General features: G+C 70.2%; 56 protein-coding genes and 1 pseudogene (2 of these 57 only partly in view). 31 read left to right on the top strand and 26 right to left on the bottom strand.

What is annotated here, in order from left to right; genetic code table 11:
* On the bottom strand, positions 1 to 105 hold the start of the coding sequence (locus tag ACWEIJ_RS37020; RefSeq protein ID WP_449841915.1) for a CBS domain-containing protein. 582 nt of this gene lie to the left of the window's left edge; only the first 105 of its 687 coding nucleotides appear in the window; its start codon is at positions 103 to 105; its stop codon lies off the left edge, out of view.
* Positions 106 to 295: 190 nt separating this feature from the next.
* Between ACWEIJ_RS37020 and ACWEIJ_RS37015 the strand changes: the two genes are divergently transcribed.
* The 3 genes and pseudogenes from ACWEIJ_RS37015 (at position 296) to gap (ending at position 4,565) form a co-directional block, all read left to right on the top strand.
* Positions 296 to 1,291 (top strand): Acg family FMN-binding oxidoreductase, encoded by a 996-nt coding sequence (locus ACWEIJ_RS37015; RefSeq protein ID WP_449841914.1) that lies wholly within the window; start codon positions 296 to 298, stop codon positions 1,289 to 1,291.
* Positions 1,288 to 3,534, top strand: coding sequence for a phosphoenolpyruvate synthase (ppsA, locus tag ACWEIJ_RS37010; RefSeq protein ID WP_449841913.1), 2,247 nt, complete (start codon positions 1,288 to 1,290; stop codon positions 3,532 to 3,534). The genes ACWEIJ_RS37015 and ppsA overlap by 4 nt, the downstream gene beginning before the upstream one ends.
* A 21-nt stretch (positions 3,535 to 3,555) precedes the next feature.
* Positions 3,556 to 4,565 (top strand): annotated as a pseudogene (gene gap, locus ACWEIJ_RS37005) (type I glyceraldehyde-3-phosphate dehydrogenase).
* Positions 4,566 to 4,569: 4 nt separating this feature from the next.
* On the opposite strand, the gene ACWEIJ_RS37000 reads toward gap, so the two are convergent.
* Entirely contained in the window at positions 4,570 to 5,085 is a 516-nt protein-coding gene (locus tag ACWEIJ_RS37000) for a flavodoxin domain-containing protein (RefSeq protein WP_449841912.1), read from the bottom strand.
* 124 nt (positions 5,086 to 5,209) lie between these two features.
* Between ACWEIJ_RS37000 and ACWEIJ_RS36995 the strand changes: the two genes are divergently transcribed.
* Positions 5,210 to 5,704, top strand: a complete 495-nt coding sequence (locus ACWEIJ_RS36995) for a flavodoxin domain-containing protein (RefSeq protein WP_449841911.1) — start codon at positions 5,210 to 5,212, stop codon at positions 5,702 to 5,704.
* A gap of 61 nt (positions 5,705 to 5,765) precedes the next feature.
* On the opposite strand, the gene ACWEIJ_RS36990 is transcribed toward ACWEIJ_RS36995, so the two are convergent.
* Positions 5,766 to 6,515 (bottom strand): slipin family protein, encoded by a 750-nt coding sequence (locus ACWEIJ_RS36990; protein WP_449841910.1) that lies wholly within the window; start codon positions 6,513 to 6,515, stop codon positions 5,766 to 5,768.
* A 138-nt stretch (positions 6,516 to 6,653) separates the two neighbouring features.
* Here ACWEIJ_RS36990 and ACWEIJ_RS36985 point away from each other — a divergent pair, with 138 nt between their 5' ends.
* Together ACWEIJ_RS36985 and ACWEIJ_RS36980 are read left to right on the top strand one after the other, a co-directional pair.
* Entirely contained in the window at positions 6,654 to 9,284 is a 2,631-nt protein-coding gene (locus tag ACWEIJ_RS36985) for a cation-translocating P-type ATPase (RefSeq protein ID WP_449841909.1), read from the top strand.
* Positions 9,285 to 9,286: 2 nt separating this feature from the next.
* Entirely contained in the window at positions 9,287 to 9,838 is a 552-nt protein-coding gene (locus ACWEIJ_RS36980) for a hypothetical protein (protein ID WP_449841908.1), read from the top strand.
* A 51-nt stretch (positions 9,839 to 9,889) separates the two neighbouring features.
* Here ACWEIJ_RS36980 and ACWEIJ_RS36975 read toward each other — a convergent pair whose 3' ends face one another.
* Positions 9,890 to 10,753, bottom strand: a complete 864-nt coding sequence (locus ACWEIJ_RS36975) for a universal stress protein (protein WP_449841927.1) — start codon at positions 10,751 to 10,753, stop codon at positions 9,890 to 9,892.
* A 39-nt stretch (positions 10,754 to 10,792) separates the two neighbouring features.
* On the bottom strand, positions 10,793 to 11,386 hold the full coding sequence (locus ACWEIJ_RS36970; RefSeq protein WP_449841907.1) for an Rv1733c family protein: 594 nt from the start codon (positions 11,384 to 11,386) through the stop codon (positions 10,793 to 10,795).
* Positions 11,387 to 11,552: 166 nt separating this feature from the next.
* Here ACWEIJ_RS36970 and ACWEIJ_RS36965 point away from each other — a divergent pair, with 166 nt between their 5' ends.
* A complete protein-coding gene (locus ACWEIJ_RS36965) occupies positions 11,553 to 11,990 on the top strand; it encodes a hypothetical protein (protein WP_449841906.1) in 438 nt (145 codons plus the stop codon).
* Positions 11,991 to 12,152: 162 nt separating this feature from the next.
* Positions 12,153 to 12,338 (top strand): hypothetical protein, encoded by a 186-nt coding sequence (locus ACWEIJ_RS36960; RefSeq protein WP_449841905.1) that lies wholly within the window; start codon positions 12,153 to 12,155, stop codon positions 12,336 to 12,338.
* A gap of 15 nt (positions 12,339 to 12,353) precedes the next feature.
* On the opposite strand, the gene ppk2 is transcribed toward ACWEIJ_RS36960, so the two are convergent.
* The 10 genes from ppk2 to ACWEIJ_RS36910 all read right to left on the bottom strand — a co-directional run bounded on the left by ppk2 (position 12,354) and on the right by ACWEIJ_RS36910 (position 23,413).
* The gene (gene ppk2, locus ACWEIJ_RS36955; protein ID WP_449841904.1) at positions 12,354 to 13,157 is read right to left on the bottom strand and encodes a polyphosphate kinase 2; all 804 of its coding nucleotides are present in this window, start codon (positions 13,155 to 13,157) and stop codon (positions 12,354 to 12,356) included.
* Positions 13,145 to 15,667 carry an HAD-IC family P-type ATPase gene (locus ACWEIJ_RS36950; RefSeq protein ID WP_449841903.1) on the bottom strand — a complete coding sequence of 841 codons (2,523 nt, stop codon included), beginning with the start codon at positions 15,665 to 15,667 and terminating at the stop codon, positions 13,145 to 13,147. Before ACWEIJ_RS36950 ends, ppk2 begins: the two co-directional genes overlap by 13 nt.
* On the bottom strand, positions 15,648 to 16,034 hold the full coding sequence (locus tag ACWEIJ_RS36945) for a CBS domain-containing protein (RefSeq protein WP_449841902.1): 387 nt from the start codon (positions 16,032 to 16,034) through the stop codon (positions 15,648 to 15,650). Before ACWEIJ_RS36945 ends, ACWEIJ_RS36950 begins: the two co-directional genes overlap by 20 nt.
* Positions 16,031 to 16,486, bottom strand: a complete 456-nt coding sequence (locus tag ACWEIJ_RS36940; RefSeq protein WP_449841901.1) for a universal stress protein — start codon at positions 16,484 to 16,486, stop codon at positions 16,031 to 16,033. Before ACWEIJ_RS36940 ends, ACWEIJ_RS36945 begins: the two co-directional genes overlap by 4 nt.
* Positions 16,483 to 19,077 (bottom strand): bifunctional acetate--CoA ligase family protein/GNAT family N-acetyltransferase, encoded by a 2,595-nt coding sequence (locus ACWEIJ_RS36935; protein WP_449841900.1) that lies wholly within the window; start codon positions 19,075 to 19,077, stop codon positions 16,483 to 16,485. Before ACWEIJ_RS36935 ends, ACWEIJ_RS36940 begins: the two co-directional genes overlap by 4 nt.
* Positions 19,078 to 19,089: 12 nt before the next feature.
* Entirely contained in the window at positions 19,090 to 21,351 is a 2,262-nt protein-coding gene (locus ACWEIJ_RS36930; RefSeq protein ID WP_449841899.1) for a heavy metal translocating P-type ATPase, read from the bottom strand.
* On the bottom strand, positions 21,348 to 21,854 hold the full coding sequence (locus ACWEIJ_RS36925) for a universal stress protein (protein WP_449841898.1): 507 nt from the start codon (positions 21,852 to 21,854) through the stop codon (positions 21,348 to 21,350). The genes ACWEIJ_RS36930 and ACWEIJ_RS36925 overlap by 4 nt, the downstream gene beginning before the upstream one ends.
* Positions 21,855 to 21,925: 71 nt before the next feature.
* Positions 21,926 to 22,498 carry a DUF4010 domain-containing protein gene (locus ACWEIJ_RS36920; protein WP_449841897.1) on the bottom strand — a complete coding sequence of 191 codons (573 nt, stop codon included), beginning with the start codon at positions 22,496 to 22,498 and terminating at the stop codon, positions 21,926 to 21,928.
* Positions 22,441 to 23,136 carry an MgtC/SapB family protein gene (locus ACWEIJ_RS36915; protein ID WP_449841896.1) on the bottom strand — a complete coding sequence of 232 codons (696 nt, stop codon included), beginning with the start codon at positions 23,134 to 23,136 and terminating at the stop codon, positions 22,441 to 22,443. Before ACWEIJ_RS36915 ends, ACWEIJ_RS36920 begins: the two co-directional genes overlap by 58 nt.
* A 4-nt stretch (positions 23,137 to 23,140) precedes the next feature.
* Entirely contained in the window at positions 23,141 to 23,413 is a 273-nt protein-coding gene (locus ACWEIJ_RS36910; protein ID WP_449841895.1) for a DUF1918 domain-containing protein, read from the bottom strand.
* A gap of 65 nt (positions 23,414 to 23,478) precedes the next feature.
* Between ACWEIJ_RS36910 and ACWEIJ_RS36905 the strand changes: the two genes are divergently transcribed.
* Positions 23,479 to 23,925 carry a universal stress protein gene (locus ACWEIJ_RS36905; protein WP_449841894.1) on the top strand — a complete coding sequence of 149 codons (447 nt, stop codon included), beginning with the start codon at positions 23,479 to 23,481 and terminating at the stop codon, positions 23,923 to 23,925.
* 54 nt (positions 23,926 to 23,979) lie between these two features.
* On the opposite strand, the gene ACWEIJ_RS36900 is transcribed toward ACWEIJ_RS36905, so the two are convergent.
* The 3 genes from ACWEIJ_RS36900 to ACWEIJ_RS36890 are packed head-to-tail and all read right to left on the bottom strand — an operon-like array spanning position 23,980 to position 26,086.
* Positions 23,980 to 24,858, bottom strand: a complete 879-nt coding sequence (locus ACWEIJ_RS36900; RefSeq protein ID WP_449841893.1) for a universal stress protein — start codon at positions 24,856 to 24,858, stop codon at positions 23,980 to 23,982.
* Entirely contained in the window at positions 24,855 to 25,427 is a 573-nt protein-coding gene (locus ACWEIJ_RS36895; RefSeq protein ID WP_449841892.1) for a CBS domain-containing protein, read from the bottom strand. Before ACWEIJ_RS36895 ends, ACWEIJ_RS36900 begins: the two co-directional genes overlap by 4 nt.
* Positions 25,406 to 26,086: a hypothetical protein gene (locus tag ACWEIJ_RS36890; RefSeq protein ID WP_449841891.1), complete on the bottom strand. Its 681-nt coding sequence runs from the start codon at positions 26,084 to 26,086 to the stop codon at positions 25,406 to 25,408. The genes ACWEIJ_RS36895 and ACWEIJ_RS36890 overlap by 22 nt, the downstream gene beginning before the upstream one ends.
* Before the next feature lie 128 nt (positions 26,087 to 26,214).
* On the opposite strand from ACWEIJ_RS36890, the gene ACWEIJ_RS36885 reads away from it, so the two are divergent.
* From ACWEIJ_RS36885 to ACWEIJ_RS36875, 3 genes are all read left to right on the top strand, one after another.
* Positions 26,215 to 26,484 (top strand): DUF1876 domain-containing protein, encoded by a 270-nt coding sequence (locus ACWEIJ_RS36885; protein WP_449841890.1) that lies wholly within the window; start codon positions 26,215 to 26,217, stop codon positions 26,482 to 26,484.
* Positions 26,485 to 26,494: 10 nt separating this feature from the next.
* Positions 26,495 to 26,713, top strand: a complete 219-nt coding sequence (locus ACWEIJ_RS36880; RefSeq protein ID WP_449841889.1) for an SHOCT domain-containing protein — start codon at positions 26,495 to 26,497, stop codon at positions 26,711 to 26,713.
* A 78-nt stretch (positions 26,714 to 26,791) separates the two neighbouring features.
* The gene (locus tag ACWEIJ_RS36875; RefSeq protein ID WP_449841888.1) at positions 26,792 to 27,445 is read left to right on the top strand and encodes a response regulator; all 654 of its coding nucleotides are present in this window, start codon (positions 26,792 to 26,794) and stop codon (positions 27,443 to 27,445) included.
* Here the strand turns inward: ACWEIJ_RS36875 and ACWEIJ_RS36870 are convergent.
* A complete protein-coding gene (locus tag ACWEIJ_RS36870; RefSeq protein WP_449841887.1) occupies positions 27,442 to 29,121 on the bottom strand; it encodes a GAF domain-containing sensor histidine kinase in 1,680 nt (559 codons plus the stop codon). The two genes, ACWEIJ_RS36875 and ACWEIJ_RS36870, sit on opposite strands and share 4 nt — an antisense overlap.
* Before the next feature lie 140 nt (positions 29,122 to 29,261).
* On the opposite strand from ACWEIJ_RS36870, the gene ACWEIJ_RS36865 reads away from it, so the two are divergent.
* Positions 29,262 to 30,266, top strand: a complete 1,005-nt coding sequence (locus ACWEIJ_RS36865) for an Acg family FMN-binding oxidoreductase (protein ID WP_449841886.1) — start codon at positions 29,262 to 29,264, stop codon at positions 30,264 to 30,266.
* A gap of 5 nt (positions 30,267 to 30,271) precedes the next feature.
* On the opposite strand, the gene ACWEIJ_RS36860 is transcribed toward ACWEIJ_RS36865, so the two are convergent.
* The gene (locus ACWEIJ_RS36860) at positions 30,272 to 31,645 is read right to left on the bottom strand and encodes an MBL fold metallo-hydrolase RNA specificity domain-containing protein (RefSeq protein WP_449841885.1); all 1,374 of its coding nucleotides are present in this window, start codon (positions 31,643 to 31,645) and stop codon (positions 30,272 to 30,274) included.
* 153 nt (positions 31,646 to 31,798) lie between these two features.
* On the opposite strand from ACWEIJ_RS36860, the gene ACWEIJ_RS36855 reads away from it, so the two are divergent.
* From ACWEIJ_RS36855 to ACWEIJ_RS36840, 4 genes are read left to right on the top strand one after another with little or no spacing between them, the layout of a single operon-like run.
* Positions 31,799 to 32,491: a universal stress protein gene (locus ACWEIJ_RS36855; RefSeq protein WP_449841884.1), complete on the top strand. Its 693-nt coding sequence runs from the start codon at positions 31,799 to 31,801 to the stop codon at positions 32,489 to 32,491.
* Positions 32,439 to 33,032, top strand: coding sequence for a hypothetical protein (locus tag ACWEIJ_RS36850; protein WP_449841883.1), 594 nt, complete (start codon positions 32,439 to 32,441; stop codon positions 33,030 to 33,032). Before ACWEIJ_RS36855 ends, ACWEIJ_RS36850 begins: the two co-directional genes overlap by 53 nt.
* Complete coding sequence (locus ACWEIJ_RS36845; RefSeq protein ID WP_449841882.1) at positions 33,029 to 33,919, top strand: ABC transporter ATP-binding protein; 891 nt, start codon at positions 33,029 to 33,031, stop codon at positions 33,917 to 33,919. Before ACWEIJ_RS36850 ends, ACWEIJ_RS36845 begins: the two co-directional genes overlap by 4 nt.
* On the top strand, positions 33,909 to 34,709 hold the full coding sequence (locus ACWEIJ_RS36840) for an ABC transporter permease subunit (RefSeq protein ID WP_449841881.1): 801 nt from the start codon (positions 33,909 to 33,911) through the stop codon (positions 34,707 to 34,709). Before ACWEIJ_RS36845 ends, ACWEIJ_RS36840 begins: the two co-directional genes overlap by 11 nt.
* A gap of 22 nt (positions 34,710 to 34,731) precedes the next feature.
* Here the strand turns inward: ACWEIJ_RS36840 and ACWEIJ_RS36835 are convergent, their stop codons facing one another.
* Together ACWEIJ_RS36835 and ACWEIJ_RS36830 are read right to left on the bottom strand one after the other, a co-directional pair.
* A complete protein-coding gene (locus ACWEIJ_RS36835) occupies positions 34,732 to 34,869 on the bottom strand; it encodes a hypothetical protein (RefSeq protein ID WP_449841880.1) in 138 nt (45 codons plus the stop codon).
* Between the two features lie 66 nt (positions 34,870 to 34,935).
* Complete coding sequence (locus tag ACWEIJ_RS36830) at positions 34,936 to 35,856, bottom strand: MBL fold metallo-hydrolase (RefSeq protein ID WP_449841879.1); 921 nt, start codon at positions 35,854 to 35,856, stop codon at positions 34,936 to 34,938.
* 96 nt (positions 35,857 to 35,952) lie between these two features.
* On the opposite strand from ACWEIJ_RS36830, the gene ACWEIJ_RS36825 reads away from it, so the two are divergent.
* The 6 genes from ACWEIJ_RS36825 (at position 35,953) to hypE (ending at position 42,766) form a co-directional block, all read left to right on the top strand.
* Positions 35,953 to 36,378, top strand: a complete 426-nt coding sequence (locus tag ACWEIJ_RS36825; protein ID WP_449841878.1) for a hypothetical protein — start codon at positions 35,953 to 35,955, stop codon at positions 36,376 to 36,378.
* A 10-nt stretch (positions 36,379 to 36,388) separates the two neighbouring features.
* Positions 36,389 to 38,146, top strand: coding sequence for a hypothetical protein (locus ACWEIJ_RS36820; RefSeq protein WP_449841877.1), 1,758 nt, complete (start codon positions 36,389 to 36,391; stop codon positions 38,144 to 38,146).
* Positions 38,147 to 38,212: 66 nt separating this feature from the next.
* Positions 38,213 to 40,405: a carbamoyltransferase HypF gene (gene hypF / locus ACWEIJ_RS36815; protein ID WP_449841876.1), complete on the top strand. Its 2,193-nt coding sequence runs from the start codon at positions 38,213 to 38,215 to the stop codon at positions 40,403 to 40,405.
* Positions 40,405 to 40,650: a HypC/HybG/HupF family hydrogenase formation chaperone gene (locus ACWEIJ_RS36810; RefSeq protein ID WP_449841875.1), complete on the top strand. Its 246-nt coding sequence runs from the start codon at positions 40,405 to 40,407 to the stop codon at positions 40,648 to 40,650. The genes hypF and ACWEIJ_RS36810 overlap by 1 nt, the downstream gene beginning before the upstream one ends.
* Complete coding sequence (gene hypD, locus ACWEIJ_RS36805; RefSeq protein WP_449841874.1) at positions 40,647 to 41,744, top strand: hydrogenase formation protein HypD; 1,098 nt, start codon at positions 40,647 to 40,649, stop codon at positions 41,742 to 41,744. Before ACWEIJ_RS36810 ends, hypD begins: the two co-directional genes overlap by 4 nt.
* Positions 41,741 to 42,766, top strand: coding sequence for a hydrogenase expression/formation protein HypE (gene hypE, locus ACWEIJ_RS36800; protein WP_449841873.1), 1,026 nt, complete (start codon positions 41,741 to 41,743; stop codon positions 42,764 to 42,766). Before hypD ends, hypE begins: the two co-directional genes overlap by 4 nt.
* 22 nt (positions 42,767 to 42,788) lie before the next feature.
* Here hypE and ACWEIJ_RS36795 read toward each other — a convergent pair whose 3' ends face one another.
* Complete coding sequence (locus ACWEIJ_RS36795) at positions 42,789 to 43,199, bottom strand: Hsp20/alpha crystallin family protein (RefSeq protein WP_449841872.1); 411 nt, start codon at positions 43,197 to 43,199, stop codon at positions 42,789 to 42,791.
* A gap of 134 nt (positions 43,200 to 43,333) precedes the next feature.
* On the opposite strand from ACWEIJ_RS36795, the gene ACWEIJ_RS36790 reads away from it, so the two are divergent.
* From ACWEIJ_RS36790 to ACWEIJ_RS36765, 6 genes are read left to right on the top strand one after another with little or no spacing between them, the layout of a single operon-like run.
* The gene (locus ACWEIJ_RS36790) at positions 43,334 to 44,413 is read left to right on the top strand and encodes a 4Fe-4S dicluster domain-containing protein (protein ID WP_449841871.1); all 1,080 of its coding nucleotides are present in this window, start codon (positions 43,334 to 43,336) and stop codon (positions 44,411 to 44,413) included.
* Positions 44,410 to 44,871, top strand: coding sequence for a Crp/Fnr family transcriptional regulator (locus ACWEIJ_RS36785; protein ID WP_449841870.1), 462 nt, complete (start codon positions 44,410 to 44,412; stop codon positions 44,869 to 44,871). The genes ACWEIJ_RS36790 and ACWEIJ_RS36785 overlap by 4 nt, the downstream gene beginning before the upstream one ends.
* The gene (locus tag ACWEIJ_RS36780; protein WP_449841869.1) at positions 44,868 to 45,653 is read left to right on the top strand and encodes an FAD/NAD(P)-binding protein; all 786 of its coding nucleotides are present in this window, start codon (positions 44,868 to 44,870) and stop codon (positions 45,651 to 45,653) included. The genes ACWEIJ_RS36785 and ACWEIJ_RS36780 overlap by 4 nt, the downstream gene beginning before the upstream one ends.
* The gene (locus ACWEIJ_RS36775) at positions 45,653 to 46,390 is read left to right on the top strand and encodes an NADH-quinone oxidoreductase subunit B family protein (protein WP_449841868.1); all 738 of its coding nucleotides are present in this window, start codon (positions 45,653 to 45,655) and stop codon (positions 46,388 to 46,390) included. Before ACWEIJ_RS36780 ends, ACWEIJ_RS36775 begins: the two co-directional genes overlap by 1 nt.
* Positions 46,387 to 47,682 carry a Ni/Fe hydrogenase subunit alpha gene (locus ACWEIJ_RS36770; protein ID WP_449841867.1) on the top strand — a complete coding sequence of 432 codons (1,296 nt, stop codon included), beginning with the start codon at positions 46,387 to 46,389 and terminating at the stop codon, positions 47,680 to 47,682. The genes ACWEIJ_RS36775 and ACWEIJ_RS36770 overlap by 4 nt, the downstream gene beginning before the upstream one ends.
* On the top strand, positions 47,679 to 48,119 hold the full coding sequence (locus tag ACWEIJ_RS36765; RefSeq protein ID WP_449841866.1) for a hydrogenase maturation protease: 441 nt from the start codon (positions 47,679 to 47,681) through the stop codon (positions 48,117 to 48,119). Before ACWEIJ_RS36770 ends, ACWEIJ_RS36765 begins: the two co-directional genes overlap by 4 nt.
* Here the strand turns inward: ACWEIJ_RS36765 and ACWEIJ_RS36760 are convergent.
* The gene (locus ACWEIJ_RS36760) at positions 48,103 to 48,405 is read right to left on the bottom strand and encodes an HPF/RaiA family ribosome-associated protein (protein WP_449841865.1); all 303 of its coding nucleotides are present in this window, start codon (positions 48,403 to 48,405) and stop codon (positions 48,103 to 48,105) included. The two genes, ACWEIJ_RS36765 and ACWEIJ_RS36760, sit on opposite strands and share 17 nt — an antisense overlap.
* A 154-nt stretch (positions 48,406 to 48,559) precedes the next feature.
* Between ACWEIJ_RS36760 and ACWEIJ_RS36755 the strand changes: the two genes are divergently transcribed.
* Together ACWEIJ_RS36755 and ACWEIJ_RS36750 are read left to right on the top strand one after the other, a co-directional pair.
* The gene (locus ACWEIJ_RS36755; protein WP_449841864.1) at positions 48,560 to 50,878 is read left to right on the top strand and encodes a phosphoketolase family protein; all 2,319 of its coding nucleotides are present in this window, start codon (positions 48,560 to 48,562) and stop codon (positions 50,876 to 50,878) included.
* Entirely contained in the window at positions 50,875 to 51,888 is a 1,014-nt protein-coding gene (locus tag ACWEIJ_RS36750; RefSeq protein WP_449841863.1) for an acetate/propionate family kinase, read from the top strand. Before ACWEIJ_RS36755 ends, ACWEIJ_RS36750 begins: the two co-directional genes overlap by 4 nt.
* Here the strand turns inward: ACWEIJ_RS36750 and ACWEIJ_RS36745 are convergent.
* Together ACWEIJ_RS36745 and ACWEIJ_RS36740 are read right to left on the bottom strand one after the other, a co-directional pair.
* Positions 51,885 to 53,465 carry an ABC transporter permease gene (locus tag ACWEIJ_RS36745; protein WP_449841862.1) on the bottom strand — a complete coding sequence of 527 codons (1,581 nt, stop codon included), beginning with the start codon at positions 53,463 to 53,465 and terminating at the stop codon, positions 51,885 to 51,887. The two genes, ACWEIJ_RS36750 and ACWEIJ_RS36745, sit on opposite strands and share 4 nt — an antisense overlap.
* On the bottom strand, positions 53,462 to 54,002 hold the 3' portion of the coding sequence (locus ACWEIJ_RS36740; RefSeq protein WP_449841861.1) for an ATP-binding cassette domain-containing protein. Its footprint extends 347 nt past the window's final position; only the last 541 of its 888 coding nucleotides appear in the window; its start codon lies beyond the right edge, outside the window; it ends in the stop codon at positions 53,462 to 53,464. Before ACWEIJ_RS36740 ends, ACWEIJ_RS36745 begins: the two co-directional genes overlap by 4 nt.

Raw genomic sequence — 54,002 nt, 5'->3', positions numbered from 1 at the left:
GATCGCGTGCTCTTCCAGCAGCTGCACGAGGTCCTTGAACGGCGTCTCGACGTCTGCGCTGATCACCTCACGAGTCATCAGCGAGGAAACAGTCGGTTCACGCATGACACACCCTCCGGTGATCCGTTCGTTCACGTGTGCTCCAGCGTTGTCGCGGGCAAGGCGGCCGGACACGTGCCAAAGGCGTCGGCGGCCGGGACGGCGGTCCCGGTTCGCAGAGGACCTAGGCCCCTCACCCACACCCGGTGGCGCTGCGAGGTTTGAGCGTGGAACTGGAGACCTGGAGGTGAGCCGGATGGACCGCGGTCAGCCGGACGAGAACACGCTGCGGGCGGCGGTGGCCCTCGCCTGCCGTGCGCCGTCGGTGCACAACTCCCAGCCATGGCGCTGGGAAATCGGGCATCACAGCCTGCACCTGTACGCCGATCGCTCCCGCAACCTGCCCGCGATCGACCCGCTGGGCGCCGACCTGATCGTCAGCTGCGGCGCCGCGTTGCACCACCTGCGCGTCGGACTGGCGGCGCTGGGGTGGCGGGCGATCGTGCACCGCCTGCCGAATCCAGGCCGGCCCGACCACCTGGCCGCGATCGAGTTCCAGCCGCGTGAGCCGAACGAGGCCCACGTCGCACTCGCGGCCGCGATTCCACGCCGGCGCACGGACCGCCGCGCGTTCTCGTCCTGGACGGTGCCCACGGGCATCATCAGTCAGCTGGTGGCAGCGGCGCGGGCGGAAGGCGTGGAGGCGCAGGAGGTGCTGGGCCGCGGCCGCGACGAGCTGTTGATGGCCATCGCCACGGCCGCCGCCACGCAGGAGGCCGATCCGGCGTACCGGGCCGAGATCCGCGAGTGGAGCGGCGTCTACCCCGGCGCCTCGGCGGGCGTGCCAGCGGCGAACATCCCCGCGGGTTCCCGCCAGTACGGGAACCTCCAGATGCGCGAGTTCGCGCCAGGTGAGCTGCTGCAGACCGACCGGCTGCTGATCAGCCAGGACGCCGGATCCCTGCTCGTGCTCAGCACCTCCTCCGACGACGACCTGTCCCGCCTGCGGGCAGGTGAGGCGACGAGCGCCGTGCTGCTCGAGGCCACCTCGGCCGGCCTCGCGTCCTGCCCGCTCAGCCAGCCGCTCGAGGTGGTCGAGACCAAGGAACTCGTCCGCGACCACGTGCTGGGCGGCTCGACCTGCCCCCAGCTGGTGATCAGGGTCGGCTGGGCCGGGTTCAACGCCGACCCGCTGCCCGCCACGCCCCGCCGTCCCCTCGTCGACGTTCTCACCCGTCAGGAGCGCTCATGAGCAACTACATCCGCGACTTCAGCACGCTCGGCAAGGACGACACCGCCGTCGCCGGCGGGAAAGGCGCCAACCTGGGCGAGCTGACCAGGGCGGGACTGCCGGTGCCGCCGGGGTTCGTCGTGACGGCCGAAGCGTTCCTGACGTCGATGAGCCAGGTCCGCGACGACCTCACGACCGAGCTGGTCATCGCGCTCGACCGCTCCACCTCACCCGAGCGCCTCGCCGAAGCCGCCGACCGGATGCGCGAGCTGGTGCGCAAGGCCGGCATCTCCGACGACGTCCGCCACGACGTGCTGCAGGCCTACCGCGACCTCGGCCAGGACGAGTCCGTGGCGGTGCGGTCCTCGGCCACCTCCGAGGACACCGCCGGTGCCTCGTTCGCCGGGATGAACAGCACGTTCACCAACACCAGGGGCGCGCACGCCCTGCTGGACAGGCTCCTGGACTGCTGGGTGTCGCTGTTCGGCACGCGTTCCGTCGCGTACCGGGCCGAGCAGGGCATCACCGACGAGCCCGCGATCGCCGTCGTGGTGCAGAAGATGGTGAACTCCGAACGGTCCGGCGTCATGTTCACCGCCGACCCGTCCACCGGAGACCGCGACCGGATGCTCGTCGAGGCGTCGTTCGGGCTCGGCGAGGTGGTCGTGAGCGGCTCGGTCGAGCCGGACACCTACGTGTTGCGGCGCAACGGAGATGTGGTGTCCCTTGTGGACACACGGATCGGCCGCAAGACCCACAAGATCGTGCGCGGCCCGGACGGGACGGACCAGCGCGTCGACCTCGACGCCGAGTCCTCTCACGCGCAGGTGCTCACCGAGGCCGAGGCGATCGCGATCGGCCAGCTGGGCGTCCGGGTGCAGCGGCACTACGGCGAGCCGCAGGACACCGAGTGGGCCATCGCCGACGGCAAGACCTGGCTGGTGCAGTCCCGGCCCATCACCACGCTGCCAGAGACCGCCGTGACGCTGGACGGTCCACTCGTCGCCGGGCTGGCCGCCTCCCCCGGCATCGCGTCCGGACGAGTGCGGGTGCTGCGCTCCCCCGACGAGGGCGGCCGACTGCGCGACGGCGAGGTGCTGGTGGCCGAGATGACCAACCCCGACTGGGTGCCGACCATGCGCCGGGCGTCCGCGGTGGTCACCGACGGCGGCGGCATCACCTGCCACGCCGCCATCGTGGCCCGCGAACTGCGCGTGCCCTGCGTCGTGGGCACCGGTTCGGCCACGTCGGTGCTGAAGGAGGGTCAGCAGATCACCGTCGACGGCAGCGCGGGCGAGGTGCGTGCGGGCTCGGCCCCGATCACCACCGCGCCGCGCATCGTCGCCCCCGCGGTCCCCGCCACCGAGGCCCTCGGTACGCGCGTGTACGTCAACCTCGCCTTGCCCGAGCACGCCGCCGAGGTCGCCGCCATGCCCGTCGACGGCGTCGGCCTGCTGCGCGCGGAGTTCATGCTCACCGAGGCCCTCGGCGCCGAACACCCGCGGCGGTTCCTCGCCCAGCACGGCAGCGAGGACTTCCTCGACGCCATGACCGCGTCACTGCTGCAGATCACCCACGCGTTCGCGCCGCGCCCGGTCGTCTACCGCACGACGGACTTTCGCACCAACGAGTTCCGCGAGCTCAAGGGCGGTGACGAGTTCGAGAAGCACGAGCACAACCCGATGATCGGCTACCGCGGCTGCTACCGGTACGTCGACGACCCGATGCTCTTCGCGCTGGAGCTCGAAGCGCTCGCGAGGGTTCGGGAGCAGACACCGAACCTGCACCTGATGATCCCGTTCGTGCGCACCAAGTGGGAACTCGAAGCGTGCCTGGAGCAGATCGACCGCGGCCCGCTCGGCCGCCAGCGCGGCCTGCACCGCTGGGTGATGGCCGAGGTTCCCTCGGTGGCGTACTGGATTCCCGAGTACGCGCGGTCCGGCATCGACGGGATCTCCATCGGCAGCAACGACCTCACCCAGCTCGTGCTCGGTGTAGATCGCGACTCCGAGCTCTGCGCGGACCTGTTCGACGAGTCTGACCCGGCCGTGCTCGACATGATCGGCCGCATCGTCACCGCCGCCCGCGACGCCGGTATCACCTCGTCGCTGTGCGGGCAGGCACCGTCCAACAAACCGGAGTTCGCCGAGAAGCTCGTGGAGTTCGGCATCACCTCGATCTCGGTCAACCCCGACGCCGTTCCCGCGGCGCGAGCGGCGATCGGGTCCGCCGAACGCCGCCTGCTGCTGCGCAACGCCCACTGACCCCTCGACCAGGAGACCATCATGCCAGTTCGCGTTGCCATCAACGGGTTCGGTCGCATCGGGCGGGACGTGCTGCGCGCCGCCATCGACCGCAACGACACGGCGATCGAGATCGTCGCTGTCAACGACATCACCACGCCGGAGACGTTGGCACACCTGCTCGCCTTCGACTCGACGTACGGGCCGTGGCGCAGGCACGTTTCCGCAGAAGGGAACACCATTACCATCGGCGACCACAGCATCCTGGTCACCGCGGAGGAGGACCCGGCGGAGCTCAACTGGGGACTGCTCGGGGTGGACATCGTCATCGAGGCCACCGGCCGGTTCCGCACCAGGGAGACAGCCGGCGTCCACCTCGAACGCGGCGCGCGCAAGGTGCTGATCACCGCTCCCGGCAAGGACGTCGACGCGACCATCGTGCTGGGGGTCAACGACGACACATACGAGCCGGGCGCGCACAACATCATCTCGAACGCGTCCTGCACCACCAACTGTGCCGCCCCGATGGCTGCCGTGCTGGACGAGGCGTTCGGCATCGTCGAAGGCGTCATGACGACGATCCACAGCTACACCGGCGACCAGGCGTTGCTGGACCGTCCGCACAAGGACCTGCGCCGGGCACGTTCCGCCGCGGTGAACATCATCCCCACCTCGACCGGCGCGGCCCGTGCCATCGGCTCGCCATCCCGTCGCTGAACGGCAAGCTCGACGGACTGGCCGTGCGGGTGCCGGTCGAGGACGGATCACTCACCGACCTGACGGTCCGGCTCGCCGAGCCGGCCACCGCGGGACAGGTGAACCGGGCCTTCGCGCAAGCGGCGGCACAGCACCTGAAGGGAATCCTGCGCTACACCACGGATCCCGTCGTGTCGCGCGACATCATCGGCGACCCCGCGTCCTGCGTGTTCGACGCGTCGCTCACCAAGGCACAGGGCCACGTGGTGAAGGTGATGGGGTGGTACGACAACGAGTGGGGCTATGCCCACCGCACGGTGGACCTCGCGGACCGCGTCGCCCGCACGCTGCCGTGAGCGATCAGGTCTTCTGTTCGGCGAGCGCGTCGGCGATCGACGCGCTCCACTTCTCGATCTCGATCCAGTCGCGGAAGTCACCGAAGCGGCCGCCCATCGCGCGGAACAGCAGGGCACCGAACTTCCCGAACGCCGCCGCCGTGACCACGCCGGTGAACAGTCGGTGTTCCACCGGGGTGACGTCCATGAGCAGCTCGGCGAGGATGTCGTTCTCCTCCAGCATCGCCCACCTGTGCAGCGGGCCGCGCAACGCGCCGGGGGAACCGACGCTGAACAACCAGACCGGCTTTCCGGTCAGACTGCGGCGATTCGCGGTGACGAAGTCTGCGGCCGCCGGCAACCAGGACTGATCGTGCACCGCACTGCCGACCACGAACGCGTCGTAACCGGCAACATCGGTCACCTCCTCGACCGAGCGCAGCACCACTTCGTGTCCTCGCGCCACCAGCGCACCTGTGATCCACTCGGCGATCCCCGCAGTCGAACCCGCGGCACTCGCGTACGCCACCAGAATCCTCATCACTGCCTCCTCTCTCACCTTCCAGGATCGCCCTTGTGGAAGAACAACTGCAGTAGCCCGCGTCCCTGCCCAGGTGAGCACAAATGCTCTGTCCCAGCGCAATCGACGGTTCGAAAGTACTGGTATGGCTGAAGTTCTCGTCGCGTACGCGACAAAGATGGGTGGCACGAAGGAGATCGCAGAGGCGATCGCGGCACGGATCCGGGCGGCCTCGCACGAGGTGATCGTGCTGGATGCTGCGAAGGTCCGGTCGGTCGAGCCGTACAAGGCGGTCGTGCTGGGCAGCGCGCTCTACGCGGCCCGGTGGCGACCGGAGGCGGTGCGGCTGTTGAAGCGCAACGAACACCTGCTCGCGCGGAAGCCGGTGTGGTTGTTCCACAGCGGACCACTCGGTGCCGACCTCTCTGCGCAGAAGGCGCCGCGCAAGGTTCGTGAGATCGCCACGCGCATCGGAGCAGACCAGCCGATGACCTTTGGTGGCAGGCTCACCGAGCAGACCGCGGTCGGGTTCCTGGCACGGAGGATGGCTCGCGGACCGATGGCTGGCGACTACCGCGACTGGGACGCGATCGAGCTGTGGGCGCACTCGATCGCGCAGCACCTGGTCGCGGCGCGCTGAAGCTCCCGGGTTCGACCGGCTGTACGAGCTCACCAAGCACGCACAGCCGGTCTTCGCCTTTTCAACCGACCTGGCTCAACGGATCGCGAGCCGCAGGAATCTCCCGCGCCAGGAACGAATTCATCGAACGAACACTGTCCATTAACTGCGCCGGGAACACGATTGTCGAGTTGCGCTCGATCGCGATCTCGCCCAGCACCTGCAGGTTGCGCAACTGCAGCGCGATCGGGTGCCGGGCGATCACTTCGGCGGCCTCCGCGAGCTTGCCCGCCGACAGCGCCTCCCCCTCCGCTGCGATGATCTTGCCGCGCTTCTCGCGCTCGGCCTCGGCCTCTCGCGCCATTGCGCGCTGCATCGACTGTGGCAGCTCGATGTCCTTCAACTCCACCAGTTCGACCACCACGCCCCACCGCTCGGTCGTGGCGTCGAGGATCTCCTTGATCTTCTCGTTCAGGGTGTCGGTCTCGGCCAGCACGTGGTCCAGGGGCGAGCGTCCGACCACGTTGCGCACCGTCGTCTGGGCGATCTGGCTGATCGCGGCCTCCACGTTCTCGATCTCCACGATGGACTTCACCGGGTCCACCCTGCGGAAGTAGGCCACCGCCGCGACGCCGATCGACACGTTGTCCTTCGTGATCACCTGCTGCGACTGGATCGGCATCGTCACGGTCCGCAGGCTGACCTTTCTCATCTTGTCCGCCAGCGGAATCATGAACCGCCAGCCCGGCTCTCGCACGTTGTGCAGCTTGCCCAGCCGGAACACCACACCGCGTTCGTACTGCCGGACGATCGCCATGCCGAGATTGCTCACGACTTCCTCCCGAGTTCTGGTTGCCCTGCGCAACAACGGTCAACGCCCCCGGTGCCCGCCGCCCACCGTCTTCGTGCTCCTGCACGGCGGTCCCTAGGACCCTGGGGCCTCGCCGGGCCGCGCGTGAAGCTCGAAGCCATGACCACTGACACCGTGACGGCGTCGGACAGCGATCCGCGGGAGCCGCTGGACAGGCTCTTCCGCGACCTGCGCACCAGGCCGGCCGGTCTCTCCAGTCGTGAGGCCGCGCGAAGGCTGCTGGCCCACGGCCCCAACGAACTCACCCGGCGCAAGCGCCGGAACTGGCCGAAGCAGCTGCTCCGGCAGTTCACCCACCCGTTGGCACTGCTGTTGTGGCTTGCCGCCGGATTCGCCTTCCTCGCGGGCACGGCGGTACTCGGTGCCGCCATCATCGCGGTCGTCGTGCTCAACGCGGCTTTGGCGTTCGTGCAGGAACAGCAGGCGGAGAAGGCGGTCGAGGCGCTCGCCGCCTACCTGCCGGCGCACGCCTCGGTGGTGCGCGACGGGGTGCGCAGATCGGTCCCCGCCCGCGAGCTCGTGCCCGGCGACCTGCTGATCGTCGAGGAAGGCGACCGCGTCTCCGCCGACGCGCGGCTCATCGAGGGCGGCGTCGAGGTGGACCTCTCCACGCTGAACGGAGAATCGCTGCCCGCCTACCGCTCGGCCGATCTGACCGACGCCACCGGCCCCCTGCTCGACGCACGCGACCTGGTCTTCAGCGGGACCAACTGCACAGGTGGCGAAGCGCGGGCGGTGGTGTTCGCCACCGGTATGCGCACCGAACTTGGCCGCATCGCCGCACTGTCGCAACGCTCCGGACGGGACGAAAGTCCCTTGGAGCGCCAGGTCAAACGGGTCGCGTGGCTCATCGCCGCGGTCGCGGTCGGTGCCGGAGCGGCCTTCCTGCCGATCGGCGTGTTCGTGGCGGGACTGCCGTTGGCCGACTCGTTCAACTTCGCGATCGGGCTGCTGGTCGCCAACGTGCCGGAAGGCCTGCTGCCCACCATCACGCTGGCCTTGGCGGTAGGCGTGCGTGCACTCGCACGTAGCGGTGCCGTCGTCAAACGGCTCTCCGCGGTCGAAACCCTCGGTTCCACCACGGTGATCTGCACCGACAAGACCGGCACCCTCACGCAGAACCGCATGCGCGTCACCGATGTCTGGGCGGTCGGCGACAGGGCGGCGCTCGCCCGGTCGATCTCGGCCTGCAACAACGCGGACCTGGCCGACGGCACCGGCGATCCCACCGAACTGGCCCTGCTGCACGCCGCCGCCGAGGCCGGGGCCGACGTCTCCGCCGAGCTGCGAGCGGAACACCGGGTGCGGCAGTTCCACTTCGACCCGGCGCTGCGCCTGATGTCCACGGTGGACCACGAGGACGGACGCCTCGTGGTGAACGTGAAGGGGGCACCCGAAGAGGTCCTCGCCAGGTCGACCGGTGCGGACAGGGCTGAGGTCGAGCGGGTCGTCACCGCATTCGCCCGGCGCGGGTTGCGGCTGCTCGCCGTTGCCCGGCGGGAGTGCGACACCGTGCCCGAACGACGCGAGGACGCCGAACGGGACCTCGAGCTGCTCGGCGTCGTGGCGATGTTCGACCCGCCGCGCCCCGAGGTCGCTGAAGCGGTCGCGCGCTGCCACACCGCGGGCATCCGGCTCATCGTCGTGACCGGGGACCACGCGCTCACGGCGAAGGAGATCGCCCATCAGGTCGGCATCGCCCGCAACGGCATCCAGGTGCTCACCGGTGCCGACGTGGAACACAAGACCGATGCCGAGCTGGAGGACCTGCTGCGGGGCGGCGAGGAGCTGATCTTCGCGCGCAGCTCCCCCGAAGTGAAGCTGCGCGTCGCCGACGCGCTGAGCGCCATGGGCAATGTCGTGGCGATGACCGGCGACGGGGTGAATGACGCCCCTGCGTTGCGCCGCGCCGACATCGGCGTCGCGATGGGCGTTGCCGGCACCGACGTGGCCCGCGAGGCGTCCACGATGGTGCTCACGGACGACAACTTCGCGACCATCGTCACCGCCGTCGAGGCGGGCAGGCGGGTCTACGACAACGTCCGCAAGTTCATCCTCTACATCTTCGCCCACGCCACGCCCGAAGTGATCCCGTTCCTGCTGTTCGCCCTGTCCGGCGGCGCGATTCCGCTGCCGCTCACCGTGTTGCAGATCCTCGCGATCGACCTCGGCACCGAGACCCTGCCGGCACTCGCGCTCGGCCGTGAGCCCGCGGAACCGGGCATCATGAACCAGCCGCCCCGGCGGCGGACGGACAACGTGATCGACGGCCGGATGCTCTGGCGGGCCTGGGGAGTGCTGGGCGGGTTGTCCGCCCTGTTGGTGCTCGGCGGGTTCTTCCTCACCCTCGTCGGTGGTGGGTGGCACCCCGGTGACGCCGTTGGTGAAGGCACGCCCCTGCACCACGTGTGGGTGCAGGCGACGACCATGTCGTTCCTCGGCATCGTGGCGTGCCAGATCGGCACGGCCTTCGCGTCTCGAACGCAATACGCGTCGCTGCGCTCCATCGGTCTGCTGAGCAACCGGTTGTTGTTGTGGGGCATCGCGTTCGAGGTGGTCTTCGCTGCGGCGGTGGTGGCCTTGCCTCCGCTGCAACACGTCTTCGGCACCGCTGTGCCGCCAGTTCCGCATCTCGCCGTGCTCGCGGCGTTCCCGGTGGTCGTGTGGGGAGCCGATGAGCTGTGGCGGTGGCGTCAACGCACACCCGGCCAGAAAACAATCGGGAGGTAACGATGTCTGCTGTGCACGTTCCTGTTCGGACCTGCACCGACGTGGGTGCGGCGTCGCTCGCCGTGCTGCGCATCGCGACCGGGTTGCTGTTCCTGTGGGCGTTCGTCGACAAGGCCTTCGGGCTCGGCTACGCCACGCAGTCGAAGAACGCCTGGTTCTCCGGAGGATCGCCCACCAAGGGGTTCCTCGGCCGGGTCGACGTCGGCCCGTTCCAGTCCACGTTCCACGACTGGGCCGGTGCCTGGTGGGCGGACACGCTCTTCATGGTCGGGCTGTTCGCGATCGGTGTGGCGCTGGTGCTCGGCATCGGTCTGCGGATCGCCGCGGTCACCGGCACGGTCATGATGCTGCTGATGTGGGCCGCCGAATGGCCGCCTGCGCAGCACAACGCGGCTGGCGAGCTGACGATGTCGACCAACCCGGTCATCGACTACCACGTCGTGTACGCGCTGGTGCTCATCGTGGTGGCGGCGACGGCTTCCGGCGCCACCTGGGGCCTGGCCCGCTGGTGGGGCGACCTGCCGGTCGTCCGGGCCAACCCCTGGCTCAAGTGACCACAACGCGAAATGGGGCACCGCGGCCGCGGTGTCCCATTTCCGTCCGCGCTAGTGTCGGTCCATCTGCTCGGCGAGCACGGGCCGCATCAGGAGCACCGGGCAAGGAGTGTGCCGGACGAGTGCCTGGCTCGTCGAACCGAGCACCATGCCGCTGAGTCCGCCAGTGCCGCGTGCCCCAACGACGAGCAGGCTCGCTCCCTCGGCGAACTCCAGGAGTCGCTGCGCCGCCGAACCGTGCACGACGTGCCGCTTGACATCGACGCCGGGGTGCCGGTCCGCACAGGCCTCCAGCCGCTGGGCGACCGTCGCCTCGCGCACGACGTCGAGCTCAGACCACACGATGCCTACGGACTCGGCGATCCTCGCCGTCCCCAGCGGTGGCCGCCAGGCGTGCACGGCCACCAGCTCGGTGCCGCGCGCCTCGGCTTCCTCGAACGCCCTGTCGACGACGTACCAGTTCTCCGGCGCGCCGTTGACCCCGACGACCACTGGCCCGTGCGGCGTCGGATCATCACCTCTTACGACGACAACCGGGCATTTCGCGTGACATGACAACGCCATCGCGACCGAGCCGAGCACCAGCCCGGCGAACCCGCCGAGGCCGCGTGAGCCGACCACGACCAGCGCCGCGGTCGCTGACTCGTCCTGCAGCAGGCGGGCGGCGCGTCCGACCTCGACGCGCAGTTCGACCGGTGTGCCCGGTGCGAACTCACCTGCCACCGAAATGCCGGCGTGCACCCACCGCATCGCTTCCTCGTGCAACGCCTGCCGCGCGGCGCCTGACCGGTCCAAGGCCTCCGCGGGCAACGGCAGTTCCGCGTGCACGATGCGCAGTGGCGCGGTTCGACGCGCCGCCTCGGCCGCCGCCCAGCGGACCGCGTCCAGTGCGGAGTCTGATCCGTCCAAGCCCACGACAACCGTGTTCGTGTGTCCGATGGGGACAGTCACGACTCACCTGCCCGTCCACTCCGGCGCGATCCGCTTCCACTCGTTGGTCCACTGGCGTGAGCGGAACCTCTTGTGCGCGAACCTCGCGACGAGGTACAGCAGCGCCATCGAGCCGGCGGCCGCGCTCCACAGCAGGAGGGCGAGCACGATCGCGTCGAGCGCGGCGCCCGCGGTGGTGATCGGAGGATCGGTCACGCTGCCACTCCGGTCGACCCAGATCGGCACGGTGGCCCCGGTCTTGGCGTCGTAGTGCACTTGGACGGGCCCCTGCCGAGCACTTCCGTCCGGCAGCCGCCACCTCGCGAGCACGGCCACCGTCTCGACCACGCCACCCCGCTCGGTGGAACCGAGCGTGGGCGGGGCGTCCTCGACCAGGACCGCCTCCGCGCGGGACTTGCTCACCTGCTCGACGGCGACGCGCTCCCGCTTCGCCGCGAAGATCTCGGAACCGGTCGCGCCGGCGACGGGCACGGCCAGCAGCGCGACCGCGACGCCCAGCACGAGCACCGTGCTCTCGATCCGGTCGCCGGTGGTGGCGAGCTTGTTGCGGTAGGGGAAGGCCTGATGGACGAGTCTGGACATCGGTTTCGCGGTCATGGTCCACCTCCAGTCCCAAGATTTCCGGGTGGACGCCCCGCTCCCCAGGGACCAACGTCTCGACCCCGCTGAGCCCGTGGTCTCGGCCGGAGAGGAGTCCCCGTGCGGTGTTGATGGCGTCGGTCGCGGAGAAGTCTGGAGCCACCTTCGAATCCGGGAGAACGCCATGACCACGCCACTCCTCGCCGCCGGCGACCAGCGCTACGCCGACGTCCGCGACCGGGCGCTCGCCGCGATGCTCGCCGAGGAGGACGCGGCGGAGGAGCTCGGCCTGAACCCGCTGGAGCGCGTCTCGTGCCGTCTGCACCGCCGCTGGCTGCACCACTGCGTGCACTCGGCCGACCACGTCATCAAGGTGACCGGCCACCGCTGGTGCCGCGACTGCTCGTCCACCGCGTCGGTCGGCGTCGACGAGCTGACCGGTGACGTGGTCGTTCGGTGCGAGACGTGCCGCCGGACACCGGACACCTCCGCGACCCGCCAGATCGTCCGCGTGTGCCGGGCGAGCCTCTCGGCGGCGCAGGGCTTCTTCCCTGACCAGACGATCGCGGGAGCGGTCCGGACAGCGTGTCGCTTCGGCGCGGACTCTCGTGTGGCTGCTTGAATCCACGTGTGACGGCTGCTTCCTTCGTCATCTCGTGTGTCGCCGTACTCGTTGCGGCTGCGGCCTTGTGGTACACCCGCGGCCAGAAACTCGCTGCCGAACAGTTCAACCTCGTACATCACAACAAGAGCGCGTATCTGTTGCGTGACGACGGAACCGAAAGTGCGTACGGCGTGCACGTCGACGCTCACGCGAGGCGATGTCGACTTCGCCGAATTCACCGCCGGTGACGCGCACAAGTTCATCCTCGCCAGATCCTTGGCCAGCGCCGCCGATCACATCACCGTCACCTGGCACCACGAACCGGATCTCTCGGGCCCTCCGCGCTCGACGAAGCTGCACGTGTAGCCGCAGGGATCGAGCTCAGCCGGACCGGACGTCGAGCTCACCTGCCCGGTCCGGCACCTCGCGCTGCAACGTGCGCGCGGTGCGCTGGTAGCCCTGCGACGGCGGCCGGTGCGGCAGCGTGATCTCGGGCGGGGTCACCTCGTGGTAGTCGATCGTGGTCAGCAGGTGCGCGATCATGTTGATCCTGGCCCGCCGCTTGTCGTCGCCTTCCACCACATACCAGGGAGATTCGGCGATGTCGGTGTGCACCATCATCTCGTCCTTGGCCCGCGAGTAGTCCTCCCAGCGCGTCAGCGACTCCAGGTCCATCGGCGAGAGCTTCCACCGCTTCAACGGGTCCCTGAGCCGCTTGCGGAACCGGCGTTCCTGCTCGGCGTCACTGACGGAGAACCAGTACTTGCGCAGCAGGATGCCGTCCTCCACGAGCATCCGTTCGAAGGCCGGGCACTGTCTGAGAAACAGCCGGTGCTGCTCCGACGTGCAGTAGCCCATCACTCGTTCGACACCCGCGCGGTTGTACCAGCTGCGATCCAGCAGCACGATCTCGCCCGCCGCCGGCAGATGCGCGACGTAGCGCTGGAAGTACCACTGAGTCCGTTCCCGCTCGCTCGGCGCGGGCAGCGCGACGATGCGGGCCACCCGCGGATTGAGGTGCTCGGTGATGCGTTTGATCGCCGAACCCTTGCCCGCCGCGTCCCTGCCCTCGAACACGACCACGAGCCTCGCTCCGGTCTCGCGCACCCACTCCTGCAGCTTCACCAGTTCGGTCTGCAGGCGGTACAGCTCCTGCTCGTAGACGTCCCGCTTCAGCCTGTCCATCGGCGTCTCCGCCACTTGTCCAGCTCCACCAGCACGTACGAGACCGCGCTGAGCACCAGCACGACCAGCCAGGGCCGCCAGGCGAGCGGAGCCGTGTGGAACAACGAGTTCATGAACGGCGCATAGGTGAGCAGCAACTGCAGGCCGACGGTCAGCGCGACCCCCACGAGCAGCCACCGGTTCGGTCCGGTGCGCGGCCGGATGTGCTCGAGCGACCGGCAGTTGGCCAGATACGCGATCTGGGCGCCGACGAACACGTTGACCGCGACGGTTCGCGCGACCTCCAGCGACGCGCCCGCCGAGAGCTGCCAGCGGAACGCGCCGAACGAGCAGGCCAGCAGGATCGCGGACACGAACAGGATCCGGCCGACCAGGCTGCGCGTGAGCAACGGCAGAGACGGCGGTAGCGGCGGGCGGTTCATCACGCCGGGTTCTCGTGGTTCGAAGGCCAGCGTCAGTCCCAGTGCGACGGCGGTGGTCATGTTGATCCACAGGATCTGCACCGGAAGGATCGGCAGTGCCGCGCCGAGCAGGATCGCGGCGAGGATCACCAGGCCCTCTGCCATGTTGGTTGGCAGGGTCCAGATGATGAACTTGCGCAGGTTGTCGAAAACCGCGCGACCTTCCTCGACGGCGGCGCGGATCGAGGCGAAGTTGTCGTCAGTCAGCACCATGTCCGCCGCCTGCTTCGCGACCTCCGTGCCGCCGCGGCCCATCGCGACGCCGATGTCCGCGCGACGCAGCGCCGGTGCGTCGTTGACGCCGTCCCCGGTCATCGCGACGACCTCGCCGCAGGCCTGGAACTGCTTGACCAGCCGCAGTTTCTCCTCGGGGGCGACGCGGGCGTGCACGTCGGTGATGCCGAACTCCGCGGCGATCGCGCGAGCGGTGGCCGGGTGGTCACCGGTGATCATCTTGACCTCGATGCCCGCCGCCTGGCAGGCGTGCACGGCCTCGATCGCCTCGAAACGGGCCGGATCGTGCATCGCGACGAGCCCGAGCAGCCGCACGTTGCCGCGCAGGCCTTCCTCGGTCAGCTCGACGCCCTCGGCGCGGCCGATGGCGAGCACGCGCAGTCCGGCGGCCGCCAACGAGTCCGCTTCGGCGCTGTGCGGCAGTCCTGCGAGGTCGAGCAGCTTCTCCACCGCGCCCTTCAGGTAGATCACGTCGTTCTCGTGCCTGGTCGCCATGAACAGCCGCTCGGAGCTGAACGGCAGCACGTCGACGCGTGCCGTCAGGTCCGAGGAGTCCAGCCCGACCTTGCGGGCGGCCACCACGAGTGCGGCCTCGGTCGGATCGCCGACGGGCAGCCAGCGGCCGTCCTCCTCCACGATCCGCGCGTCGTTGCAGGCGAGCCCTGCGAGCAGGCACTCGCGCACCGCCGGGGTCACCGGAGGCGTGAAGGTTCCCGTTGGCGTGTAACCGATGCCGGACACCTCATGCCGCACGCCGCCGACCACCACGGCGTTCACGGTCATCGCGTTCGCGGTCAAAGTTCCCGTCTTGTCCGTGCAGATGACCGTGGTGCTGCCCAGCGTCTCCACGGCGGGCAGGCGCCGGATGATCGCGTTGCGCCGTGCCATCCTGGCCACGCCGATCGCGAGCGTCACGGTGACCGCCGCCGGCAGGCCCTCGGGGATCGCGCCGACCGCCAGCGCCACGGCCGCGGTGACCATCTCGGCGAACGGTTCGCCGTGCAGCACGCCGACCACGACGCTGAACGCCGCGAGGCCCAGGATCACGACCGTCAGCACCTGGCTGAAGCGCGCGAGCTTGCGGGTCAACGGGGTCTGTACGGTCGCCGTCGTGCTCACCAGCCGGTGCACCCGGCCGATCTCGGTCTCCGCGCCGGTGGCCACCACGACCCCGCGCCCGCCTCCCGCCGTCACCAGCGTGCCGGAGTAGGCCATGTTGGCCCGGTCGGCGAGCGCGGTCTCCGGCGGCAGCACGAGCGAGTTCTTCGCAGACGGCACCGACTCCCCCGTCAAAGCCGACTCGTCGACGCGCAACTCTCGCGCACCGACCAGCCGGAGGTCGGCGCCGACCTGGTCGCCCGCGTCGAGCAGCACGACATCGCCGGGCACGAGCTCGGCCGACGGGACGCGCGCCGTGACGCCGTCGCGCACCACGGTGACTTCGGTGCGCACCATCGCGACCAGCGCGTCGAGCGCCTTCTCCGCACGGGCTTCCTGGACGAAGCCGATGATCGCGTTGATCACGACCACGCCGAACACCACGGAGGCGTCGACGACCTCGCCGAGCGCGGCGGTGATCGTCGCGGCGGCAAGCAACACGTAGATCAACGGGTGGTGCAGCTGCCCGAGCAGGCGCAGCGTCCAGGGCTGTCCCCGCCGGGGCGGCAGCTCGTTCGGCCCGAGGTCGTCGAGCCGCTGCCGCCACTGCGCCGTCGACAGCCCGGTGTCCTGGTCGGTCTCGGCGAGCACGACGACCTCCGGCACCGGCAACCCGTGATGGGCGACGTCGTCGCGGTCAGCCGTGGTGACCGGCATGACCAGCTCGCAGGTGCGGGTCGTCGTGGCTGATCGCCCGCAGGACGTCGCGCCGCGTGACCACGCCGAGGAGCCGGCCGTCACGCAGGATCGGCACGCTGAGCACCTCGCGGAGGGTCATCGCGTCGTACAGCGTGGTCGCCTCCATGTCCGGGCCGACGGTCAGCACGGGTTGCGACATCACGTGCTCGACCTTGCAGGTGGCGCTCGCGCAGGCCGCCTTCGTCACCACGCCGAGGAAGAGTCCTTGATCCGACACGGGCAGCACGGTGAGACCGAAGTCGTCCATGAGGCCCTCGGCGTGGCGGGCGAAGTCACGCGGCCCGACGGTCACGAGCGGACCGGCCGGCACGTCCAGTGCCTTCATCGGGCCGCCTCCGCCGGCTCCCGGTCGGTCACCGGGATCACGACGACCGGCGAGTGCGCGTGCCGCACGACGTGCATGCTCGTCGAGCCCAGCACGATCTGGCGCATCCAGTGGCCGGTGTGCGAGGCGACGACCAGCAGCGCCGCGCCCTCCGACGCCTTCTCCAGCACCTCGGCCGCGTAGCCGCGCAGGCTCCGCTGGACGATCTCGGGCAGCTCCGTGCGCCCCTGCGACACTGCGCGCACGGCCTCGCCGATCAACGCCTCCGACTCGGCCTGGGCCTGCTGCACGGTCGTCTCCCGCCAGTCGGCCAGGGGCTCGTAGTTCCAGGCGTTGACGACGTGCAGCGGGCAGCCGCGCACGACGGCCTCGTCCATCGCCCACCGCAGCGCGTCGTTCGACGCCGGGGTTCCGTCCACTCCCACCACGACGGGGTTTGCTGTCGTGCTCATCTCGTCCTCCTCAGTTGCCGCAGAAACGGGTCGGTCGGTCGTGCCGGTGCGACGCGGATCCTGGCGTCCACCACCAGGCAGCCGGTGCTCGTCACGACGAGCGGGTTGATGTCGAGCTCGGTGATCTCGGGCAGTGCGGCGGCGAGATCCGCCACGCGCAGCAGCACGTCCCGCACAGCCGCTTCGTCGGTCGCCGCGAGCACGGCACCGGCGGCGCGGTAGCCGCGCATCAGGTCATCAGCGTCCGTTGTGGACAGTGGAGCGAGTGCGGCGGCACGGTCGTCGATCAGGTCGGTGTCGACGCCGCCGAGCCCGGTGACGACCAGCGGACCGAACTTGGCGTCGGTGGCGACGCCGACGAGCAGCTCCCGTTCGCTTGACGCCATCGGCTGCACGAACACCCCGCGCAGGCGGTCACCGAAACGGTCCCGCAAGGCGCGGAACGCCTCCGCCACCGCGGCCTCGCCGGCGACGCCGAGCACGACGCCGCCGCCCTTGCTCTTGTGCAGCAGGTCGTCCGCAACGGCCTTCATCGCGACCGGGCAGTCGTAGGCGCGTTGTGCGGCCACCGCGTGTTCCTCGGTCGTCGTCAGGGTTCCGCCCAGCACCGGCAGCCCGAACGCCTTGAGCAGGCGCACCACCTCGTCCGGCGGCAGCCAGCCCTCCGGGTTGCGTGCGACGATGCCCTGCGCGGTCCGCAGGTCGACGTCCGCCTGATGCGTGAGCTCCCGCGGCCGGTCGAGCCACTCGGCGCGGTCCGCCAGCCGGGCCAGCGCGGCCGCGGCGCGGGCCGGCTCGGCACAGCAGGGCACCTCGTCCGCGAGACGTTCGGTCTGACCGGTGCGCACCGCGAGCACCGGCTTGCCGGTGAGCCCGTGCACACCGCCTGTGGGGTCGCCGAGCGCGGTCGGCACGGTCACTGTGATCACCGCGTCCACCGCGGGATCGGCGCCGACGACGTCGAGGCAGCGGGCGAACGTCTCCTCGTCCACGACCGCGGTGGTGTCCACCGGGTTGTGCAGGCTCGCCGCCGGTGACAGCAGACGGCTCAACGAGTCCACGGTCGCGGGGGACAGCTCCGCCATCCGCAGCCCGTTGCGGACGCACGCGTCCACGGCCAGCACACCGAGACCGCCCGCGTTGCTCAGCACGGCGACCGACCTGCCTCCAGGCACCGGTTGCCGCAACGCCAGCACGACGTCGACCAGTTCCGGCACGCTGTCGACCGTGATCACGCCGGCCTGCCGGAACAACGCGTCCCTGGTGACCGAGGGCGTGGCCGTCGAGGCGGTGTGCGAAGCGGCGGCACGCTGCCCGGCCTCGCTGCTCGCCGCGCGAATCGCGATCACCGCCTTGCGCCTCGCGACCTCGCGGGCCAGCCGGGAGAACTTGCGCGGGTTGCCGAACGACTCCAGGTACAGGGCGATGACCCGCGTTTCCTGGTCCTCCTTCCACCACATCAGCAGGTCGTTGCTGCTGATGTCGAGCTTGTCGCCGGTGGAGACCAGACCGGACAGCCCCAGGCCGAGCCGTCGCAGCTCCTCCTGCACGGCGATCGCCACCCCGCCGGACTGGGTGACCAGCCCGATGTCGCCCGCGAACGTGTTGTGGGCGGCGAACGTGGCGTTCATCCGCACCGCGGGCGAACTGGTCGACACCCCGAGGCAGTTCGGGCCGACCAGGCGCATCCCGTGTGCGCGAACGGGTTTCATGAGCTCGTCGGCGTCGACTCCCGACGAGATGACGACCAACGCGCGGACACCTCGGCGTCCGCACTCCTCGGCGACGCCGGGCACGGCTTTCGCCGGAACGCACAGCACCGCGAGCTCCGGGGCCTCCGGCAGCGCGGTCACCGAGCTGTAGCAGTCCACGTTCGCCACCGACTTGGCGTGCGGGTTGACCGCGTACAGGTCACCGGTGAAGCTGCCGTCCACGAGGTTGCGCAGCACGGCGTGGCCCACCGAGTCCGGCGACCGGCTCGCTCCCACCACGGCGATCGACCCCGGCCGCAACACGTGGGTCAGGCTCGCCACGTCCGCCTTCGCCTCGCGTTCGGCGACCGCGTCGAGGTAGCGCTCGCAGGGCTCCAGCCCGAGGTCGACGTGGACGACGTCGCCGTCGGGAACGACCGTCCATACCAGACCCATGTCGGTGAACACCCGCAGCATCCGGAAGTTCATCGTGAGCACCTCTGCGGTGAACTTCCGCACGCCTCGCTCGCGGGCCAGCGAGGCCAGGTGTTCGAGCAGCAGCGTGCCGACCCCGTGCGCCTGCTCGGCGTGCGACACCACGAGCGCGACCTCGGCGCACTCCGGGTCGTTTGTCACGACGTAGCTCGCCGCGCCGAGCAGACGTCCCTCCCGCAACGCGCCCAGCACCATGTGCCGCGGCTCGTCCGGGGACACCATCCGCTGCACGAAGTCCTCGAGCTGCCGCGGTGAGGTGCTGAAGAACCTCAGGTACTTGTCCTCCACCGGGAGCGACTTGTGCAGGTCCAGCAACGTCGTGACGTCACCCGGCCCCAGCTCGCGCACCTCGACGACCGAGCCGTCGGTGAGAAGCGCCCGTACGGGCGCCAGCTGCCGGTCCATGTCGATCCTTCCTCAGCGCGGGTCCGCGAGCACGAAGTAGCTTTCTTCCTCCTGCGCGAAGTGCAGGCGCAGCACGGCGTCCAGGCCGTAGAGGGTGGCGCGCAGGTCGTCGACCTGGTCCGCGGTCATGCCGTCCGGCTCGGCGACGTGCCGTCCGAGGCGGCGCACCAGCCGTTCGATCTCGGCATGACCGCGGCTCATGGGGACTGTCGCGTGCTGGTCGCGGAACTCCTCCGACAACGCCGGGTAGAGCTCGTGTTCTTCGGCGCGTTCGTGGGGCAGGAGCCGCTCGGTCACCAGCTGGTGGGCGTGCCGCACGGCCTCTGCCGCCTCCACCGTCATGCCGCCGTGCAGTCCGTCTGCGGCCACGCGCACCGCGTCCCGCACGTCCTGGAGCACCGCGTGCTCCGTGTCGAACCGGGCCAGCAGCCTGGTCGTCTCCGGCCGCATCCTCCCGTGCCGCAGCGGAAGCAGGGCGCGCAGCGAATAGAGGATCACCGCGACGTCGATCGCCTCCTGGACGAACGCGCCGCCGACGGCGGGCAGGAACCCGAACGCCGCGAAGCCCATCGCCACGAGCGCGAGGCCCATGCCGGCCGCCGCGCTCTGGGTGGCGATCCGCTTGGCGTGCGCGGCGACCTCGACACCGTCGGCCAGCCGGTCGATGCGGTCGTCCAGGATGATCGCGTCCGCCGCCTGGGCGGCTGCCGCGCTGCCGCGGTTCCCCAGCGCCACACCGACGTCGGCCGCGGCGAGCGCGGGCGCGTCGTTGATGCCGTCCCCGACCATCACGGTGACGCCGCCGGACCGTTCTTCCCGGACTCGCGAGACCTTGTCCTCCGGCGTGCACCGCGCCACCACGTCGTCGAACCCGAGCAGTCCGGCGACGTCCTGCGCCACGGACGGCCGATCGCCGGTCAGCATCACCATCCGTCGCAGGCCCGCGGCCCGCAACCGACGCACCGTCCTGACGGCCTCACGCCGCACCGGATCGCGCAACAGCAACGCCCCGACGAACTTCTCGTCGGTCCTGACCCACACGACCGTCGCCGCGTCCAGCCGCGCTTTCCCAGCCGCCGCGCGTTCCCAGTCCTGGCTGGGCTCCTCGTCCCGGTCGCCGACGCGGACCGAAGACGGCCCGACGCGTCCACTGACACCGTGACCAGGCCGTTCGTAGACCTGCTTGGCGGGTTCGACGTGCAGTCCCGCGGTTCTGGCCGCCTCCACCACCGCCGATGCCAGCGCGTGCGTCGACAGCTGCTCCACCGAGGCCGCGATGCCGAGCACACCGGGGGCCGTCCAGCCGGGCGCGGGAACGACGTCCACCACGACGGGCCGCCCGACCGTGACGGTTCCGGTCTTGTCGAGGACCGCCACCCGCGCGCTGCCCAGCGCCTCCAGCGCCTGCCCGTCCCGCAGCACGACGCCGACGCGGGCAGCACGCGACATGCCCGCCGTGATCGCGACCGGCACGGCGAGCAGCAACGGGCACGGGGTCGCGGTCACCAGCACCGCCACCGCCCGCGTCAACTCGCCGGTCACCACGGTCGCCAGCCCGGCCACCAGTACTGCGACCGGCAGGAACACCGTGGCGATCCGGTCCGCCACACGCACGACGGGCGCACTCATGGCCGCGGCTTCCTCGGCCAGCCGGACGACTCCCGCGTACGTGCTCTCCTGCGCCGTCACGGCGGCCTGCACGTCGACCGCGGCCCCGACGACCAGAACGCCGCTGCGCACGCGTTCGCCGCGCAGCCGGTTGACCGGATCCGGTTCACCGGTCAGGGCGGACTCGTCGAACGTGGCGTCGCCGAGCAGGATGCCGTCCACGGGCACGACCTCGCCCGGCCGCACCACGACCTCGTCACCGGGCACGACCTCGTCCACCCCGACCGTGCGCAGCCCGTACACCTGCCGCACGTGCGTCTGCCTCGGCGCGCGCTCCAGCAGTGCGCTCAGGTCGCGCCGAGCCCTGCGCCGCGCGTAGTCGTCCAGCGCGTGCCCGGTCCCGACCATGACGGCCACGACGGCGCCGGCCAGGTACTCGCCGACCGCGAGCGTGCCGACGAGGGCGAGCACCGCGAGCACATCCGCGCCGAAACGCTTGGCGCGCAGGTCCTCCACGACCCACCACACCGCGGGCACGACGGCCGCCGCCGTCGCGACGGCCCACCAGATCCGCGCGCTCGGCGGATCCTGGAGCCACACCACCCCGCCCGCGATGGTGGCGAGCACCACCGCGGTCAGGAAGACGTGGCCGGCTCGTGCTTTCACAGCAACGGCCCAGGGGTCAGCGGCACGGCGGCGTCGACGGTCGACGGCTCCGGCCGCTCCGCCTTCGGCTCGCGGATCACGACCACCGGACAGGAGGCGTGGTGCACGCAGTACGAGCTGACCGAGCCCAGGATCGCCTCGACGATCGTGCCGTGGCCGCGGTTGCCGACCACGAGCAGCTCGGCGTCCTTGGAGGCGTCGGTCAGCGCGGTCCGCGGGTCGGCTTCGACGAGGATCCGGCGGATCTCGACGCCTTCGAACCCCTCCACCGCCTTGTCCAGCCCAGCCTGGGCCGCGGCGCGCATCGCCTCCGGCGACATCCGCATGACCACCTCGGCGGGCACCGCACCGATGACGAACCCGTAGTCCGGGTGCCACGCGGAGACCGCGTCCACCCGGCAGCCACGGCGCCGGGCGTCCTCCACGGCCCATTCCAACGCCGCCCGCGCGGCAGCCGATCCGTCCACGCCGACCACCACGGGCCGGGATTCGTTCTCGCTCATGCACTTGAGCCTCCCGGCCCGCGTGATCAGCGGTGAGTGGCTGGGGTCCTGTGCGGCGCGGGACCTTCGTCCTACCAGACCATGCCGAGCGCCACCGCGGCCACGACCGGAACCAGCCATCCGGCGAGCCTCACCGCGAACCCCGGCCCGCCCGCGACCGTGGCCAGCACCAGCTTCACCACCGTGTTCGTGGCGAGCGCGGCGCCACAGGCGAGCACCGCCGTGTGCACCGGAATGGACTGCGGTGCAAGAGAAGCGGCCGCGATGGCGGCGGCGTGCGCGTCCGCGAGCCCTCCGAACGCTCCTGCGGCCACCACTCCCCCGCCACCCAGCCATTCGGCCGCCGTGCGGGTGATCACCAGGAACAGCACCAGGACCCCGGCCAGCGTCAACGCCGCCTTGATCGACATCGGCCTGCCGGCCACCGGTTCGGCGTCCGCGTCCGCGGGTTTCGTGCGCCACACGAGCCAGGCCACCTCCACCAGCAGCACCACCGCGCCGGCCCCGGCCGCGGGCAGCAGCCGCAGTGCGACCGGTGGACTCGCCACCGCCGTCACCGCGACGATCTGCGCGAGCGTGGCCAGGTTCACCGCGACAGCACCGGGAAACGCCGCCGCGCCAACGGCTCGGTACTTGCGGGCCATGACGCCGTCGTCGCCGAGCCGGACACGAAACCACCGGCGAACCCTGTGACCAGGAGACCCCAGCGCTGCCCGAAGGCCCGTGCCGCCACGTACCCGGCCCACCCGATCACCGTCACGGCGATGACCAGCCACCACACCCTCGTGGGGTTCAGCACCCCGTACGGCCCGAGGGGTCGATCCGGCAGCAACGGCAGGACCACGAACGCGACGACGAACAGGATCATCGCGTCGCGGATGTCCTGATCGCTCAGGACTTTGCGGGCGAAGCGGTGCAACGGCCGTTTGGCGGCGAGCAACGCCGCGATGACGACTCCGACCGGAACCGCCAGCTCGGGCCGTTGCCACGCCAGTGCGCCGAGGAGGAAGGCGGTGATGGCCGCGATCTCCGTCGTCGCACCGGGTTCGGTCGTGCGCAGGTACCAGGCGATCACCAGCGCGGCGACCGCCACGAGCGCTACGCCGAGCAGTACCGGAGACACCGCCGCGCTCACCGCACCGGCCAGTGCGATCAGCGGGAACGTCCGCGAGCCCGCCGGGCGCACCGAGTCGCGCGCGTTGTCGTGCTCGCGCTCCACACCCAGCAGCAGGCCGATCGCGAGCGCCGTCGCGAGGTGCCCGAGCGCGACCGCCGTGTCCACCGGCTCAGCCCGCGGCCTTCACGACGTGGGCGTCAGGTCCGGGGAACACCAGGGTCTCGTGGTCGGAGTCCAGCCACCGCACGAGGTACGGCGGTGTGCCGTCCTGGTGCCGGACCTCCACGATCAGCCCGCGTCTCCCGCCGTGATCGATCACCGGTCCTTCGACGACCAGCCAGTCGCCCGCTTCCGCCTTCATGGCCCACCTCCGCTCGGGTTCCTCACGAGGGTTCGCCTCGGTCGTGGGCGTCAGCAGGGCGGATGGGCTCGCCCGCGTCATGACGTTGGTCCCTGCCGGCCGATGTGGGGTGACGGCCACGCTCGTGGTGAGCGATGGGAGCGGAGATGAAGAAACCTGTGATCGTGGTGGGCGTGGACGGCTCTGAGCAGTCGAACGCCGCACTGCAGTGGGCACTGAAGGAGTCGGCGCGGCGAGGCGCCAGGGTTGAGGCCGTGCTGACCTACTTCCACGAGTCCGCGTTCGTGCCGGCAACCCTGATGGGCCTGAACCCGTACGGCGAGCGGCCGCAACGCCACCCCGCCCAGGAACTGCACGCCAACGTGCAGCTGGCCTGTGCGGCGGTGCCCGGCGCGCCGGACGTCGCCGAAGTCGTCGAGGTGGGCGACGCGGCGGACCACCTGGTCGAAGCCTCCCGGCACGCCGACCTGCTCGTGATCGGGACGCGCGGTCACGGCCGGGTCGCAGGCGCTGTGCTGGGCGGAGTCGCCGTGAAGTGCCTGCAGCGCGCGGAATGCCCGGTCGTGGTCATTCCACCGCGCGCCGTGAAGTGACCGGAACCGGCTGAGGCGGCCTCCCCCACCACGGGGAGGCCGCCTCAGCGTTTCTCACTCGGCGGGCCGGACGATCGCCAGCGGGCACGGCGCGTTGTAGACGAGCGCCTGGCTCGTCGACCCGAGCAACATGCCGGCGAACCCGCCGTGTCCATGGCTGCCCACCACCACGAGCTGCGCCTCCGCCCCGTACCTCATGAGAGCCCGCACCGGACGGTCCCGCAGCACCACCCGGTGAACGGCGACGTCCGGGTACTTCTCCTGCCACCCGGCCAGACGCTGGGCCAGCAGCCGCTGTTCTTCCGCCTCGACCTGGCCCCAGTCCACGGTGAACCGCGACGCGCTGTACGCGCTCTCCACCATGAAGTCCTGCCAGCACATGATCGCGGTCAAACCGCAGCCGCGCATCGAGGCCGCTTCGAAGGCGAACGCCAGTGCGGCCTCGCTCGTCGGCGAGCCGTCCACACCCACCACCACCGGGCCACCGGGCACCGAGGTGCCACGAACGACAACGGTCGGGCACTTGCCGTGTGCCGCGAGGGCGAGCGCGGTCGAGCCGACCAGCAGGCCGGTCACGTTGCCGAGTCCTTGGGAGCCCAGCACCATCAGCCGGGCGTCACGCGACTCCTTGATCAGCAGATGTGTCCCGTTGTCCTCGAAGACCTCGGTGGTCACCTCGACGTCCGGCGCCACCCCACGAGCCGCAGCGACCGCTTCGGTCAGCCACCCGTGGGCCTGCTCCTCGATGGCGTCGCGGATCTCGTTGCCGGTCATGATGATCTCCGGGTATCCCCTGACCGGCAGGGAGTACCCGTGCACGAGCCGCAGCGGTGCGTGGTGGCGGGCGCAGTCGTCGGCAGCCCACTTCACCGCGGCCAACGCCGACGACGAGCCGTCGACACCGACCACGACCGGGGCGTCGGGTCCCTTCATCGCTTTCCTTCCGTCAGCACGCGCACGCGCAGCACTCCGGGAACCGACCCGGCGAGCGCGCCGAGCACGCGTTCGGTCTCGTCGTCGGCGGCCTCCCCGCCGACCACTGCTTCACCGTCCCGCACCACGACCGTCCACTTGCGACTGCCGCCGCTGTAGAGGTCGAGCATCCGCTGGGCTTCGGCCGACACGGTCGTGTCCGTGCGGGCGAGGACCCGCACGAGGTCACGCCGGGTGACCACGCCGACGACCGTCGAGCCGTCGACGATGGGCACGCAGCGGATGCGGTCGTCCACGAAGACGCGGGCGATCACGGCCCCTTGCGCGCCGGCGTCCATCGCGACGGCGGGCGAGGTCATCACCTCGCCCACGGTCCTGCCGCCCGCCTCGTCGACGTAGCCGTTGCGCAGCAGATCCGCCTCGGTGACGATGCCGATGAGCCTCTTGTCGTCGTCCACGACCGGCAACGCGGTGAACCCGTGCGAGACGAGCAGCGCCGCGGCGCCGCGCACGGGCACCTCCGGCGTCACCGTGATGGCCGGGCTCGTCATGATGTCGCGAGCACGCATGGCGCTTCTCCTCTCCGATCCTTGGCACCCACGAGCAGCAACGCCTGCGGGAAACCCGCCAGTTCGTGACGTTCGATCAACCCCGCCCGCCACTCCTGCCGGTGCATCAGGTGGATCACCGGGCGGACCCTCAGCCCTGCCGGCCGCGCCGCGAGCACTGCCGCCTGCAACGCCGCCCCGCCTCGCACGTGGTCCGGTCGTCCATCGCCGACCGTCACGACCACGAGGGTGTCGTCGTCGACCGGGTGCAGTTCGGTTCCGGCCCAGTGGTTGGCGGACACGAGATCGCGGGCCTCACCGTCTCCGGTGCCCTCGGAAAGCCGTATTGCCTGGTGCTGGGCAACCTCACGCAGGTCCGGCGGTTGCCGCCGGTCGGCCTTCACGACCGCGATCAGGTCCGGGTTCGCGTGGTCGGACGGGAACACCACCTTGGCGTGCCACCCGGCCGCCCGGATGGCGAGCACGATGTGCTCCAGGGCCGCGCCGCAGGTCAGCAGCCGGTCCATGCCCAGCGGGTCGTGCGACGACCTGTGCCGGACCTCGTAGAGGTACACCGACCGGTTGTGCAGCTCCAGCACCCAGGGTTTGCCCGGGCTGTACATGGGCGCGCTCCTGGCCGCTTCCACGATTTCCGCCGCCTCCGCGGCACTCCAGCGCATGCTTCGACGATCCGGTGCACGGTGGTGCGCCGGACAGGGCGGAGGGTCTCGCCCGGCGCGGGACGTTGGACTCTGCGAGCGAGTGCGAGCGGCGTTCCACGCTGGAATCCCCCGGACGAGGAGGTTCCATGAGCACCGCCAAGAAGTGGTCGGTCGAGATCCACATCGACGAGCACGAGTCGCGAACCAGAGCGCAGGCCCGTCTGCACACCGCGGACAGCACCCACCTGATCGGGCTCGGCCTGGCCCGCCTCAATCCATCGGACCGCGACGTCCCCGAGATCGGCGACGAGCTCGCCGTGTCACGCGCGCTCGCCGATCTCGCGCACCAGCTGCTCGACGTGGCCGCAGGCGACATCGAGGGCGTCACGCACGCCCCTGCACAGCTGAGCAAGTGAGGAGCGGACGATGTACTACGGCACCCCGATGGGCTGGGGCGGCTTCGCGATGATGACGCTGGGCATGATCGTGTTCTGGAGCGTACTGCTCACGGTCGTCGTGCTCCTGGTCCGCCGTCGCGACGACCACGGCGGTTCGGCGCTGCACATCCTCGAGGAGCGGCTGGCGAGGGGCGAGATCGACACCGACGAGTTCGACCGGGTCCGCAAGACCCTGCATTCTCGTTGAGCAGAGTCTTTGGTCCCTGTGTCGGCTCGCCCATGCGGAGGATCGTTCAATCGAGTCGTTGAGCGAGAGGTGGTAGCGGTGGTCGCGCGTGTGTTCCTGGTGGACGACCACGAGGTGGTCCGCGTCGGGATCAGGGAACTGCTCAGCGCCTCGGACGACCTCGAGGTCGTCGGCGAGGCGTCCTCGGTCACCGAGGCGCTCACCAGGGTGCCCGCGGTGGCGCCGGACGTCGCCGTCCTCGACGTGCGGCTGCCCGACGGCAACGGCATCGAGCTGTGCCGGGAGCTGATGTCCCGGCTGCCCGACCTCAAGTGCCTGATGCTCACGTCGTTCACCGACGACGAGGCGTTGTTCGACGCGATCATGGCCGGCGCGGCCGGGTTCGTGCTCAAGCGGATCGTCGGCACCGATCTGACCAACGCGGTGAAGACCGTCGCAGCCGGACACTCGCTGTTGGACGCACGGTCGACCGCAGCGCTGCTCAAACGGATCCGCCGCGAACGCGAGAACGGCGACCCCGTGCGCATGCTCACCGAGCAGGAGCGCACGGTGCTCGACCTGATCGGTGAGGGCCTCACGAACAAGCAGATAGCGGACAAGATGTTCCTCGCCGAGAAGACGGTGAAGAACTACGTCTCGCACCTGCTCGCCAAGCTCGGCCTGGAGCGCCGCACGCAGGCCGCCGTACTCGCGTCCAAGCTGGCCAAACCCGCGCCACTGGAAGAGGGCTAGTCCAGAGGGACCTGCCAGGTCACCCGCGTACCGCCGCCGGGTTCCGCTGCGACGGAACAGGACCCGCCGTAGCCCGCCGCGCGCTGCTCCAGGTTGCGCAGGCCGCTGCGGGCCACCTGCGGCGGCATCCCCACGCCGTTGTCGACCATGGTGATGATGAGCGTGTCGCCCGCCTCGACGGTCAGCGTCAGCTCAGTGGCGCGGGCGTGCCGCAGCGCGTTGCTGACCAGTTCCCTCACCACAGCCTCGGCGTGCTCGCCGATGTGGTCGGGCACGAGGTTGTCGATCGTGCCGCTCATTCGTACCGCGGGCGTCAGCTCCGCGCCCTCCGTGAGTTCCGCGACGACGTCGAGCAGTCGGCGGCGCAGGCTGATGTCGTCGTCGGCCGCCTGCAGGTCGAAGATCGAGGTCCGGATCTCCAGCACCGTCTGGTCGAGCTGGTCGACCGCCTTCTGCACCCTGCGCTTGGCCTCAGGGTGGTTCACCCACGCCAGCGCGCCCTGCAGGCTCATCCCGGTGGCGAACAGCCGCTGGATCACGTGGTCGTGCAGGTCCCTCGCGATGCGATCGCGGTCCTCCAGCACGTCCACGAGCCGTCTGGCCTTCTGGTTCTCCGCGAACTCCAGCGCGACGACCGCCTGGTCCGCCAGCGAGGCGAGCAGCGGCATCAGATCCGCCCCGAACGGCATCGCGCCCTTCTCCCGCACGGTCACCAGCAGGCCGGTCACCGCGGTACCCGCACGCAGCGGCACGACGACGCACGCGCCCAGCTCCGTTCCTTCCGAGCCGAACAACCCCTCCAGTTCCTCCACCAGCATCGGTGCCCCTGACTCAAGCACCTCGGCGAGGACGGTTCCCGAGGAGTCGATCATGCCGTCGACCAGTGGCGCGCCCGCCTGTGCCACCGCGTACATGCGCTGGTCCAAGCCGTCGGCGAGCAGCACGGCCACGCTGTTCGCGGCCGCCAGCTCCAGGGACCGGTGGACGATTAGCTGCAGCGCGTCCTCCGCCGAGGCGCCGCCCAGGAGCTGCGAGTTGATCTCCGCGGTGGCCTCCAGCCACCGCTCCCGCAGCCGCGACCGTTCGAAGAGCCTGGCGTTCTCCACCGCCACGCCCGCGGCCGCCGCGAGCGCTTCCAGCACGACCTCGTCGTCAGCGGTGAAGTCCGAGTCGTCCCTCTTCTCGGTCATGTACAGGTTGCCGAAGATCTCGTTGCGCACCCGCACCGGCACGCCGAGGAAGCTGTGCATCGGCGGATGGTTCGGTGGGAAGCCGACGGAGGCCGCGTGCTCGCTGAGGTCGTGCAGACGTATCGCACGCGGATCCTTGATCAGCAGGCCGAGCAGCCCTTTGCCCTCCGGCAGGTGGCCCATCGTCGACCGGGTCTCGGGATCGATCCCGACGTAGACGAACTGGGAGAGGTTCTCGCGCTGCCCGAGCACTCCCAGGGCGCCGTAACGCGCCCCCACGAGCTCCACGGCAGCCTGGACGATGCGCTGGAGGGTGGAGTCGAGCTCCAGACCGGCGCCGACCGCCAGGACGGCGTCGAGCAGCCCCTGCATCTTGTCTCTGGTCGAGCCGATCTCGGCAAGGCGCTCGCGCATCTCGTCTAGCAGATCGTCGAGCCTCAGACCGCCCAGCAGGCTGCGCGACCGGCTCTCTGCTGAACCCGTCATGGGATCAACCCTGGCATGCGGTCGTTGTGACGCCAAGCAGTCCCGGCCAGGTCGGGACCTTCGGCGGTGGGGTGCGGCACAACGAACGGGTGAAAGTTGCGGAAAACCAGATTCATCAAGCAACACAACGGGGTGACGGGATGGTTGACATGATCGCGGCGCTGGGGCTGGCGCCGGACCGGGTGGAGGCCGTGCTGAAGTCCGCGTCGCTCGCGCCGTCCGTGCACAACAGCCAGCCGTGGCGGTTCCGCGTGCTGCCCGACCGCATCGAGCTGCACGCCGACCTCTCCCGCAAGCTGCCCGCCACCGACCCGGAAGACCGCGAGCTGCGCCTGTCCTGCGGTGCTGCGCTGTTCAACCTGCGCGTCGCGCTGCAAGGATTCGGTGTCCGCCCGTTGGTCACGATACTCCCAGGTCAGGAGGCGCCCGGCGTGCTCGCCACCATTCGCAGAGGCGGCGATCTCAAGCCTGACGACGAGATGCGGGCGCTGCTCAAAGCAGTGGCGAGCCGTCGCACCAACCGCCGGCCGTTCTTCGAGTCCGGTGTGGACGCCCGCCACCGACACGCCCTGGTACGGGCGGCCGAACTCGAACGCTCGTGGCTGCACATCGTCGGATCACGCGAGGAAGTCGCGCGGATGAAGGGCTTCGTCCGCCGAGCCCACGAGATCCAGCAGGAAGATCCAGAAGTGCAGGCCGAGCTCGACGCCTTCACCGGGCATCGGCCGGACGCGACCGACGGCGTGCCACCCGCGTCCGCCGGCGTCCGCCCCGAGGCGCAGGACGAGTGGGCCTTCCGCGACTTCCACCCCGGGCAGAAGCACGACCGCCTGTCCGGAAAGGACTACGAGTCCAATCCACTGGTCGCCGTCGTGTGCTCGCACTACGACGGCCCGCTGGGCGAGATCCAGGCAGGCCAGGCCATGCAACGCGTGCTGCTCACCGCGACCACGCTCGGGCTGTCGGCGTCGTTCATGTCGCAGCCGGTCGAGGTCAGGGCCGTGCGCGAGGAGCTGCGCCGGTCGCTGGGCGGCCTCCTCGTGCCGCAGACCGTGCTGCGCATCGGGTTCAGCACCCCGGTCCCCGCCACACCGCGGCGACCGGTGGCCGAACTGCTCATGGAGCCCACGAACTCGAAGGGCTGAAGCGGTCACACCAGGACCCGTTCCCCGTCTCTCGGCACCACCGCGGTCCATCCGTGCTCAGTCGCGATGCGGTCCGCCAGGGTTGCCGCGCTCTCAGGTTCACCGTGGACGACGTACGTCACGCCAGGCGCGGGTCCGCCGGTCGCCCAGCCGACCAGCTCGTCGGCATCGGCGTGTGCGCTGAACGCGTCCAGCACCCGAACCTCGGCCTTCACCGGCACGTACCGGCCGTGGATCTTGATCTCGCGGGCGCCGTCGACGAGGGACCGCGCCCGCGTGCCCACCGCCGCGTAGCCGACGATGACGACGGTGTGCCGGTTGTTGGGCAGCATGTGCTTGAGGTGGTGCAGCACGCGGCCACCGGTGGCCATGCCGGACGCGGAGATGATGATCGACGGCTTCTTCGGGTCGTTGGCCTGCATCGACTGGGTGGCGGTGTGCAGTTCGGCCAGCTGACCGGGGTCGAAGGCGTCCTCGCGGTGCGTCAGCTCGGGACGGATCTCCGGCCAGCTCTTCGCGATCGCCTGCCGGTAGACCCGCAGTGACGCCAGTGCCATCGGGCTGTCCACGAAGACCGGCAGGTCCGGGATCTGCCCCGACCGCACCAGCTTCGCGAGCTCGATGAGGATGACTTCGGTGCGGTCCACCGCGAACGCCGGGATCAGCACGCTGCCACCACGGGCGGCCGTACGTCGGACGGTCTCCGCGAACAACGCCGTCGTGGCGGCGTCGTCGTGCGGGCGGTCGCCGTAGGTCGACTCGATCAGCAACGCGTCGCAGTCAGGTCTCGGCTGCGGTGGCAGCAGCACGCGGTGGGCGGACCTGCCGAGGTCGCCGCTCACGACCACGCTGCGCTCGCCGAGCGTCAGGTGGGCCCAGGCCGAGCCGAGGATGTGGCCGGCGCGGCCGAACTCCAGGTCCACGCCGTCGGCGATCGAGCGCGCGGCCCCGAAGTCGATGGGCCGGAACAGCTTCGTGGCACGCTCCGCGTCGTCCGCGTCGTACAGCGGCAATGCCGGCTTGTGCTTGGACCAGCCCGACTCGTTGGCCTGACGGGCCTCCTCCATCATCAGGTGGGCGCTGTCCGCCAGCACGATCGCGGCCAGATCGGCCGTGCCCTCGGTGGTGAAGACCGGGCCACGCCATCCGTGCCGCACCAGCACCGGCAGGTAGCCGCAGTGGTCCAGGTGGGCGTGGGTGAGCACGACGGCGTCGAGCCGGTCGAGGTCGAGCGGCGGCCGTTGCCAGTTCCGCCGCCGCAACGGCGCCAGCCCCTGGAACAACCCGCAGTCCACCAGGACCTGCGAAGTGCCGGTGTCGAACAGGAACTTGCTGCCGGTGACCGTGCCGGTGCCACCCAGGAACGTCAGCGTGCTCATAGTCGTGCCTCCTCGTACGTGAGATCACACCGTCGTTCCTGAGCGGGCGGGCGCCACAGCGGCGCGGGGCCCGGTGACACGAGGACTTTCGTCCCTCGCAGGTGGCCACCCTCCGCTCTGGGAACGACTCCGGCGCCAGGCGAGGGTGAAGGCATGGAACCTGTCGTGGTGATCGCAGACGGCTCTCCGTGGACCGAGGAAGCCGAGCAGTGGGCCGCCGCTCACGCGAAGCTCGTCGACGCCGAGGTGGAGGTTCGCCGGCTCGAGGAGCACTTCCACGCTCAGCTCGTGGTGCTCGGTCACCAGGGCCGGACCGCATCGCCGCTCGGCCTCGGCAGGCACGTCCTGGCCGCCGTGTGCGCCGCGGGGTGCGATGCGGTGGTGGTTCGCGGCGCTCAGGACGCGCGACACGGCTTGCACGGTCGCATCACCGCGCTGGTCAGCGGAGGCGTCGATGACGAGGGCGTGCTGGCCCGTGCCGTGGTCTTGGCGCAGAGCCACGGCGCCGCACTGCGAGTCCTGCACGCCGCACCGCTGTCCGTGGTGCGCGCGGACCTCGACGAGGACCACAGCTGGGTGCTGGAGCGCTCGACCGACCTGCTCGCGGGGTTCCCGCACAGCGCGGTGCTCGTGCGCAGCCAGCCGCACGAGGCGATCAGCCGCTGCGCGGACACCGACCTGCTTGTTGTTGGCCCTGGCGAGACCCGTACGTGCGGTGCCGTGACCAGAGCCGCACTGCACCACGCCCCTTGCCCCGTGCTCGTGGTGCACCGATCCGCTCAGGAGGAACATCGTGGCACCCTTACCCTTCCCGCTCCTCGCCGACCAGTTCGCGCCAAGGTCTGAGTTCGGCCGCACCGACCACGTCGTCGTGGGCGCCGATCCGGTCTCCACGTACAAGGCGGTGCACGACCTCGACCTCACCGACCTGCACGGCTTCCTCGTCACCGCCGCCGTGCGGCTGCGCGAGCTGCCCGAACGATGGCGCGAGCAGAGCACTCCCCGGCAGCGCACGAGGCTGACGATCCAGGACCTTGACGCGGGTACCGACTGGGTGGTGCTCGGCGAGAACCCGGGCAACGAGATCGTGTTCGGCGCGATCGGCAAGGCCTGGAAGCCCGTCGTCAAGTGGAAGCCCGTCGAGGCGCGGGACTTCATGGACTTCAACGAGCCCGGCTACGCGAAGGTCGTCTGCTCGATCTCCACACTCCCCTACGGCCAGCGCCGCACGCTCGTCACCGCCGAAATGCGCGTGACGCTCACCGACCCGCGCGCCTGGCTGAGCTTCCGCCGCTACTGGCGGGTCAGCACACCGTTCGTGGGCATCATCAGCCGCGCGATCCTGCGGACCGTCAAGCACTCCGCGGAAACCGGCGGCCTGCGATGAACGTCATCAGCACCCGGCAGCTCAGCAAGTCCTACGGCAGAACCGTCGCGCTGCGGGACCTGAACCTCGAAGTGCGTCCCGGCGAGGTTTACGGGCTGCTCGGCCCCAACGGCGCCGGCAAGACCACCACGCTGCGCCTGCTGGTCGACGTGATCAGGCCGACCCGCGGCAGCATCAGGCTCTTCGGCTCGTCCATGTCGCCCCAGCTGCGCGGCCGGATCGGTTACCTGCCAGGTGACCTCGTGCTCTACGACCGCCTGACCGGCGCCGACTACCTGCGTTTCTGCGGGGCGTTGCGCGAACATCCCGACCTCTCCGAGGCGTTGCGGCTCGCCAAGCGCCTCGACCTGGACCTCGACCGGCGCACCGGCGAGCTCTCCAAGGGCAACCGCCAGAAGCTGGGCATCGTGCAGGCGTTCGGGCACCGGCCGGAGCTCGTGATCCTCGACGAACCCGCGAGCGGCCTGGACCCGTTGGCGCAGCGGGAGTTCCACACCTACCTGCGCGAGTACGTCGACGGAGGCGGCACGGTGCTGTTCTCCTCGCACGTGCTGTCGGAAGTCGAGCACGTGGCCGATCGAGTCGGCATCCTGCTCGCCGGCAGCCTCGTCGTCGAGGACACCGTCACGTCGTTGAAGGCCAACGCCGTGCGAGAGCTCACGTTCACCTTCGGCGAGGAGGTCGCGGCGGCTTCCTTCAGCGGGATTCCCGGTGTGCGGGCGGCGGTTCAGGTGAGCGGTACCGAGGTCCGCTGCCGCGTCGTCGGCACGGTCGGCGAGCTGGTGCGCACCGCCGCACGGTTCCCGCTGCTCAACGTCACGAGCCACGAACCGGACCTCGAGGACATCTTCGTCCACTACACCGAGGAGCACTCCGATGACGACTGAGCTGGTGAGGAAGTCGTTGCGGGACAACCGGGGCAGCACGACCGGCTGGGGCATCGCCCTGGTGGCGAGCGTGCTGCTGCAGCTCGCCGTGTACCCGGCCATCCGGGACGCCGCCGACGAGTTCGAGCAGCTGCTCGAATCGTATCCGGAGTCGTTCAAGGCGCTGTTCAACCTCCAGCAGTCGCTCGCCAGCGGGGTGGGCTACCTGCAGGGCGAGGTGTTCGGTTTCCTCGCACCGCTGGTGCTGCTCGGTGTCGCCATCGGTCAGGCGTCCAGGGCGACCGCGGGCGAGGAGAAGGGGCACACCATGGACCTATTGCTGGCCAACCCCGTTTCCCGCACCCGCCTGCTGCTCGACAAGGCGCTCGCGGTGTTCGTCTCGGTCGCTCTCGTCACGGTCGCCTTCGGGGCCGTGCTGGTCGTGGGCAGTTCGGTCGCAGGACTTGGCGTGCCGTGGCCCGACCTGGTCTTCGCGGTCACCGCGAGCGCCGTGGTGGCACTGCCGTTCGGCGCGCTGGCGTTGCTCGTCGGTGCGCTCACGGGCCGTCCGGGTCTCGCGGTCGCGCTGCCGGTGGGGCTCGGTCTCCTGACCTACCTGCTCGACGCTCTCTCCCCGCTGTCAGAAGGACTGCGGCAGTGGCGGGTGCTCTCGCCGTTCCACCACGCCTCGGTGAACGACGCGCTGAACGGAGATCCGAACTGGCTCGGTCTGACCGGTCTCGTCGTGCTCACTGGTCTGCTGGTGATGGCTGGGGGGATCGTGTTCGAACGGCGGGACATCAAGAGTTGAGAGGCGCTCGCGCCTGGAGGCGTCATTCGAGGTGCCCACTCAGCGGCATGTCCTCGTTGTCGCCACTGGACCGCACGGCCTGGCAGGGGATCTCACCGGTGCTCGGCCAGGCGACGTCGAGCTCCTCGGCGAGCGCATCGAAGATCGGTGTACTCGTCATGGCAGTCACCATGTGGCAGTTCGTCGTCACGGCGTAAGGGGCCGTTCTGCCACTGTGAAATGCGTTTTACGGTCGTGAAACGCCACTGTGCGCGAACGGGTCTGTGGGCTGCCACGCCACCGGCAGCAGCACCTCCACGCCGTCGCGTGCCGCGAGAGCTGACAGCCGACGCATCGTGAGGTCCAGGTCGTCGGCCGGACGGGGCAACGGACGCAGCGGCTTGTCCAGCGAGACGAAGAAGTCGTCCCAGTGCACCGGCACCACCCGGTGGGCGCCGGTCGCGCGCACGACCTCGTCCCAGTACTCCTCGACGTACCGGGCCGGTTGCCTGCCCAGCGTGCCCACGCCCAGGTACACCACGTCCGCACGTCTGCCGTGCAGCGCGCCGGGCCGGAAACCCGCACTCGCGTGCACCAGTACCGTCCCGCTCGGGTGCGAGACGAAGACCGCAAAAACGGTGCCGGTGTGCCACTCCTGACTCCTGCGTGGCGGCACCAGCGCGGCGTCCACCGTGCCGGGGTACCGGTCGCCGGGACTGTGCTCGGACTCGACGAACGCCAGCTCGAACCGGCCGTAGATGAGCACGTCGCCTTCGCCGACGACGCGCAGGCTCGGTTCGGCCACGCCGAGACCGCGCCCGATGTTGGCCGTCGACTCCGAGCCGACCAGGTCCGCTCCGGTCAGCGAAGCCCACACCGGCGCGTCCAACGCGTGATCGTAGTGGGAGTGCACGCAGACAACGGCGGCGAGCGGCGGCGTGCCGAGGCGCTCGACCGCCCGGCTGACCACGTCGGGGTCCGGAGCGATCCTGCCGAACGCGACCCGCGCCAGACCTGGCCGCGTGACGAAACCGTCGGTGAGCACTGCCGTGTCCCCGTCACTGAGCAACACCGAGCTCGTGCCGAGGAACCACGCGGTCACGTCACCGAACCCGGCCGACTGGGCCGCGTAGCGCCCGAGCTCCGGGCGGCTCAACCACAACCTCACCGCCGCATCATCCCGGACCGACCGGCGAAAGGCCCGTAGCGGGGCAGGACCCAGGGCCCTGGCCAGGCCGGCACCGCCGCCTCGACGCTGGTGGGCATGGACACCGACAGCTACATCGCCTTCCTCGTCATCAGCACGCTGCTGGTGATCATCGACGCGGTGATCATCACGATCAGCGGCCGCAAGTACCTCAGCGACGACGAGCGCCCCGGCAGCGGCGTCGCCGCGAGCTGGCTCACCTCCACCTTGTTCACGCTGATCGTGCTCGGGCTCGTCGCCCTGATCTCCACGGTGGACCTGCCCGTCGACGGCTCACTGCAGAAGACCGTGACCAAGCTCGGCCTGGTGCTGCTCCTGCTGGCCGTGGCCCACGCGATCACCATGGCGGTGCTCACCCGCTACCGGGGAGAGGAACGCCAGGAACACCTCGCGGAGGAACTGGCCGAGCAGAGTCGGGGACACGCGAAGAAGCCCGAGGTGTCGCGCTCGATCGAACGCGACGAACCGTACTCGACGGTGTAGGGGGTTTGTGATGTCCCGATTGCTCAGATCAGCGGCAGCCGGGGTGCTGACCGCGGTGCTGTGCCTCGGCACGTCCACCGGGCCGGTGTGGGCCGACGACCAGGCGCCGGTCGAGACCACCACGGCGGCGCCCAGCCCGACGCAGGCCTCACCCACCGAGACCACGCCCGCCGAGAAGAGTCCGCCGGAAAGCACGCCGACCAGCCCGGCCGCCACCTCCGCACCGACGACGACCACACCGACGACCGCCGAGCCGCCGCCGTCCGCCGCGCCCGTCGCACCGGCGGCGGACCTGGCGGACCTCCAGCTGCGGGTCTGGTTCGACAAATCTTCGTACCGGTCGGACGAGGTCATCTACGTCCACGCCGCCGTGACGAACGCGGGCACCGCGACCGCGAACAACGTCGTGGTCACTTCAACGGGCAACATGGACAACTCCTGGTGGCCTCCGCTCGACACCTCCGGAGTGACCATCGAGCCGGGACAAACCGTCGAAGCAACCACCTACGGCAGGCTTTCCACGGACGAGGAGACCGTGCACCTCGTCGTCACCGTCCGGCAGACCAGCGGTGAACCCGACGCCAACCCCGACGACAACACGGTGGTCGCGTCGGTACCGGTCGTCATTCCGCGCGGCAGCTTCCGCGCCACCATCTACGGGGACCGCGACGGTGATCAGGTGATGGATCCCGGCGAGGCACTTGCCGGTGTCAGCGTGCACATCTCGGGCGGTTTCCCCCACACCGAGCGCACCGCGGTCACGGACGCGAACGGCGTGGTCGTCTTCGGAAATCTGCCCACCGGCAGTTACTACACCTCCGTGTACTGGTACGACTCCGGGTGGTACGTGCCGAGCTGGGACGGAACGGTGACCGGCGTGGACGACCCCGACGTCCTCCTGCGGGCAACACCGGAGCTGTCGGATGACAGGCTCAAGGCGTCGTTGGCCTTCACGCAGGAGTCGTATCGGAGAGGCGACACGCCTCGCGCGATCCTCAGGTTGCACAACACGAGCTCCGTGCTGCTCACCGATCTGACCGCCGGCTGCGGCGGTGCGGACGAGGGAGAGCTGACACCGGGCGGTCCAGGCGCCGTTCTGCACGCTGGCGAGAAACGCGACTTCACCGTGACGATGGCGCCGATCACCGATGAGGTGGCCTCGACGGGCTACGTTCGTCTTTACTGCACGGTCAGCGCCGGAGGCAGCAATCTCAGCACCCCGCTCACCGCGCTGGCGCGCGTGCCGGGCGGCGTGGCGCCCCGAGTGACCGGCGGGCTCATCCGGGTGAGGGGCCACAACCCCACCGAACCACCGTGGGGGGACCCGGTGCCCGACGTGAAGGTGTACCTGCGCGACGCGATCAGCGACGCGCTCGTCGTCCGGGCCGTCACCGACGCCAGCGGGCGCTTCACGTTCTACGACGTGCCGGCAGGCCTCTACAACTCCGGCGTGGTCGGACCGTGGCAGCCCTACGGGGGCACGGAATTCGCCGTACGGGCCGGTGAAGACGGCTCGCCCCGGCACTCGATCTACGTGGTGCCGGGACCCGACCAGCCAGACCCTGACGCCGTTCCGCCAGGCGGCACACCACCGGACGGTGGCCCGCCTCCGGACACCGCTCCGCCCAACGGCACGCCGCACCTGGCCGCGACCGGGACCGGCGCCGCGCGGCTCGCGCTGAGCGGCCTGCTCACCCTGCTCATCGGCACCGGTCTGGTGCTGATCGCCCGCCGGGGTCCCAATGGTCCCGGCTCGCGCAGGACCTAGTCCCCTCATCACGCCCCGTCGCCGCTGCCAGGTTCAGGGGCAGGCCATCGCAAGGGCGGTAGAAACGTGATCACGAGTGAACGCATCGAGGTGCACGGCGCTGTGCAGGGTGTCGGATTCCGGCCGCACGTCCTGCGGCTCGCGACCGAGCTCGGTGTCCGGGGCGACGTGCGCAACGTCGGCGGGCACGTCGTGATCACCGCGTGCGGGCCGCCGGACACGCTCAGCGCGTTCCGGCGGGCCTTGCACGAGAGGGCGCCGCGCCACGCTCGCGTCGACAGCATCACCGTCACGCCGCACGAGGACGTCGGGCAAGCCGGGTTCGTCGTGCTGGGCAGCGGGTTCGCGGCCGGGCCGCGCACCGTCGTGCCCGACCTCGCGACCTGCGGCGCCTGCGTGGCCGAGCTGTTCGACCCCGGCGACCGGCGCTACCGGTACCCGTTCGTCAACTGCACCGACTGCGGACCGCGGGCGACGATCGTGGAGTCGTTGCCGTACGACCGGCAGCGCACGTCGATGCGCGGGTTTCCCTTGTGCAGGTGGTGCGAGGCCGAGTACCACGATCCGGCGGATCGGCGCTTCCACGCAGAGCCGGTGGCGTGCCCGGAGTGCGGCCCTCGGCTGCGCTGGCGAGACATCCTGGGCAACGAGGCATTGCACGCGGCCACCAGGGTGATCGAGCGTGGCGGCATCGTCGCCGTCAAGGGGGTCGGGGGCTACCAGCTGATCTGCGACGCCGCGGACCAGGACGCGGTCGCCCGGTTGCGCAAGCTCAAGCACCGGCCGCGTAAGCCGTTGGCGGTGATGGTGCGCGACCTCGCCGAAGCCCGCCTGCTGTCCTTCGTGGATGATCAGGCGGCCGGACTGCTGCAGTCCCCCGCCGCGCCGATCGTCGTGGCACCGTCGCGCCTCGGAGGGCTCGACGTCGGGCTCTTCCTGCCCTACAGCCCCTTGCACCACCTCCTGATGCACGATCTCGCCCGCCCCCTCGTCGTCACCAGCGGCAACCGGGCCGACGAGCCGATCGCGATCTCCGACGAAGAGGCCGAGGCAAAGCTGGGACCGCTGGTGGACGGCGTCCTCGCGCACACCAGGCCGATCCTCGCGCGCTACGACGACTCGGTCGTCCGCGCCGGGCGGATGGTGCGCAGGGCAAGGGGATTCGCGCCGGACCCGCTGCCGTTGCCCGTGCCGGCACCGGCTCCCGTGCTGGCGCTGGGCGCACAGCTCAAGCACACCACTACCCTCGCCGTCGGCGACCGAGCAGTGCTCGGGCCGCACACCGGTGACCTGGAGAACGCCGACACGTTCTCGGCGTTCGAGCGCACCGTGGAGACGTTGTGCCGGTGGCAGGGCACGACCGCGGAGTACTGCACGCACGACCTGCACCCGCGCTACCTGTCCACCCGGTACGCGCAGCGGTGGTCGCCGGAGCGCCGGATTCCCGTTCAGCACCACCACGCGCACGTCGCGGCAACGGCGGCGGAACACGGCGTGCAAGGCCCGTTCATCGGTGTCGCGTACGACGGTCTCGGGCTGGGTGACGACGGCACGTTGTGGGGTGGCGAGATCTTCCTGGCCACCTACCGGGACTACCAGCGGGTCGGACGGTTCGGTCGCGCGCCGATGCCCGGTGGTGAGGTCGCGGTGCGGCGGCCGTCCCGCATGGCGCTCGGTTACCTGTACGGTGCCGAGGACTTCGGCGCACCGTCCATTCCGGACCTTCGGCCGACGCCGGAGACCAGTCTCGTGCGGCGCATGATCGAACGGCAGGTCAACAGCCCGCTCGCCTCCAGCGCCGGCAGGTTGTTCGACGCCGCCGCCGCGTTGCTGGGCGTGTGCGACGAGAACTCCTACGAGGGTGAAGCGGCTGTTCTGCTGGAGACGGCGGCCGGCGGTCACCGCGGACCGTCGTTCGACTGGACGCTGCACCGCCGCGACGGCATGTGGGTGTACGACCCGGTGCCCACGCTGCGCGACCTCGTCACCTGTGGCGACGCGACGGGCGTTGCCGCGGCTCGGTTCCACTCCACCATCGTCGAGGTCACCGCCGCGCTCGTGCGGGAGGTCGCGGGCGGGGTGCGGACCGTGTGCCTGGGCGGCGGGGTGTTCCAGAACCGCAGGCTCGTCGACGCCGTCACGCGCGAGCTGGGCGAGTTCCAGGTGCTCGTCGGCGAGCGCGTGCCGGTCAACGACGGCGGGATCAGCTACGGACAGGCCGCCGTCGCGGCGGCCCTGCTGGCGGGAGGGGACAGCTGATGTGCCTGGGGATTCCGGGACGGATCGTGACGCTGGACGACGCCGAACCCCGGTCGGGGACCGTCGACTTCGACGGGCTGCGCCGACCGGTCTGCCTCGCCTACACCCCGGAGGCGGAGGTCGGCGACTACGTGATCGTGCATGTCGGGTTCGCGATCACGCTGGTGGACGAGGACGAGGCGGCCAGGACGCTCGCCGTGCTGCGGGCGATACCGGACGCGATCGAAACGGAGCTCGGAGCGTGAAACACCTGCAGGAGTACCGCGATCCCGTGCTCGCCCGGCGTCTGCTGGCCGAGCTGCGGGCGACCGCCACCACGCCGTGGACGATCATGGAGGTCTGCGGCGGTCAGACGCACACCATCGTGCGGCAGGGCATCGACGAACTGCTGCCCGCCGGCATCCGCATGATCCACGGCCCCGGCTGCCCGGTCTGCGTGACACCCCTGGAGACCATCGACAGGGCGCTCGCGATCGCCGCGCGTCCGGACGTGATCTTCACCAGCTACGGCGACATGCTGCGCGTACCGGGAACTTCGGACGACCTGCTCGCACTCAAGGCGCGTGGCGCGGACGTGCGGATCGTCTACACACCACTCGACGCCGTCCGGATCGCCCGGGAAAACCTCGGCCGCGAGGTCGTGTTCCTCGCCGTCGGCTTCGAGACGACCGCGCCCGCCAACGCGATGGCGGTGCTGCACGCCGCCTCGACCGGCGTGACGAACTTCAGCGTCCTGGTGAGCCACGTGCTCGTACCGCCCGCGATCACCGCCCTGATGGACGACCCGGACACGCAGGTGCAGGCGTTCCTCGCCGCGGGCCACGTCTGCGCGGTCATGGGCTGGACCGAGTACGAACCGATCGCCGAGAAGTACGGCGTGCCGGTCGTGGTGACCGGGTTCGAGCCGCTCGATCTGCTGGAAGGAATCCTGATGGCGGTGCGGCAGCTCGAACAGGGCCGCGCGGAGGTCGAGAACCAGTACGCCCGCGCGGTACGCCGGTCCGGCAACACCGCGGCGCAGGACGCGCTGCGCAGGGTGTTCCGGGTGACCGATCGGACCTGGCGCGGCATCGGCCCGATCAAGGCCAGCGGCCTCGCGCTCAACCCCGAGTTCGCCCGTTACGACGCCGAAACCCGGTTCGCGGTCGGCGACCTCGTCACGCGGGAGTCGCCGGACTGCATCGCGGGCGACATCCTGCGCGGCACCCGCGTGCCAACCGACTGCGCCGCCTACGGACGCACCTGCACCCCGAGGACGCCGCTGGGCGCACCGATGGTGTCCAGCGAGGGCACCTGCGCGGCGTTCTTCAACGCCGGCCGAACCCTGGAGCACCGATGACCCTCTCCTGCCCTGTCCCCCGCGTGGAGACCGAACGCGTCCTGCTCGGCCACGGCTCCGGCGGTCAACTCATGGCCGAGCTGCTCGCCGAGGTCATCACGCCCGAGCTCGGCCTCACCGGACCGCTGGAGGACGCCGCGCTGATCGGGCTGGACCAGGTGTTCAGCACGGACAGCTACGTCGTGACGCCGAGGTTCTTCCCCGGCGGCGACATCGGCTCGCTCGCCGTCCACGGCACCGTGAACGACCTCGCGATGCGGGGTGCCCGGCCGATCGCGCTGAGCCTCGCCTACATCATCGAGGAGGGCCTGCCGATCTCCGAGCTGCGCGACATCACCCACTCCGCCGCGGCCGCCGCTCGTGCCGTGGGCGTCCCGATCGTCACCGGCGACACCAAGGTCGTCGGACGAGGTGCCGCCGACGGCCTCTACCTCACCACGACCGGAGTGGGCGTGCGGTTGCGCGACGCGTGGCCGTCGGCGGCGAGTGCCGCGCCCGGTGACATCGTGCTGGTGTCGGGGCCGATCGGCCGGCACGGGGTCGCGATCCTCAGCGCCCGCGAGAACCTCGGTTTCGAGGCCGAGATCTCCTCCGACAGCCAGCCGCTTCATGAGCTCGTGGCCGCCATGATCGCCGCGGGCGGCGCGGACGTGCACGCACTGCGCGACCCCACCCGCGGAGGGCTCGCGGGCTCGCTGAACGAGATCGCCGCCACCTCCGGCGTGTGCGTGGAGATCGTCGAGTCGGCCGTGCCGGTACCCGCTCCTGTCGCCGCCGCGTGCGACCTGCTCGGGCTGGATCCGTTCCACGTGGCCAACGAGGGCTGCCTGGTGGCGTTCGTGGCACCTGCCTCGGTCGACGCCGTGCTGGAGGCGATGCGCGCGCTGCCGGTGGGTGCGGAGACCGCGATCATCGGCGAGGTGACGCGCGGAGCGGCGGGCCGCGTTCTCGCGCACACACTGGTCGGGTCGTCGCGCGTGGTGGACGTGCTGGTGGGCGAGCAGCTGCCCCGGATCTGCTGATCCGGGGCAGCTCCTGAGATGTTCAGTCCTCCTGGACGTCGATCTGGATCTTGCGCTCCTCCGGTGGTGCGGCGACCGGCACACGGACCTCCAGGATGCCCTTCTTGTACTCGGCCGAGATCTTCGAAGTGTCCGCGCCCGGAGGCAGCGACACGCTCCGGGAGAACGAGCCGTAGCGGAACTCGGAGCGGTGCTGCTCCTTCTTCGTCTCTTCCCGCTGGGCGGTGATGGTGAGGGTGCCGTCGGTCGCGCTCACGTCGATGTCCTTCGCAGCGTCCAGGCCTGGCAACTCCGCGCGGACCACGTAGGCGCCTTCCTCGACGAAGTCCTCGATGTGCATGGGGTGCCGGGTGCCGAACGGCCACGTGGCGTCGAACATCTCCCACAGGTCGGGCAGCAGAGAGCTTGCCTGACGGCGAGCCAGCGAGGTCATGTCGTCTCCTTTCCTGTTGCCCTGCAACGCTTCCAGCCCACCACCGGGCTCATCGCACGGACAGGGACCGAAGCGCCTCGCCTGAGGGGTCCTTCGTCCCTGGGTCCGCACCGGACCGGCCATGACCATGGGAGATGACTCAGGAGGTGGCGGGCATGGAGGTCGTGCTGGACGTCGGCGGTCTCGACGCGCTCATCGGCGTGCTGCGTGAGAACGGTCGCGTGGTGGTCGGCCCCGTCCTTCGCGACGACGCGATCACGCTGGCCGAGGTGAGCTCCGCCGCCGACCTGCCGAGCGGATGGGGTGTCGAGACAGGGCCCGGCCGCTACCGGGTGCGCGCGCGACCGGACGCCGCGGTCTTCGGCCATTCGGCCGGTCCGCAGTCGTGGAAGAGGTTCCTGCACCCACCCCGCCGAACGCTGGTCTCCAGTGACAGCACCGGATTCCACTCCGCCGAGGAAGACTCGCCGGACTACGCGTTCCTCGGTGTGCGGCCCTGCGACCTGGCCGCGATCGCCAAACTCCGTCAGGTCGTGGGAGGCAGAGCACCCTTCGTGGTCGCCGCTCAGTGCACAGAACCAGGTGAGCTGTGCTTCTGCACCTCGATGGGCTGCGGCCCCGCGGCTGGCCCTGGCTACGACATCGCGTTGACGGAACGGGTCGATTCCAGAGGTCACCGATTCCTTGCCACCTCCGGAACCGGCGACGGTGCCGCTGTTCTCGCTCGTGTGCCCGCGCGTCCGGCGGCACCGGAGGACGTCGCACTCGCCGAACAGGACCTCGCGGCAGCCGCCGGGCAGATGGGCCGCACGATGCCCGAACTGGACCTGCGCGACCTCCTCGCCGCCAACCGGGACTCCGCGCACTGGGAGGCCGTGGCCGAACGGTGCCTCACCTGCGGCAACTGCACGATGGTCTGCCCCACCTGCTTCTGCGTCTCCGTCGAGGACGCCACCGACCTCGACGGCAACGCGGAACGTTCGCAGCGCTGGGCCTCGTGCTTCGAGATCGACTTCTCCTACCTCCACGGTGGTGCGGTGCGCACGTCCGGTGCGGCCCGCTATCGCCAGTGGATGACGCACAAGCTGGGAACGTGGCACGACCAATTCGGCACGTCCGGATGTGTCGGTTGTGGACGGTGCATCGCCTGGTGCCCGGCCGGGATCGACATCACCGAGGAAGCGGCCGCTCTAGCGGGAGGTGAGCAACCATGACCATGCCCATGACCGATCTCGACGCACTCCCCCTGTTGACCAACCTGTCGCACACGCAGCGCGCGGCGATCGCGGGGGTCAGCCGGATCGAGACCTACGAGCCGGGCATCCGGCTGTTCGAGGAGGGAGGGCTCGCCGACCAGTGCTGGGTGGTGCTGTCCGGGTGCGTCATGATCGACACGGTGGTCCCGCCACAGGGCCGGATGGTCCTGCAGAGCATCGGACCCGGTGAGCTCCTCGGCTGGTCCTGGCTCGTGCCGCCGTACCGGTGGCACTTCGGTGCGACCGTCGTGTCCCCCACCCGGGCCGCCGTCGTGGACACCGGCGCGCTGCGCACACTCGCCGACGAGGATCCCGCGCTGGGTTACCAGCTCTCCCTGATCCTGATCGACGCGCTGCTGAACCGCCTGCAGGCCACTCGGATCCGGCTGCTCGACCTCTACCGGAACCCCGCATGACGACCTGGGTGCCGACGCCCTACGAGGTCGCGATGCGCACCGTGGAGACCCACGACTCGGTAACCCTGACGCTGCGGCCGGTCGCCAAGCCGTTGCCCGCGTTCCGTCCTGGCCAGTTCGCCATGCTCTACGCGCACGGCATCGGCGAGGTGCCCATCTCCATCAGCGCGATCCCGGCCGACGGCACGCTCGTGCACACGATCCGGGCGGTGGGCGCGGTGAGCCGGGCGCTGCACGACGCCGAACCCGGCACGGTCATCGGTGTGCGCGGCCCGTTCGGCACGGCGTGGCAGCTCGACGGCGTCGAGGACCTGCTCGTGGTCGCGGGCGGCATCGGGCTCGCCCCGCTGCGTCCCGTGCTCTCCTGCCCGAGCAAGCGAACCGTGCTCGTCGTGGGCGCGAGGACGCGGCAGGACCTGCTGTACCAGGACGAGATCGCCCAATGGTCCGATGTGGACACCATCCTCACCGTCGACCGCGGTGACCAGGACTGGCACGGCCGCATCGGTTTCGTCACCGAACCTCTCGCGTCCATCCCGCTCGACCCCGACCGCACCACCGCGCTGCTGTGCGGCCCAGAACCCATGATGCGCTTCTGCGCCAGGACGTTGCTCGGCCGGGGCGTGCCCGCGGAACGGATCCAGGTGTCGCTGGAGCGCACCATGCAGTGCGGCATCGGGCTCTGCGGGCACTGCCAGCTCGGCCCGCTGCTGCTGTGCCGCGACGGTCCGGTCACCGGTTACCCGACGGCCGAACCGCTGCTGCTGGTGAAGGAGTTGTGATGCCGACCATCGCCGTGTGGAAGTTCACCTCGTGCGACGGCTGCCAGCTCACCCTGCTCGACTGCGAGGACGAGCTGCTGCCGCTGACCGAGCACGTCCGGATCGCGCACTTCCTGGAGGCCACGAGCGTCAGCGAGCCCGGCCCGTACGACATCTCGATCGTCGAGGGATCCGTGACCACGCCGGACGAGGCCGAGCGGATCCGCTGGATCAGGGAGCAGTCCGCGGTGCTGCTCGTCGTCGGCGCGTGCGCGACGTCGGGCGGCATCCAGGCGTTGCGGAACTTCGCCGACGTCGACGAGTTCCGCTCGATCGTCTACGCCCGGCCCGAGCACATCGCCGCACTGCAGACGTCCACGCCCATCTCCGCGCACGTCACCGTGGACCACGAACTGCGCGGCTGTCCCATCGACAAGGGGCAGCTGATCGAGGTGCTCACCGCGTTGCTGGCTGGGAGAAAGCCGGACCTTCCCGACACGAGCGTGTGCACGGACTGCAAGCGGCGGGGCCTCACCTGCGTGATGGTGGCGCACGGCACCCCGTGCCTGGGCCCGGTGACCCACGCCGGCTGCGGGGCGTTGTGTCCCGCGGTCAACCGCGGCTGTTACGGCTGCTTCGGCCCGATGAACCGGCCGAACGTCCCCGCGCTCGTGCCGCTGCTCAAGCGCAGCGGCATGGGCGACGACGAGCTGCACCTGGTGTTCCGCACCTTCAACGCCAACGCGGAGTGGACATGACCCATCGCGCGAACCGGACGCTGCAGGTCGCCGGCCTGGCCCGGGTCGAAGGCGAGGGCGCGCTGCACGTGCGCACCGTCGACGGCGAGGTCGACCGCGTCGAGCTGAACATCTACGAACCGCCGCGGTTCTTCGAGGCCTTCCTGCGCGGCAGGGACTTCTGCGAACCTCCCGACATCACCGCCCGCATCTGCGGCATCTGCCCGGTGGCTTACCAGATGAGCGCGTGCCTGGCGATCGAGGACGCGTGTGGCGTGCGGGTCGACGGTCAGCTGCGAGCACTGCGCAGGCTGCTCTACTGCGGCGAGTGGATCTCCAGCCACACCCTGCACATCTACCTGCTGCACGCACCGGACTTCCTCGGCTTCCCGGACGGCATCGCCATGGCGGGCGCGCACCGTGCGGTCGTCGAACGCGGGCTGGCGCTGAAGAAGGCGGGCAACCAGATCATGGACCTGGTCGGCGGGCGCGCGATTCACCCGGTCAACGTCCGCGTCGGCGGCTTCTACCGCGTTCCGGCGCCCGACGAGCTGCGGCCGCTGGCCAGGACGTTGCGGCAGGCGCTGTACGACGCGCTGGGCACCCTGGAGTGGGTGGCCGGGTTCGACTTCCCCGACCTCGAGGTGCCGCACGACCTGCTGGCGTTGCGCGACGCCGACGGCTACCCGCTCGACCGCGGCGAGCCGCACGTCAGCACGGGTCTCACCTTTTCCGTTGCCGAATTCGGCCGCCATGTCGTCGAGCACCAGGTGCCGCACTCGACCGCGCTGCACGCGCGGCTGGACGACCGGACGTTCCTGGTCGGTCCCCTCGCCAGGTACAGCCTCAACTCGGACCGCCTCTCCCCCGTCGCTCGGGAGGCCGCCGAGGCGGTCGGGCTCGGCCCGGTCTGCCGCAACCCGTTCCGCAGCATCGTCGTTCGGGCCGTCGAGGTCGTGTACGCGGTCGAGGAGGCCTTGCGGATCATCGAGTCGTACGAGCGGCCCGGCTCACCCGCGGTCGAGGTGACTCCACGTGCCGGCGTCGGGCACGGTGTCACGGAGGCGCCGCGCGGCCTGCTGTACCACCGCTACGAGCTCGATCGGGCAGGCCGGATCCTCAACGCCGACATCGTGCCGCCCACGTCCCAGAACCAGGCGGCGATCGAGGCGGACGTGACACAGGTGGTTCGATCGCACCAACACCTCGACGACCACGCGCTGCAGTCGTTGTGCGAGCAGACGATTCGCAACTACGACCCGTGCATCTCCTGCTCGGCGCACTTCCTGGACTTCACCAGGGAACCGGCATGAGCGCGGTGGTGATCGGGGTCGGCAACGAGTTCCGCCGCGACGACGGCGTCGGTCCGGCCGTGGCTCGAGCGCTCGCCACGTCTGGCGTCCACGCGGAGATCAACGACGGCGACCCGGTCCGGCTGATGGAGGCGTGGGACGGCGCCGAGGTCGTCGTGATCGTCGACGCGGTCCGCTGCACGCCATCGGTGCCCGGTCGCTGGCACCGCACCACGCTGCCGCACACCATTCCGGTGGCCAGCTCCCACGGCTTCGGCGTGCCGGAGGCCGTGGAGCTGGCGGAAGCGCTCGACCGCCGGCCCGAGCGGCTCGTGATCTACGCCGTCGAGGTCGCCGACGTCGGTTTCGGCACCGGGCTGAGTCCCGCGGTCGCGGCGGCCGTCGCTCCCCTCGCCGCCGCCGTCCGGGCGGAGCTGACCCTCAGTTGTGCATCTTGAGCAGCTGGCCACGCAGGTGGTCGTGGACGGCGTCCACCGCCTCCGTGAACGTGGGCGCCTCCGCCTTCGCAACGATGTGCGTGCCGTTGACGTCCAGGTTCACGTGAACCGCGATCCTGCGCGCACCGGCAAGAGTCAACCGGACGTGAGCGAACTGGGCCGGCTCGGGCGCGTAGCGGGCCAGCGGAGCGATCTTGTCGTGCGCGTACTGCCTCGCCGCGGCGGCGATCCGGCCGTCGAGCTCGATCGCGACGTTGCCGATCTCCGTCGCGCCTGCGTGCTTCATCGTGAACCTCCATGCGAAGTGATACCCGCACTTTCGCTCCCGCGGAACTCCGGTCGACAGGTCCGAAGGAGCCGGGTGCGGAGGGACCTGGGTCCCTGGTCCTGGATCCGTTCAGTCAGCACCGTGGGAAGCACATCGAGCAGAGGAGTGCGTCATGTCCCACGCCGACCTGTCGCTGGTCGACGCGTACTGGCGAGCCGCCAACTACCTGTCGGCCGGTCAGATCTACCTGATGGACAACCCGCTGCTGACCGAACCGCTGGCGCCAGAGCACATCAAGCCCCGGTTGCTGGGCCACTGGGGCACCACGCCGGGTCTGAACTTCGTCTACGCCCACCTCAACCGCGTGATCCGCGAGCGCGACCTCGACATGATGTTCGTGACCGGCCCCGGCCACGGTGGCCCCGCCCTGCTGGCGAACACGTGGCTGGAGGGGACCTACAGCGAGACCTACCCGGATGTGCCGCGCGACGGGGAGGGCATGCGCAGGTTGTTCCGGCAGTTCTCGTTCCCCGGCGGCGTGCCGAGCCACGTGGCGCCCGAGGTGCCGGGTTCGATCCACGAGGGTGGTGAGCTGGGCTACTCGCTGGCGCACGCGTTCGGCGCGGCGTTCGACAACCCCGGGCTGATCGTGGCGTGCGTGGTCGGTGACGGAGAGGCGGAGACCGGCCCGCTCGCGGCCAGCTGGCACGTCAACAAGTTCCTCGACCCCATGCACGACGGTGCGGTGTTGCCGATCCTGCACCTCAACGGCTACAAGATCGCCAACCCGAGCCTGCTGTCCCGCATCCCGCACGACGAGCTCGACGCCTTGCTGCGCGGGTACGGCTACGCGCCGCATTACGTCGAGGGTGACGAGCCGGAAGCCATGCACGCCCGCATGGCCGACGTGCTCGACCAGGTCGTGGACGAGCTCGCGCGGATCAAGACGCGAACCGATCGGCCGTCCTGGCCGATGATCGTGCTGCGCAGCCCGAAGGGCTGGACCGGTCCGTCCGAAGTGGATGGAGTACCGGTCGAGAACACCTGGCGCGCCCACCAGGTTCCGCTGGCGGAGGTGCGGGACAACCCCGAGCACCTGCGGCTGTTGGAGTCGTGGCTGCGCAGCTACCTGCCGCAGGAGCTCTTCGACGCCGGCGGAACTCCGCGCGGCGAGCTGTCCCGGCTGATTCCGGACGGCGCCCACCGGATGGGCGCGACCCCGCACGCGAACGGCGGACTGCTGTTGCGAGAGCTCAGGATGCCCGGCATCCGCCCGCACACCGTCGAGGTCGTCAAGCCGGGCAGCACCCAGTCCGAGCCGACGAGGGCACTCGGCCGGATGCTGCGGGACGTGATCACCCTCAACCCCTCCGGCTTCCGCATCTTCGGACCGGACGAGACGGCCTCCAACCGGCTCGACGCGGTGTTCGAGGTGACCGGCAAGCAGTGGCAGGCCGAGACGTTGCCGGTCGACGAGCACCTCGTCCACCACGGCAGGGTCGTCGAGGTCCTGTCCGAGCACCTGTGCCAGGGCATGCTGGAGGGATACCTGCTGAGCGGCCGGCACGGGCTCTTCAACTGCTACGAGGCGTTCATCCACATCGTCGACTCGATGTTCAACCAGCACGCGAAGTGGCTCAAGTCGCACAAGAAGCTGAACTGGCGCAGGCCCATCGCGTCGCTGAACTACCTGCTGAGCTCGCACGTCTGGCGCCAGGACCACAACGGCTTCTCGCACCAGGACCCCGGCTTCATCGACCACGTCATGAACAAGAAGGCCGAGGTCGTCCGCGTCTACCTGCCGCCGGACACCAACACCCTGCTCTCCGTCGCCGATCACTGCCTGCGCAGCAAGGACTACGTCAACGTCATCGTCGCCGGCAAGAACGACACCCCGGACTGGCTCTCCGCGGAAGAAGCCGCGTTGCACTGCGCTCGTGGCGCGGGCATCTGGGAGTGGGCGAGCAACGACGAGGACGAACCCGACGTCGTGCTGGCCTGCGCCGGTGACGCACCGACCGTCGAGGTGCTGGCGGCGACGTCGTTGCTGCGTCAGCACCTGCCGTCGTTGCGGGTGCGTGTCGTGAACGTCGTCGATCTCATGCGGCTGCAGCCGGACACCGAGCACCCGCACGGCATGCCGGACCGCGAGTTCGACGCGCTGTTCACCGCGGACCGGCCGGTGATCTTCGCCTACCACGGCTACCCCTGGCTCATCCACCGGCTGACGTACCGGCGCACCAACCACCACAACCTCCACGTCCGCGGCTACAAGGAGGAAGGCACCACCACGACGCCGTTCGACATGCTCGTGCTCAACGACATGGACCGCTACCGCCTGGTGATCGACGTGATCGACCGCGTCCCGGGACTGGGACCGAAGGCCGCGCGGCTGCGGCAGCTCATGCAGGACCAGCGCACCCGCCACCACGCCTGGATCCGCGAGCACGGCGAGGACCTGCCCGAAGTGCGTGACTGGACCTGGCAGTGAACGTCCTGGTGGTCAACGCGGGCTCGTCCAGCCTGAAGCTGCGCGTGCTCGGCGAGGACGACGCCGTCCTCGCCGAGTCGCACGCCCAACGTTGGGCCGGTGACACCGAGCCGTTGCGGGACTTCCTGGCCGAGGCTCCCGCGATCGACGCAGTCGGCCACCGTGTTGTGCACGGTGGCCCTGAGTTCACCGGCCCCGCGCGGATCGACGCGAACGTGCGCTCCGCCCTTGAACGGCTGACCGGTCTCGCGCCCCTGCACCAGCCTCGCGCCCTGGCGGGCATCGACGCGATCACCGCTGTGCTGACCGACGTGCCTCAAGTCGCCTGCTTCGACACGGCCTTCCACGCGACCATGCCCGCCTTCGCGGCCACGTACGCGCTACCAGCGCAGTGGCGGCGGAAGTGGGGTCTGCGGCGGTATGGATTCCACGGACTCTCGCACGCTTACGCCTCGCGGAAGGCCGTCGAGCAGGCCGGGATGCCGGACGCCCGCGTGGTCAGCTGCCACCTGGGGGCCGGCGCGTCGCTCGCGGCTGTCCGCAGAGGACGCTCGGTGGACACCACGATGGGCTTCACACCGCTCGCCGGGCTCGTGATGGCGACCCGCAGCGGCGATGTGGATCCAGGCCTGCTGGTGTGGTTGCTGCGGGCCGGGCTGTCGCTCGACGAGCTGGAGGACGGTCTCGAGCACCACTCCGGGCTCGCCGGTCTGAGCGGGACCGGCGACATGCGAGACGTCCGCAGGGCCGCGGAGGACGGTGACGAGCACGCGTCGCTGGCGTTGGAGGTCTACGCGCATCGGCTGCGACAGGCGGTCAGCGCGATGGCCGCCTCTCTCGGCGGCCTCGACGTTCTCGTGTTCACCGGCGGCGTCGGTGAACACGACGCCGTTCTGCGGGCGGACGTGGTGAACGGGCTGCCGTTCCTCGGCATCAGCCACGTGTTCGTGGTGGAGGCGCGCGAAGACCTGGAGATCGCAGGTCAGACGCGCGCCATGCTGTTCAGCTAGACAACGTCCCGCCGTCGCAACCCCGCGAACCCGAGGATCAGGCTTGCCGCGGCGATGGCGAGCAACCACACCAGCGGAGTCGCGGTGACGGCCGATCCCGGCACCTTCGGCAGGTGCGCCCACGGCGAGAGATCCATCAGCCACTGGTCGAAGCCGAACATCGGACCGAGCTCGCCGAGCAGCAGGAACACCGCGAGCGAGGACCAGCCGACCACGACCAGCCGCGATGCGAGGCCGTACGCGGCGACCGCGATCCCGACGAGCACCCAGGTGGCGGGGATCTGCACGAGCGCACCGGCGAGCACCTTGCCCACGACGGACAGGTCGCCGGCCTGGGCGGCGTGCACGGTTCCGGCCGCCAGACCGGCGCTGACGAGCAGGACGGCCGTGCCCACCAGCGCGATGACGACGTGGCTCGCCGCCCAGCGCCGTCTCGTGACGGGCGTGGCGAGCAACGACTCGGCGCGCAGTTCGGTTTCCTCGCTGTGCAGCCGCATCGCCGTCTGGAGGCCGTACACCGAGGCGATCACCCCCAGGAAGCCGAACATCGCGGCGAACACGGCGTCGGTCAACGCGTTGTCGCCGCCGAGCTTCCTGAACAGCTCCGCGGCCTGCGGGCTGCTGATCATGTCGCCGATGCTGCCCGCGACACTTCCGACGAGGACGCCGTAGACCACGAACCCGACGACCCATCCGAGGAGCGAACCGCGTTGCAGCCGCCACGCGAGCCCGAAGACACCGCGCAGCGTTCCCGTCGCCGGTCCCGGTCGATCCGGCAGCAGACCCGCGTTGAGGTCACGCCGGGCGGCCAGGAGGTGCGCGACAACCGCAGCCGTCACCGCGAAACCGAGGGTGATCAGCAGTACCCACCACCTGTTGCCCGCGTAGGGACGGAACTGCTGGCCCCACCCGAGCGGAGACAGCCACGAGAGCCAACGCGGTCCTGCCACGCCCGCCGTGTCGCCCACCGCTCTCAGCACGAACACGACGCCGAGCACCGCCACCGCGAGACCGGTCGCACCACGGGTCGACGTGGCCACCTGCGCGGTGATCCCGGCGATCGCCGCGAAGGCGAGCCCGACACTCGTCCACGCCAGCCCGAAGACGAACGAGCCGTCCACCGGCAGGCCCGCGCCGGCCAGGCCGAGTGAGGTCACCAGCCCCAGCAGGATGTTCGCCCCGGCGGCGACGGCGAGCGCGGCCGCGAGCGGAGCGTGCCTGCCCACCACTCCGGCGCCGATCAGCTCACGCCGTCCAGACTCCTCGTCCGAGCGCGTGTGCCGTACGACGATGACGATGGAGAAAACCGCAAGGATCATCGCTCCGGTCGCCAGCGCCTTCAGCATCGCCAGCGCACCGATCGACGTCGGGTCGTAGATCCGTCCGTACACGGCGACGAGCGCAGGTGTGCCGTTCATGCTGTCCGCCGCGGCGACAACGGATTCAGTGCTGGGGAACATGCCCTTGGTCGCGGCCGCGGAGCCGACCGCCAGCAGCACGAACATGCTCAGCCACGCCGGGAGCAGCACGCGGTCCCGGCGGAGCGCGAGCCGGACCAACTGCAACGTGCCGTTCACGCCGTCACCTCGTAGTGCCGCAGGAACAGCTCCTCCAGAGTGGGTGGCTGGCAGACGAGATTGCGCACCCCGAGTGCGCTCAACGCCCGCAGAACCTCGGCGAGCTGGTCGGTGTCCGCCTGGCAGCGCAGACGCGTGCCCTCGGCGTGGAACTCGTGCACGCCGGGCAGCACGGCCAGCCCGTTCGGCGGTTGCGCGAGGTCGGCGGTGATCGAGGTACGGGTCAGGTGCCGCAGTTCCTGCAGGGAACCGGTCTCGACGGTTCTCCCCTGCCGGATGATGCTCACGCGGTCGCAGACCTTCTCGACCTCGGCGAGGACGTGGCTGCTGAGCAGCACGGTCCGGCCTTCCCGCCGCTCCTGCTCGACGCAGTCCTCGAACACGGCCTGCATCAACGGGTCGAGGCCCGCGGTCGGCTCGTCGAGGACGAGCAGCTCGGCACGCGACGCCAGTGCGGCGACCAGCGCCACCTTCTGCCGGTTGCCCGACGAGTAGGCCCTTCCCTTCTTCGTGGGGTCGAGCTCGAACCGGTCGAGC

It is taken from the genome of Lentzea sp. NPDC004789 (genome assembly GCF_053601075.1).
The sequence above is the reverse complement of the archived record's forward strand: the minus strand, read 5'-3'. Positions and strand labels throughout refer to the sequence as shown.

What these genes read in the sequence shown, in the direction of transcription:
- ACWEIJ_RS37015 (WP_449841914.1), top strand. Translation starts at nt 296, where the DNA reads ATGGACCGCGGTCAGCCGGACGAGAACACGCTGCGGGCGGCGGTGGCC.
- ppsA (WP_449841913.1), top strand. Translation starts at nt 1,288, where the DNA reads ATGAGCAACTACATCCGCGACTTCAGCACGCTCGGCAAGGACGACACC.
- ACWEIJ_RS37000 (WP_449841912.1), bottom strand. Translation starts at nt 5,085, where the DNA reads ATGAGGATTCTGGTGGCGTACGCGAGTGCCGCGGGTTCGACTGCGGGG.
- ACWEIJ_RS36995 (WP_449841911.1), top strand. Translation starts at nt 5,210, where the DNA reads ATGGCTGAAGTTCTCGTCGCGTACGCGACAAAGATGGGTGGCACGAAG.
- ACWEIJ_RS36985 (WP_449841909.1), top strand. Translation starts at nt 6,654, where the DNA reads ATGACCACTGACACCGTGACGGCGTCGGACAGCGATCCGCGGGAGCCG.
- ACWEIJ_RS36980 (WP_449841908.1), top strand. Translation starts at nt 9,287, where the DNA reads ATGTCTGCTGTGCACGTTCCTGTTCGGACCTGCACCGACGTGGGTGCG.
- ACWEIJ_RS36970 (WP_449841907.1), bottom strand. Translation starts at nt 11,386, where the DNA reads ATGACCGCGAAACCGATGTCCAGACTCGTCCATCAGGCCTTCCCCTAC.
- ACWEIJ_RS36965 (WP_449841906.1), top strand. Translation starts at nt 11,553, where the DNA reads ATGACCACGCCACTCCTCGCCGCCGGCGACCAGCGCTACGCCGACGTC.
- ppk2 (WP_449841904.1), bottom strand. Translation starts at nt 13,157, where the DNA reads ATGGACAGGCTGAAGCGGGACGTCTACGAGCAGGAGCTGTACCGCCTG.
- ACWEIJ_RS36950 (WP_449841903.1), bottom strand. Translation starts at nt 15,667, where the DNA reads ATGCCGGTCACCACGGCTGACCGCGACGACGTCGCCCATCACGGGTTG.
- ACWEIJ_RS36945 (WP_449841902.1), bottom strand. Translation starts at nt 16,034, where the DNA reads ATGAAGGCACTGGACGTGCCGGCCGGTCCGCTCGTGACCGTCGGGCCG.
- ACWEIJ_RS36940 (WP_449841901.1), bottom strand. Translation starts at nt 16,486, where the DNA reads ATGAGCACGACAGCAAACCCCGTCGTGGTGGGAGTGGACGGAACCCCG.
- ACWEIJ_RS36935 (WP_449841900.1), bottom strand. Translation starts at nt 19,077, where the DNA reads ATGGACCGGCAGCTGGCGCCCGTACGGGCGCTTCTCACCGACGGCTCG.
- ACWEIJ_RS36925 (WP_449841898.1), bottom strand. Translation starts at nt 21,854, where the DNA reads ATGAGCGAGAACGAATCCCGGCCCGTGGTGGTCGGCGTGGACGGATCG.
- ACWEIJ_RS36920 (WP_449841897.1), bottom strand. Translation starts at nt 22,498, where the DNA reads ATGGCCCGCAAGTACCGAGCCGTTGGCGCGGCGGCGTTTCCCGGTGCT.
- ACWEIJ_RS36910 (WP_449841895.1), bottom strand. Translation starts at nt 23,413, where the DNA reads ATGACGCGGGCGAGCCCATCCGCCCTGCTGACGCCCACGACCGAGGCG.
- ACWEIJ_RS36905 (WP_449841894.1), top strand. Translation starts at nt 23,479, where the DNA reads ATGAAGAAACCTGTGATCGTGGTGGGCGTGGACGGCTCTGAGCAGTCG.
- ACWEIJ_RS36900 (WP_449841893.1), bottom strand. Translation starts at nt 24,858, where the DNA reads ATGAAGGGACCCGACGCCCCGGTCGTGGTCGGTGTCGACGGCTCGTCG.
- ACWEIJ_RS36895 (WP_449841892.1), bottom strand. Translation starts at nt 25,427, where the DNA reads ATGCGTGCTCGCGACATCATGACGAGCCCGGCCATCACGGTGACGCCG.
- ACWEIJ_RS36890 (WP_449841891.1), bottom strand. Translation starts at nt 26,086, where the DNA reads ATGCGCTGGAGTGCCGCGGAGGCGGCGGAAATCGTGGAAGCGGCCAGG.
- ACWEIJ_RS36885 (WP_449841890.1), top strand. Translation starts at nt 26,215, where the DNA reads ATGAGCACCGCCAAGAAGTGGTCGGTCGAGATCCACATCGACGAGCAC.
- ACWEIJ_RS36880 (WP_449841889.1), top strand. Translation starts at nt 26,495, where the DNA reads ATGTACTACGGCACCCCGATGGGCTGGGGCGGCTTCGCGATGATGACG.
- ACWEIJ_RS36870 (WP_449841887.1), bottom strand. Translation starts at nt 29,121, where the DNA reads ATGACGGGTTCAGCAGAGAGCCGGTCGCGCAGCCTGCTGGGCGGTCTG.
- ACWEIJ_RS36865 (WP_449841886.1), top strand. Translation starts at nt 29,262, where the DNA reads ATGGTTGACATGATCGCGGCGCTGGGGCTGGCGCCGGACCGGGTGGAG.
- ACWEIJ_RS36860 (WP_449841885.1), bottom strand. Translation starts at nt 31,645, where the DNA reads ATGAGCACGCTGACGTTCCTGGGTGGCACCGGCACGGTCACCGGCAGC.
- ACWEIJ_RS36855 (WP_449841884.1), top strand. Translation starts at nt 31,799, where the DNA reads ATGGAACCTGTCGTGGTGATCGCAGACGGCTCTCCGTGGACCGAGGAA.
- ACWEIJ_RS36845 (WP_449841882.1), top strand. Translation starts at nt 33,029, where the DNA reads ATGAACGTCATCAGCACCCGGCAGCTCAGCAAGTCCTACGGCAGAACC.
- ACWEIJ_RS36840 (WP_449841881.1), top strand. Translation starts at nt 33,909, where the DNA reads ATGACGACTGAGCTGGTGAGGAAGTCGTTGCGGGACAACCGGGGCAGC.
- ACWEIJ_RS36835 (WP_449841880.1), bottom strand. Translation starts at nt 34,869, where the DNA reads ATGACGAGTACACCGATCTTCGATGCGCTCGCCGAGGAGCTCGACGTC.
- ACWEIJ_RS36825 (WP_449841878.1), top strand. Translation starts at nt 35,953, where the DNA reads ATGGACACCGACAGCTACATCGCCTTCCTCGTCATCAGCACGCTGCTG.
- ACWEIJ_RS36820 (WP_449841877.1), top strand. Translation starts at nt 36,389, where the DNA reads ATGTCCCGATTGCTCAGATCAGCGGCAGCCGGGGTGCTGACCGCGGTG.
- ACWEIJ_RS36810 (WP_449841875.1), top strand. Translation starts at nt 40,405, where the DNA reads ATGTGCCTGGGGATTCCGGGACGGATCGTGACGCTGGACGACGCCGAA.
- hypE (WP_449841873.1), top strand. Translation starts at nt 41,741, where the DNA reads ATGACCCTCTCCTGCCCTGTCCCCCGCGTGGAGACCGAACGCGTCCTG.
- ACWEIJ_RS36795 (WP_449841872.1), bottom strand. Translation starts at nt 43,199, where the DNA reads ATGACCTCGCTGGCTCGCCGTCAGGCAAGCTCTCTGCTGCCCGACCTG.
- ACWEIJ_RS36790 (WP_449841871.1), top strand. Translation starts at nt 43,334, where the DNA reads ATGACTCAGGAGGTGGCGGGCATGGAGGTCGTGCTGGACGTCGGCGGT.
- ACWEIJ_RS36785 (WP_449841870.1), top strand. Translation starts at nt 44,410, where the DNA reads ATGACCATGCCCATGACCGATCTCGACGCACTCCCCCTGTTGACCAAC.
- ACWEIJ_RS36780 (WP_449841869.1), top strand. Translation starts at nt 44,868, where the DNA reads ATGACGACCTGGGTGCCGACGCCCTACGAGGTCGCGATGCGCACCGTG.
- ACWEIJ_RS36775 (WP_449841868.1), top strand. Translation starts at nt 45,653, where the DNA reads ATGCCGACCATCGCCGTGTGGAAGTTCACCTCGTGCGACGGCTGCCAG.
- ACWEIJ_RS36770 (WP_449841867.1), top strand. Translation starts at nt 46,387, where the DNA reads ATGACCCATCGCGCGAACCGGACGCTGCAGGTCGCCGGCCTGGCCCGG.
- ACWEIJ_RS36765 (WP_449841866.1), top strand. Translation starts at nt 47,679, where the DNA reads ATGAGCGCGGTGGTGATCGGGGTCGGCAACGAGTTCCGCCGCGACGAC.
- ACWEIJ_RS36760 (WP_449841865.1), bottom strand. Translation starts at nt 48,405, where the DNA reads ATGAAGCACGCAGGCGCGACGGAGATCGGCAACGTCGCGATCGAGCTC.
- ACWEIJ_RS36755 (WP_449841864.1), top strand. Translation starts at nt 48,560, where the DNA reads ATGTCCCACGCCGACCTGTCGCTGGTCGACGCGTACTGGCGAGCCGCC.